The organism is Paracoccus sp. IB05 (assembly GCF_016405985.1).
Classification (GTDB): Bacteria; Pseudomonadota; Alphaproteobacteria; order Rhodobacterales; family Rhodobacteraceae; genus Pseudogemmobacter.
The window spans coordinates 1-56,810 of sequence record NZ_JAEFCF010000008.1 but is presented as its reverse complement, the minus strand read 5'-3'; the positions used below and the strand labels follow the sequence as shown (position 1 = coordinate 56,810).

Here is a 56,810-nt window from a genome sequence, read left to right as displayed (position 1 = left end):
TGCGTCCGGTTGCAGATCTCGGTCATCACCTCGTAATCAAAGCCCGAAAGCGCCCCCGCATCGTCGCGCAGGATATAGGGCGGAAACGTGTCTTCGGTGCCGATCACCAGCACCCGGTCCGCGCCGGTCGAGGCGAGCCAGATGCTGGCGGTGATGGCAGAGATGGTGGCGATGCAGGACATGGCCCGGTCAGACCATCGTGGCCGAAAGGAAGCCGCGCAGGCGTTCCGATTTTGGCTGGCCGAAAAGCTGCGACGGCGCACCTTCCTCTTCGATCCGTCCCTGGTGAAGGAAGATCACATGATCCGAGCAATCGGCGGCCAGCTTCATGTCATGGGTCACGAGGATCATGGTGCGGCCCTCATCGGCCAGCGCGCGGATCACCTTGATGACCTCCTGCTCCAGTTCGGGGTCAAGCGCCGAGGTCGGTTCATCGAACAAAAGCGCGCGCGGCTCCATGCACAGGGCGCGGGCGATGGCGGCGCGCTGCTGCTGGCCGCCCGAAAGCTGCGCCGGCCAGGCATCGGCCTTGTCGGCAATGCCCACCTTGGCGAGATATTCGCGCGCCTTCGCCTCAACCTCGGCCGGGTCGCGTTTCATCACAGTGACCGGCGCCTCCATGACGTTCTGAAGAATCGTCATATGGGCCCAGAGGTTGAACTGCTGGAAGACCATCGAAAGATTGGTGCGGATGCGGGTGACCTGGGCGCGGTCGGCCGGGTGGCGGCGCAGACCTTCGCCCTTCCAGCGCACGGCTTCGCCTTCAAATTTCACATCACCCTGCTGGCTGTCTTCCAGCAGATTGCAACAACGCAACAGCGTGGATTTCCCCGAACCCGAAGAGCCGATCAGCGAGATCACATGACCCCGCGGCGCGACAAGATCGACACCTTTAAGCACTTCGAGCGGGCCGTAGGACTTATGCAGCCCCCGGATCTCGATTACGGGCACCTCTGCCATAAACCTGATATCATCCCCTGTTGTTCTTCTTGCCCGCGCCCGTCTTTTTGTCGGGTCGCCCCGGTGACTGGTCGCAGGTATAATCCTGTCAGTAGGACGCAGATCTGCGCGGTTTGCAACGTGGTTTTGCAGCATCCTGCGCCCGCATTCCGGCAATCCGCCGTCTGATCTGCAGCAATCTGTCTGATCGGAGGATCGGATCAGGCTGCAGGGACGGGCGGGCCGGGATCGGGCACCGCGAGGTAATCCGCCTCACGGACGGCGACAAGCCCATAGAGATGCAAAACCGCACGGTCCTCTTCCGTCAGGCCCCGGATCGCGGCGTCAAGCGCCGTAAAAACCGCCTCCTGGTCAAGATCCTTCCCTGCGATGAAGGGCAAGGCGGGGGTGGCCCCGGTGCGGCCGATCTCTTTCAGCCCGGTCGCGTCGCCGCTGCCATCCTCGCACATGATCGCCCAGGTCACGGCATCAAGCGCGGCGAGATCGGCTTTTCCCGCGCGCACCCCCCGGGCCGAAGCGCGGTGGCCGCCGCTGCGCCAGGCCGGGGCAAGCCTGATGCCGGACCGGGCCGCATGATGCGCCGGCGCCGCCCAGCCTGATTGTGAGAGATCGTCATTCCAGGCAAAAGTCGCACCGTCGAAATCGGTGAAATCCGTGCGCGGATCATCGTTCCGGGCGACCAGAACCGAATGATACTGCCCGGCAGGGGTTCCGGCCAGGCGGTGATCTCCCGCCCCGATCAGCGTCACCCGGCCTGTAAGCCGCGCCCGAAACGGATAGCCGCAGCATTGCGCCAGCACGAGACCGGGGGAAAGCCAGCCCGCCATATAAGCGCCGTCCCCGCGCGTCAGGGCCTCTGGCGCGGCAATCCCCCGCGCGCGCAGCCCGTCGCGGATCCGTGCCCAGAGCCGGTCATTCGCGCCTTCGGTCCGCCCGGCATCATACATGCCAAGCGCGGCAATCACAGGCTGCGCTCCGCCCGCTGCCGTGCTTCGGCGCTTTCGACATCGGAAAGACCGAAGAGGCTCGACACCATGCGCAAGAGCCGGTCCTCATCCGGATCGCGGCTGCCATCGGCCAGGGCCACCGACCAAAGCGCCTGCATCAGCCCGCCGCGTTCTTCGGGCGAGGTGGCGGATTTGAGGGCGCGCGTAAAACGGACCGTGTCCGGCGCCTCGGCCTCCACCGCCTCGGCCTCGGTCCTCAGCGCGGCTGCGGCGAAAGCATCCAGCTCGTAGCGGGTCATCAGGATCCGGTCGATGCGCTCGACCTCTTCAATGGCATAAAGCCCGTCGGTGCGCGCCAGCCGCACCAGCAGCGCCGCCAGTGCCAGCCGCGCATCGGTATCTTTCAGGGGCTCGGGGGCGGGGGCCAGCAAAAGGCGCAAGAGGTTCTGAATCATGGCCCGAGTCTAACGCGAAGATCAGGTCCGCGCCAGCGCCGCAACTTCACAGTCCTGACAGCTGCGGGAGCCTCCGGCGGGGATATTTAAGAGACAGAAAACAGCACTGCCTCTCATTTTCTGTCCTTAAATATCCCGGGGGTGAGCGGCAAAGCCGCGAGGGGGCTGGCCCCCTCCGCGCGTTCAGCCCAGGTCGGCGAAGATGCGTTCAAGGCGCGCGGTCTCGGTCCCGATGCCGAAAGGCGGGTTCACGATAAACATGCCCGTCCCGATCATCCGATGGCCTTCGCGGGCGGGGGGAAAGCGCAGCTCGTGGCGCAGGGCCGCGGGGAACTGCGCCGCCAGCGTCCTGAGCATCGGCACATGCGGCGCGTCGCGCAAGATCGGATACCAGAGCATCAGGACCCCCACATTCCATTTCCGCGAGACTTGCGCGAAGAATTTAGGGATATGGTCGTAGTCGGATTTCACCTCATAGGGCGGATCGACCAGCATCAGCCCGCGCCGCGGCGTCGGCGGCGTCAGGGACAGCGCGAAATTAAAGCCGTCTTCCTTGCGGATATGCGCGCCCCAGGAGCCGAGCACGTCTTTCAGCGCCGCATTTTCCTGGGGATGCAACTCTGCCAGATGCAGCTTATCGGTCTCGCGCAGCCCAAGCGTCGCGATCAGCGGCGAGCCGGGATAGGCATCGGTCCCGAACATGGCACGGGTTTCCTCCAGCCGCTCGGGATAGGGATGGCCTTCAGGAAAGGCATCTGCCAGCCGCCCGATCCCCTGTGCCGCCTCGCCGGTTTTCTGCGCTTCGGGGCCGGAGAGCCGGTAGAGGCCGCGCCCGGCATGGGTCTCGATATAGGAAACCGGCTTGTCCTTTTGCACCATGTAATCCAGCACCCAGGCCAGCAGCGCGTGTTTTTGCACATCGGCCAGATTGCCGGCGTGAAAAGCGTGTTGATATGACAGCATGACAGGCCCCCTGGTTCAGCGCCCGCCTTACACCGCGCGATCGATGCGGGTCGAGAGGTGGATCAGGCTTTCCGAGCTTTTCACCCCTGTCATCGCGCCGATCTGATCCAGCACCTGATCGAGGATCTGCGTATTGGGGCAGGAGATCTGCAGCAAAAGATCGAACCGGCCCGAGGTCGTATAGACCTTCTCGACCTCATGGATCGATTTCAGCCGGGTGAGAATCGCGGCCTGACCGCGCGGCTCGATCGTCACCAGCACCGAAGCCCGAAGCCGCCCTTCGCGTGCGGCCTCGCCCAGTTTCAGCGTGTAACCCGCTATGATTCCTGTGTTTTCCAGCCGCTCAAGCCTGGCCTGGATTGTCGAACGCGCCACTTTCAGACGCCGCGCCAGTGTCGCCACCGAGATCCGCGCATCGGCGCTGAGAAGGCCGATCAGGCTTCTGTCGAGGTCATCCATGCAGTTTGTCTCCCGGTATCGTCATAATAACGATGATTTCAGTCATTTCTATAGTTTTGTTCGGTGAGATTGTCACACATATGCAGCATCCTTCTGGCAGGAAAAGGGCGGCTCATACGCACCTGGCCTGGTTTCTTTAAACCACGCAGGTGCCCGACCCGGAATGCAGGGGAAGGGCGAAGCGTCTTGTTGGCTGAAAGGGAAACGCCGATGGGACTTTCACGGACAATCTTCAACAATCCGACCGAATTCATCCGGCTGCATCAGCCTGAAAACCCGGTCCTTTTTTTCGCGCCCAGCGTGGCTCAGGCCGCGGCGCGACGCTTTCTCCAGGGCTTCCCCGGGCTGGTCACCTATGCGGTGAAATCGAACCCGGGCGAAGAGATGGTGGAAAACCTGGCGGCCGCCGGGATCCGCGGGTTTGACTGTGCCTCGCCTTTTGAAATCGACCTGATCCGCGATCTCGTGCCGGATGCGGCGATCCATTATCACAATCCGGTCCGCTCGCGCGCCGAGATCGCGCATGCGGTCGCCAAAAACGTCAAAAGCTACAGCGTCGATTCGCGCTCTGAACTGGCCAAGCTGATCGCGCTGGTGCCGGCGGATAGCTGCGAAATCTCGGTCCGGTTCAAGCTGCCGGTCGGCGGTGCCGCCTATAATTTCGGCGCGAAATTCGGCGCGACGGCCGAGCTGGCGGTGGACCTGCTGAAAACCGTGGCCGGGGCGGGTTATATCCCCTCGCTGACCTTCCACCCGGGCACCCAATGCACCGATCCGGAAGCCTGGGCGACCTATATCCGCACAGCGGCTGAAATTGCGTCCGAGGCCGGTGTGAAGATCGCGCGTCTCAATGTCGGCGGTGGTTTCCCGAATCATCGCCTTTCGGCAGTGATGCCCGACTATGACGCGATCTTCGCGGCTATCGGCCGCACCGCTGATGAGGCGTTCGGCGAGGGCCGTCCGGCGCTTGTCTGTGAGCCGGGCCGCGCGCTTTGCGGTGATGCTTTCACCCTGGTCGCCCGCATCAAGGCGATCCGTGACGATGCCCATGTCTTCCTCAATGACGGGGTCTATGGCTCGCTGAATGAAATGCCGCAGATCGGTATGATCGACCGGCTTCAGGTGATTTCGCCGGAAGGGGTGCTGCGGAAGGGCGATCCGAGCCCGCGCATCACCTTTGGCCCGACCTGCGATTCGGTCGACCGTCTGCCGGGCGAGATGGCTTTCCCGGTTGATGCCGAGGAAGGCGATTTCGTCGTGCTGCATGGCATGGGGTCCTATTCGGTGGTGACGAACAGCCGGTTCAACGGTTTTGGCGAACTGCAGATGGCGACTGTCCTGTCCCTTGCGATCTGAGCCTTCGCTGACAATCTGACGTGATTTCCGCACCTTCTGCGCGCCCCGCCGCTGGACAAAACCTGCGGCGGGGCTAGTCTTTCCCAGGACACAGGCCCGTCAGGGCCACCCGAAAGGGATTGCCCGGAAAGGACAGCATCATAGGCCTGCGTGCTTTCCTCACGCGCTTTTTCCGGCCGCGCCCGCGCGCCGAGGTGGAGCCTGCGAGCCCCGCAGCCCCAGGCTTTGCGCGGCGCCGGGTGGATCATGTGGTGATCCTTGACGGCACCATGGCCTCACTGCGCCAGGGCGAACGCACCAATGCCGGAAGGGTCTTTCTGCTCCTCTCGACCGGCAAGGCCCAGGCGGGTCGGTCGCTTTACTATGACGAGGGCATTCCCTGGCGCGGCTGGAAGCGCATCATGGATGTCATCGAGGGGCGGGGGCTCGAGGAACAGATCCTGCGCGCCTATGGCCATCTCGCCAGCCATTACCGCGAGGGCGACCGGATCTTCCTCTTCGGCTATTCGCGCGGCGCATTCGCAGTGCGCAGCCTTGCCGGGGTGATCGCGAAAGTGGGGCTTTTGCGTCATGAGGCGGCGACCGAGCGCAATCTGCACCTCGCCTGGCGCTGGTATCAGCGGCGCGGCAATGACGACGGTCTCAGGGCCTTCCGCCAGGCCTCCTGCCATGCGCGGGCGCCGATCCGGATGATTGGGGTCTGGGACACGGTCAAGGCGCTTGGCCTGCGCTTTCCGCTTTTGTGGATGCTGACCGAGGGGCGCTATGCCTTCCACGACCCGCATCCGGTGGAGGACCTGGATTTCGCGCTCCAGGCGCTGGCGCTGGACGAGACACGCGTGGTCTTTGAGCCGGTGCTCTGGCAGGGCAATCCGGGCGGCGGAACCCATGTCGAACAGGTCTGGTTTCGCGGCGCGCATGGCGATATCGGCGGCCATCTGGGGGCTTTTGCGGCAGCGCGGCCTTTGTCAAATATCCCGCTGGTCTGGATGCTGGATCGCGCGGTCCAGGCGGGGCTTGATCTGCCGCATGGCTGGCGCAAGCGGTTTCCCTGTGACCCCGCCGCGCCGATGGCCGGCACCTGGCGTGGCCTTGGCGCGGCCTTCCTCTATCGCAGGCGGCGTGTGATCGGGCGTGACCCCAGCGAGCGGCTGCATGAAAGCGTGCCGGAGACGGAACGGCTGCGCTGGCATCTGGCGCGGCAAGGGGCGGGGGATCAGCTGGCGACTGAGATCAGCCAGACCAGTGAGGCCAGCGCTCCGATCAGCAAAGGCTGATGGATCAGATAGATCGCGAGCGAATGGCGGCCAGGCCAGGCCAGACGGTTCAGCACCCGCGCGGGCGGCAGGGACAGCCGCTGCCACAGATTCAGATCCCCGAACATCCGCGCCGTGGCCATACCGGCGAGGAAGGGCGCGAACCAGGGAAACAGCGGCTCGAAATCGGCGGTGACGGGTACCTCGCCGGAAAGCCCTGTCCAGACCAGCACCCCGCCGAATGCCGGATGCGACCAATACCAGGGCAGGGCAAAGACCAGGGCCGCGATGGCAAGCAGGGCGGTCGGGAGCAGGCGCAGAAAGAGCAGTCCGAGGATTGAGGAAACCGCGATGGAATGCAGGATGCCGTAAAAGATCCAGACCTCCGGCATTGCGAAATAACTCGCGACGGAAACCAGAGCCGCCGCTGCGCCGATCTTTACAAGGCGGCGGAGAAAGGCGCGCCAGCGGATCGCCCGCGCATGCGACATGTAAAGCCCGACACCGGCAAGGAAGATGAAACTCCCGGCAGTGAGACGCGCGAAATACCAGAAAAATCCGGTAAAGGCGGTGCCGGGCGGGATCAGGCCGAACATGCCCAGATCCCAGGTGAAATGAAAAATAACCATGCACAAAAGCGCAAGGCTGCGGGCGAGATCAATCAGGATCAGTCTTTGCGGCACGTATCTGGCTTTCTTGCAGCGCCCCTCTTACCTGACGCCAAATCCCCTGACCGGCAAGGGCCTGTCCCGCCCTTGGCGGGATGCCTCCGGCGGGGATATTTAAAGACAGAAAATAAACCAGCAGAGCCGTGCATATTTTCTGTCGCTAAATATCCCGGGGGGTGAGGCTCGACAGAGCCGAGGGGGGCTGGCCCCCCTTCTGTTTCACATCGGCCAAAGAGAAAGGCGGCCCGCAGAGGAGCCGCCTTTCCGCAAAATGCTGACAGATCAGCGCGACCGCAGCTCGGTATAGTCGCGTTTCTTCGGGCCGACATAGAGCTGGCGCGGGCGGCCGATCTTGCCGGTCGGGTCAGAGATCATCTCTTTCCACTGCGAGATCCAGCCGACCGTGCGCGAAATCGCGAAGATCGGGGTGAACATCGAGGTCGGAAAGCCCATCGCTTCGAGGATGATGCCGGAATAGAAATCGACATTCGGATAGAGTTTCTTCGAGACGAAATATTCGTCTTCCAGCGCGATGCGCTCCAGCTCTTTTGCGACCTGCAGCAGCGGGTTGTTATGGACGCCCAGCAGCTCGAGCACCTCGTCCGCCGATTCCTTCATCACCTTGGCCCGCGGGTCGAAATTCTTATAGACCCGGTGGCCAAAGCCCATCAGGCGGAAGCCGGAATTCTTGTCTTTCGCCTTGGCGATGAATTCCGGGATCCTCTCGACAGTGCCGATTTCTTTCAGCATCTCGAGACAGGCCTGGTTGGCGCCGCCATGTGCCGGCCCCCAGAGGCAGGCGATGCCGGCCGCGATACAGGCAAAGGGGTTGGCGCCCGAAGAGCCGGCCAGACGCACGGTCGAGGTCGAGGCGTTCTGCTCGTGATCGGCATGGAGCATCATGATGCGGTCCATGGCCTTTTCAAGCACCGGATTGACGACATAATCCTCGGCCGGAACCGAGAAGCACATATGCAGGAAATTGCCGGCATAGCTGAGCGAATTCTTCGGATAGACGAAGGGCTGGCCGACCGAATACTTATAGGCCATCGCCGCAATGGTCGGCAGCTTTGCGATCATCCGGATCGAGGCGACCTCGCGGTGCCATTCATCGGTGATATCAAGGCTGTCATGATAGAAGGCCGACATCGCGCCAACCACACCCACCATGGTCGCCATCGGATGAGCATCGCGGCGGAAGCCACGGAAAAAGTTCATCATTTGCTCGTGAACCATCGTATGGCGGGTCACGCGGGTGTTGAAGTCGGCCAGCTGCGCCGCGGTCGGCAGCTCACCATACATCAGCAGGAAACAGGTCTCGAGATGGCTGGATTTCTCGGCCAGCTGTTCAATCGGATAGCCGCGATACAGCAGTTCGCCCAGATCGCCGTCGATATAGGTGATCGCGCTTTCGCAGGACGCGGTCGAGGTGAAGCCGGGGTCATAGGTAAAGACATCAGCCTGCCCATAGAGCTTGCGGATATCCAGCACGTCGGGGCCAAGTACCGGTTTCATAACCGGCAGGTCGAACTCCTTGCCGTCGAGCGTCAGTGTCGCTTTTCTGTCAGACATTTTCCCAGGTTCCCCGTGTGGCAAACCGCCCGCGTAAGCGCAGCGGTTTCGTGGCTTCTTCGCTGCTCCTTGCGGAGCGTAGACCTGGCCCGGGGCCCGTCGCAGATCAGGCTGCGGCGTCCGAGAGCCTGGCGATAGTTTCGTCCCGACCGATGACGAGCATCATGTCAAAGACCGAAGGCGTCGCGGCCCGCCCCGCCAGTGCAGCCCGCAGCGGTGCAGCAAGCTTGCCGAATCCGATGCCGTTTTCGGCCGCCACCGCGTTGAGCATGGTCTCAAGCGCTTCCTTCGTCCAGCTAGCATTTTGCAGCTGCGGCGTCAATGAATTCAGTATACTACGGGATACCGGGTCCAGATTTGCAGCAGCTTTCTCCTCTGGGACGATCGGGCGCGATACCATCACAAAATGCGCCTTTTCAATAAGTTCCGGGAAAGTCTTCGCGCGGTCCTTCACGCAGTACATCGCTTTGTGCAGCAGCTCAGACTGGGTCTGCGTCAATGCAGGCTTCCCCGCCGCCGCCAGATATGCCTCAATTTCATGCAGCAGTGCGGCATCCTCCTCCATCGCGATATGATGGCCGCAGGTGTTTTCCAGTTTCTTAAAATCCAGCCGCGCCGGGGCTTTTCCGATGCCTTTCAGATCGAAAACCTCCATCGCCTCCTGGCTGGTGAAAATCTCCATATCGCCATTGGCCCAGCCCAGCCGGGTCAGGTAATTGCGCATACCGGAGGCCGGGTAGCCCATGGCCTGATATTCCTCGAGCCCGGTCGCGCCATGGCGTTTCGACAGCTTTTTGCCATCCGGCCCGTGGATCAGCGGGATATGCGACCAGACCGGCACCGCCCAGCCCATCGCGTCATAGACCATCTGCTGACGTGCAGCATTGACGAGATGGTCATCCCCCCGGATCACATGGGTCACGCCCATATCATGATCATCCACAACCACCGCCAGCATATAGGTCGGCGTAGCGTCCGAGCGTAACACGATCATGTCGTCGAGCGTGTCATTTCTGATCACCACATCACCCTGGACCTGATCGCGGATCACGGTCTCGCCGTCGCGCGGCGCCTTCATGCGGATGGCATAGGGCGCATCGGGGAAACTGGCCGGATCGGCATCGCGCCAGGGCGAGACGAACACCGGATAGCTCACGCCGCGCGCCTTTTCGGCCTCTTTGAAGGCGGCGATTTCTTCGGGCGTCGAGAAGCATTTATAGGCAGTCCCGCGCGCCAGCATCTCGCGCGCGACCTCGGCATGGCGGTCTTTCTGCTCGAACTGGCTGACCACATCGCCATCCCAGTCAAGGCCGAGCCAGGTCAGCCCTTGCAGGATCGCCGCCGTCGCTTCGGGGGTCGAGCGCTCGCGGTCAGTATCCTCGATCCTGAGGAGGAACCTGCCGCGCCGCCCGCGCGCATAAAGCCAGTTGAACAGCGCCGTGCGCGCGCCGCCGATATGGAGATAGCCGGTTGGCGAAGGCGCGAAACGGGTGACGACGGGGGCGACGGAGGTAGACATGGCGGGTGTTAACCTTTCGGAAACCATAGCGGAGGATGATCGCCGCGATGGCTGGCTGTTATATGGCGGGCATTTCTGGCGGGTCGGGGAGCGGTTGACTGCTTTCCCGGAGGAAGATCGGTGACTGCGGCAAAGACAGACGCAGTTGCGCTGCATTTATGCGCGGTCGAGGGGGAAGGGCAAGGTGGCTGACAGCATTGCCGCCACAGGCGCAGGCGAGGCGGTGCCCGGCGGGGCGGATCATCCGGCTGCATTGTCACGTCAGCTCTGGCGTCACCTCGCCAGGTTCTGCCGGGGGCCGATCCGGGCGCTGATCGGGCCGCTGATCGCGCTGGAGGACGCGCGCGGGCATCTTCTGCCGCTGGCGGTGATCCTTTTTGGCAGCGGTATCGGGCTGTGGTTCGCTCTGGAAACCGAGCCGGGAGCGCTGGTCTATGGCGCGCTTGTCGCCCTGGCGGTACTGGCGGCAGTCGCGGCCCAGCTTGCGCCTTTTCCCTTTCGCAGCATCGGAGGCGCCGTGCTGGCGCTGTCTCTGGGCCTGCTGGCGGCGGGGCTGCGCGCGCATATGATCGCCGCCCCGATGCTTGATTTCGGCTATTACGGCCCGGTCGAGGGGCGGGTGGTCGAGATCGACACTTCCGCCTCGGATGCGGTCAGGATCACGCTGGACCAGGTTGTGCTGGAGCGCACCGATCCCGCGCGGGTGCCGCATCGCGTAAGGGTTGCGCTGCACGGAAACGACTATGGCCATAGCCCCGCCGCCGGCGAAACGGTGATCCTGACCGGGCATCTTTCGGCCCCTCAGGATGCGGCAGAGCCCGGCGGCTTTGACTTCCGCCGCATGGCGTTTTTTCAGGGGCTCGGCGCGGTTGGCTACAGCCAGACCCCGGTCCTGCTGCTGGAGCCGCCACGCGACGGAGAGGAATGGATCGGCCGGCTCCGCGCCTGGTTTTCCAGTGGCATCCGCGCCCATATTCCGGGCGAGGCGGGGGCCTTTGCCGCGGGCGCGATGACCGGCGACCGCTCGGGCATCAGCCAGAAGACGGTCGAGGATCTGCGCGATTCCTCACTCGCGCATATCCTTGCGATTTCGGGGATGAACCTCGTTTGCCTGACGGCCTTTGTTTTCGCGCTGTTGCGGGGGGGGATCGCCTGTTTCCCCTGGCTCGCGCTGCGGGTGAACGCGAAGAAGCTCGCGGCCCTGGTCTCGATCTTTGTCGCCTGGTTCTATCTGCAGCTCTCCGGCGCCAATGTCGCAACCGAACGTGCCTTTGTCATGACGCTGGTGATGCTGCTGGCGATTTTGATGAACCGCAGGGCCATGACGATCCGCAGTGCCGCGATTGCCGGCGCGGTACTTCTGGCGCTGAAACCCGAAAGCCTGCTCGCGCCCGGTTTCCAGATGTCGATGGCCGCGACCATCTCGCTGATTGCCGGGTTTCAGGCGATGGATCGCTGGCTGCAACGGGGCCGCCTGGCGCGCTGGCAGCTTGTGCTGATCACAGTGGTCATGAGCTCGGTGATCGGCGGTTTCGCCACCGCGCCCTATGCGGCGGCGCATTTCAACCGGTTTGCCGATTACGGGCTCATGGCCAATATCCTGACCGCGCCGGCCATGGGGATCGCCATCATGCCGATGGGGGTTCTGGCCTTCCTGCTGGCGCCGGTCGGGCTGGAGGCTCTGCCGCTCTGGGTCATGGGCAAGGCCTCTGAATGGATCCTCTGGGTTGCCGCCTGGGTTGCGGGGCTGGACGGATCAGTGACCGCGATCCCGGCGCCGCATTGGCTGGCGCTGCCGGTGATCAGCTGGGGGGGGCTCTGGCTGATCGCCTGGCCGGGAAGGGCGCGGCTTGCCGGGGTAGGGCTGATCGCTTTGGGCATCATGCTCTGGCCGCTGGCGGACCGGCCTGAGTTGTTGATCTCCGCTGACGGGCGGCTGGTGGGGGTGATGGGGCCCGAGGGCAGGGCGCTGTCAACGGCCACGGGGGGCGGCTTTTCGGCAAGCAACTGGCTGGAAAGCGATGGTGATCTCGCGTCGCAAAAAACCGCCGCACTGCGCCCGGGATTCACTGGCACCCGTGACGCGAAAACCTTTGAGTTTTCTGGGCGAAAGGGCGTCGCGATAAGCGGTAAGGCCGGGCTTTCACAGCTCGCGGCGGCCTGTGCCGGCTTTGACCTCGTGATCCTCAACGCGCGGGCGGAACACCCACCGCCCAATTGCCCGCTGATCGACCAGCATCTGCTGTCCCGGACCGGTGCGATTGCGCTGCGGAGGCAGGGCGCGCAGATCGAGGCCACATTCTCTGCCCGTGACAGGATCTGGTCCTCGGGGTCGGAGAAAACCAGTTCTCACGGCGTGGAAGCTATGGATCGGCTTGACCGCTTGTTCCGGCAAGGCGCATCGCCCTAAGGGGCGGCGCTGTCGGGATATGCCTGCGGGCGGACCGGCGCATGGGGTGCTGCAGGAAAGACAAATTTCCCCGCTTTGCCTGAGGCGCGACTGTTCCGCTCTTTCAACCATCATATTGACCTGCGCGGCACCGGCGGCTTGTGCTAAACCTAAAGCGCGCGCCTGTTTTCAGGCGCGCGCTTTGCTGAAATAGCTGAGGTCAGGCCAGTTCGGAGAGCCGTTTCAAGGCGGTCTCGACCTTGGCGCGCTCGTCCTCGCGCGCTTCCAGATTGGCGCGGGCCTCGTCCACCACCTCTTCCGGCGCCGAGGCTGCGAATTTCGGGTTGTCGAGCCGGCCCTTCAGCCCGCCGATCTCTTTCCCGAGCTTCTCCAGCGTCTTCGTCAGCCGCGCCTTTTCTTCGGCAATGTCGATCAGCCCTTCCAGCGGGATCGCGAAACCGGCGCCGCCCGCAGCCACCAGGATCGAGCCTTTCGGAGCAGATCCCTCGCTGAAGCCCTCGATCCGCGCCATGCGGCGGATCAGCGCCTCATTGCGGCTCCAGGCTTCGCGCGCAGCACCCGCGAGGTCGGTCGCGACGATGTCGATCTTCAGCCCCGCCGGCACATGGCATTGCGCGCGCGCCGAACGGATCTCGTCGATCAGCCCGGTGACAAACGACATCTCGGCATCCGCCGCCTGGTCGATCAGCGCCGGGCCATATTCCGGCCAGTCGGTATGAACGAGCAGCTTTTCGCGCGTGCCGGTGGTTGCCCAAAGCTCTTCGGTGATGAAAGGCGTGAACGGATGCAAGAGGATCATGCACTGGTCAAGCACCCAGGCCATGGTCGCGCGGGTCTCTGCGGCGGCGTCACCGTCAAACAGCGGTTTTGCGAATTCGACATACCAGTCGCAGACCTTGCCCCAGACGAATTTGTAAAGCGCGTCCGCCGCCTGATCAAAGCGGAACTCGGCCAGCGCCAGATCAACTTCGGCCAGCGCTTTCGCGGTCTCGCCGATGATCCATTTATTCGCGGTGGCGGTCGCCTCCGGCGGCTCTGCCTTCGTCGCATGCCCCTCCCAGACGCCGTTCATCTCGGCGAAACGGCAGGCATTCCAGAGCTTGGTCCCGAAATTGCGATAGCCCGCGATCCGGTCTTTCGAGAGCTTCAGGTCACGCCCCATCGCTGCCATGGCAGCCAGTGTGAACCGCACGGCATCCGCGCCGTAATCGGCGATCAGATCCAGCGGATCCAGCACATTGCCCAGAGATTTCGACATCTTCTTGCCCTTCTCATCGCGGACAAGGGCATGAACATAAACGGTTTTGAACGGCACCTGATCGACCACGGCCAGCTGCATCATCATCATCCGGGCGACCCAGAAGAAGATGATGTCAAAGCCGGTGACCAGGACGCTCGTCGGGAAATAGCGCGCGAGTTCCGGCGTCTGCTCGGGCCAGCCCAGCGTCCCGATCGGCCAGAGCCCCGAGGAGAACCAGGTGTCCAGCACATCGGCATCGCGCCAGACCGGATAGACCAGCTTTGTCGGGTCCTGGCTCAGGTTGTATTCCGCCAGCGCCGCCGACAAAGCAGCCTCGGCAGCCTCGCGGTTTTCGACCTCGATGATGCGGGCATGGTTCAAGGGCATCGGCAGCGGCGCCAGCGCGTCCTGGAACTGGCCCGTCACCTCTTCAATCGAGGGCGCGCAGAAATAGACCGGATCCTGGGCATTGAACCCGCCGTCAAAGAGGAAGCGAAACAGTTCCACCTCATCCAGCGCATTGTCGCCCTGATCGTCTCTGAACCCCGCGGGGCGCAGGTCGAGACCATACCAGACCGGGATCTGATGCCCCCACCAGAGCTGACGCGAGATGCACCAGGGTTCGATATTTTCCAGCCAGTGGAAATATACTTTCGCATCGCGCTCGGGCAGGATCGTGGTCTCGCCATTCCTGACAGCATCCAGCGCCGGGCCGACGATTTTCGAGGTCTCGACGAACCACTGATCTGTCAGCATCGGCTCGATCACCACTTTCGAGCGGTCGCCGAAGGGCTGCATGATCTTTTTATTCTCGACCACCGGCACCCGTTCCAGATGTTCGGCATTGGTCTCTTTGTCGATCGACTTCACCAGCTTTGTGACGGCGAGGCCTTCGTCATTGATCTCGGCCACCACCAGCCTGCGCGCCTCATAGCGGTCGAGCCCGCGCAGATGGTCGGGCACCAGGTTGATGCGGTCGACATCGGCCTCGGTATAGCTCGCGCCATCGAGGATCGCTTTGGCATTCGCGCAGCTTTCGGCGTAAGGCAACCCGTCCTCGCGCATCCGCGCGCGGGTATCCATCAGCCGGTAAAGCGGGATGCCGTTGCGCTGCGCGACGCCGTAATCGTTGAAATCATGCGCGCCGGTGATTTTCACCGCGCCCGAGCCAAATGTGGGATCCGGGTACATATCGGTGATGATCGGCACCAGGCGGCGCTGCGCGCGCGGACCGACCGGGATCTCGCACAGCTTGCCGACGATGGGGGCATAGCGGCTGTCCGAGGGATGTACCGCCACCGCGCCATCGCCGAGCATGGTCTCGGGCCGGGTGGTCGCAATCGAGATATAGTCGCGGGTTTCCGAGAAGGTGACGTTCCCGTCTTCGTCCTTCTCCTCGTAAAGATAGGTCTCGCCGCCGGCGAGCGGATATTTGAAATGCCACATATGGCCGTCGACTTCGGTCTGCTCGACTTCGAGATCAGAGATCGCGGTTTCGAAATGGGGATCCCAGTTCACCAGCCGCTTGCCGCGATAGATCAGGCCCTTGTTGTAAAGATCGACAAAGACCTTGATCACGGCATCATGAAAATTGCCCTCCTCGCCCTCGGGCGCCCCGGGCGCGCCGGACATGGTAAAGGCCTCGCGGTCCCAGTCGCAGGTGGCACCAAGGCGCATCAGCTGGCCAATGATATTGCCGCGCGACTTCTTCTTCTGCTCCCAGACCAGACCCAGAAACTCCGGGCGCGAAAAATCCGAGCGCCGGCGGTTGGTCCTGGCCAGTTCCCGCTCCACCACCATCTGGGTTGCGATGCCGGCATGGTCGGTGCCGGGCTGCCAGAGCGTGTCAAAGCCGCGCATCCGGTGCCAGCGCACGAGCACGTCCTGCAAGGTATTGTTGAAGGCATGACCCATATGCAGGCTGCCGGTGACATTTGGCGGCGGGATGACGACGGAAAAGGCGGGCTTTCCGGGTTTGGCATTGGCTCCGGCGCGGCCGACCTTCTGGTCGATCCACAGATCCATGATCCGGGCCTCGGCTTCCTGAGCGTTGAAGGTCTTTTCCATTGCCATCGCGCGTCCCCTTTTGCTGCAAGGGGATTTAGCCAATGCAAAGCGCAAGGGAAAGGGGCAGGGCACCGCTTAACACCTGATCGGGCCATCTCTGGCTGACTGCGGCAGCCTCCGGCGGGAGTATTTAGGTCAAGAGGAAATACCGCATTCCTCTTGATACAAATACTCCGGGGGAGTCCCGGTACGGGACGGGGGCAGCGCCCCCTTGCGCGGTGAGCCCGGGGATCTGCCTCTCAGATATGCAAAACCCCGCCAAAGCGGGGCTTTTACATATCAGGACGTCGATCACCGGTTATCTCGGCCCGATCATCATCACCATCTGGCGGCCTTCAAGCTTTGGCATGCTCTCGACTTTGCCGGCATCGCCGACATCCGCTGAGACGCGGTTCAGAAGCTCCAGCCCAAGCTGCTGATGCGCCATTTCGCGGCCCCGGAAGCGCAGGGTGACCTTTACCTTGTCGCCTTCTTCAAGGAATTTCAGCACCGAGCGCATCTTGACCTGGTAATCATGCTCATCCGTACCAGGACGGAACTTGATTTCCTTGATCTCGATGATCTTCTGTTTCTTGCGGGCTTCGGCTTCGCGCTTTTGCGTCTCGTATTTGAACTTGCCGAAATCCATGATCTTACAGACCGGCGGCACGGCATTCGGCGAGATCTCGACCAGGTCGAGCCCGGCCTCTTCCGCCAGCGCCATGGCGCGCGCCGGAGTGACAACACCGACATTTTCGCCATCTGCGCCGATCAGACGGATTTCGGGCGCGCGGATACGATCGTTTACGCGCGGGCCGGTCTCACGTTGCGGCGGGGCGTTATGGGGTCTGCGTCCTATGGTAGTATTTCCTTCTGAGGTGAAAACCGGTCGCGAACTTACTCCCGAAGGCGTTGGCTTTCAAGCGCCCGGGAGCAGGGAATTCAGGGGCGGCGGGCTGTCCTGAGAAAGAACTGCCACGATTGCGGCTTTGTGGGCTCCGAGACGCTGCGGGAGTCCGGAGCGGTGGTGGTGATCGGGCGGTTGGGCGCAAATTCGCTGATCGCAGGGCTGAGCGGGATTCTTCCCTTTTTGACTGGCGTTCGGGGCTGAGACTTTTCAATTCGGGCAGATCCTGCCATATCCGGGCAATCCGGGCTGTTTTCCGGCAATGGGAGATTCATCATGAACAGAAGCGTAATCATCGGCGCCATCGTCGTCCTGCTGGCGGCGGGTGGCTACTACCAGTTCAGCTATAAGCCGGCCCAGGAACAAGCCGCAGCGGCAGAGAAGGTGAAAGCCGATGCTGCGGCCAAGGCCGCAGAAGATGCAAAGCTCGCTGAGGAAGCTGCGAAGAAAGCAGAAGAAGAGGCGGCTGCTGCCGCGGCTGCCACTGCTGCTGCAACCGAAGAAGCGGCGACCGATCTCGGCAATGCGGCAACCGAAGCGGCAGGCGAAGCCGGTGCGGCTGTCGCCGGCGCGGCGGAATCGGCCGCAACTGCTGCGGGCGAGGCCGTTGATGGTGCCGCCACCGCGGTTGGCAATGCCGCAGAGGCCGCTGGCAATGCTGCCACCTCGGCCGGTGAAGCTGTTTCGGAAGCGGTCGAATCCGCCACCACCACAACCGAAACCGCCGTCGAAGGCGCCGCCGCACCCGAAGGCACCGCCGCGCCGGCATCGGATGCGAATGCCGCACTCGATCCGGCCAATTTCGATGCGGATAAGGTCAATGCACTGATCGACGCGTCCTCGCTGGACGCGGCGAGCAAGGGCATTCTGAAAACCGCAGTCGAAAGCGCGAAAGCGAACCCGGCTCTGGTGGCAAGCGTGCTGGCTCAGGTGCGGACCGCACTCGGCCTGTGATCGCAGCGCCCTTCCGGTTCAGGCCGGAGGCGTGAGACAAGAAAACGGCTGCGGGGAGGATCCTGCAGCCGTTTTTTTAATTGGCCGGCCTGTGCTCAGAGCGGCGACAGAGACCAGATGCAGAAGGCCGCAGGGGGGCACCCCTGCGGCCTTTGCGTCTTCGCTTGTCAGAGGTGTCAGATGCCGTCGCCCACAAAAGCCTTCTCGACCACGAATTGCTTCGGGTCGGAATTGGCGCCTTCCTCAAGTCCGAAGCTTTCCAGTGTCGCCTTCACATCGACGTTGAACGCGAGCGAGCCACAGACCATGGCGCGGTCTTCTTCCGGGTTGATCTTCGGCAGGCCGAGATCCTCAAAGACCTTGCCCGAGGCGAGGTTATCGGTGATCCGGCCCATATTTTGCGACTCTTCGCGGGTGGTGGTCGGATAATAAAGGAGCTTGTCGCCGATCAGCTCGCCGATCAGCGGGTCTTCCTTCAGCCCTTCGATCAGCGCGCGGCCATACTCCAGCTCGGCCTTCTCGCGGCAGGTATGCATCATGATGACCTGGTCATATTTCTCCCAGGTCTCCGGCTCGCGCAGCAGCGAGGCAAAAGGCGCGAAACCGGTGCCGGTGGCAAGAAACCAGAGACGCTTGCCCGGCAGCAGCGCGTCATGGACCAGGGTGCCAACGGGTTTCGGGCGAAGGATGATCTGATCGCCCGGCTTCACATGCTGCAGTTTCGAGGTCAGCGGGCCATCGGGCACTTTGATCGAATAGAATTCCAGCTCCTCATCCCAGGCGGGCGAGGCGATGGAATAGGCGCGCAAAAGCGGTTTGCCATTTTCGCCCATCAGCCCGATCATCACAAACTCGCCCGAACGGAAGCGCAGCGATTGCGGCCGCGCGACGCGGAAGGAAAACAGCCGGTCGGTCCAGTGTCTGACCGAGGTGACGGTCTGAGCATCGGGCAGATGCGGTTTTGCCGGGCGCTCAGTGGTTGCGGCGGTCTCGGTCATCTCGGGCTCCGTCTCGGGCGCCATCCGGGCGCGGTCTCATTTAAGGCACGGGCGGGGCCGGGGGAACCGGGCCTCGCTGCGGCATATTTTCGCGCAGCCAATGGATCAGGCGCGCAGGCGGCCCTGGTAATCATGCGCCATCCAGTTGGCGCGGAATTTCCATTGCTCTTCCGGCTGACGTTGAGCGAGCTCGTCCGGGATCTCGACCCCGTCAAAGCCGACCCGGCGGCACATGGCATATTGATCGGAGATAACGGGCCCGAGTGCAAGCAGCTGCCCTTTGTAGCCGAGCATCCGGAGCCTGCGCGCGATGGTAAAGGCGCGGCCATCCGAAAAGGCCGGGAAGGCGACCCGGATCAGGGTGAGCCGGTCAAGATGCGGGATCAGTGCCTCGGGACTGTCGGTATTCGACAGATCGACGGCGATGTCGGTCGCGGTCAGCTCGGCCAAAGCCGGGATCTCGCGGGCGGGGGCCGGGGTGAAACCGGCATCGGTGACAATAATGCTCATGTCTCAGTCCTCTTTTTGCTGTCGGTCGGGCGGGGAGCCCGGTTCCTGTACAGGAACCGGACCGATTTCTGTGCAGAAATCGGCGCCGCTCATGCGGCGCTCTCGCTGGTATTGCGCACGGGCTTGCCGCCCGCGAAATGGATGCCGCATTCGGTTTTCTGCTGGCCCCGCCAGCGCCCGGCGCGCGGGTCTTCGCCGGGCTTCACCGGGCTGGTGCAGGGCGCGCAACCGATCGACGGATAGCCTTTCGCGACCAGCGGATGGCGCGGCAGGTTGTTATTGGTGATATAGTCTTCCAGATCCTCGCGCCCCCAATGCGCCAGCGGATTGACCTTGATGCGGAAATCGCCCTCATTCTCAAAGAAATCCAGCGTGCCGCGATCCGAGTTCTGAAAGCGTTTCCGCCCGGTGATCCAGCCCTCAAACGGTTTCAGCGCGCGTTCCAGCGGCTCGACCTTGCGCACATTGCAGCAGGCATCCGTGCTGTAGAGATGCAATGTATTATCCGGGTCTTCAAAGTGAAGCCGGCGCGGATTGGCGCGGATGGTGCGGATGTCACAAAGATCGAGACGCTCGGCCAGCTCGCGCTGATAGTCCAGCGTTTCCTTGAAGAGCATCCGCGTATCGACGAACAGCACCGGGGTTTCCGGCGCCAGCAGCGACACCAGATGCAAAAGCACCACCGATTCCGCCCCGAAAGACGAGACCAGGGCCACCCGGCCCAGGTCATCATCCTGCAAAGCATGTTCCAGCACATCATGGGCCGAATGGTGTTTGTAGCGCGCGTTCAGCGCGGCCACCCGGTCGGCAACCGGATAGGCGCACAGATCACGCGGCATCCTTCGCGTCTCCGCTCTCATAAAGGGCGGCCTTGAAGGGCTCCATCCCGAGGCGACGGAAGGCGTCGAGGAAGCTTTCCTGCGGCCCTTCACGCTCGCTCAGATAGGCGCGCACGATCCGCTCCACCGCCGGCACCACCTGGTCATAGGCAAAGCCCGGGCCGGTCTTGTCGCCGATCGCAGCATCTTCGGCGCCAGACCCACCGAGGGTGATCTGGTAATTCTCGACCCCCGCCCGGTCGAGGCCGAGAATGCCGATATGACCGACATGGTGGTGACCGCAGGCATTGATGCAGCCCGAGATCTTGATCTTCAGCGGCCCGATCTCATGTTCGAGGTCGAGCTCTTTGAACCGCATGGCAATTTCCTGCGCCACCGGGATCGAGCGCGCGGTCGCCAGCGCGCAGTAATCCATGCCGGGGCAGGCGATGATATCCGAGATCAGCCCGACATTGGCAGTGGCAATGCCGCCCTGGACCAGGGCTGCATGAAGCGCCGGCAGGTCGCCCTTATGGACATGCGGCAGGATCACATTCTGCTCATGGCTGATGCGGATATCGTCATGGCCGAATGTCTCGGCCAGATCCGCGATCAGCTCCATCTGGTCCGAGGTCTGGTCGCCCGGCGTCTTGCCCTGTTCCTTTACCGAGATCGTCACGATCGCATATTGATCGTTCTTATGGGCGGCGAGGTTGGTATCGGCCCAGGCCCGGAACACCGGATCGGATTTGTAGAAATCCTCATAGGCGGTGACCGGAGCATCGCGGAAGGAAGGGGGCGCAAAGGCGGCCTGAATATCTTCCAGCAGCGCCTGATCAGCGCCGCCAAAGAGCGGGCGCAGCTCTTCAAACCGTTCTTCCACCAGCCGGGTGATCTCTTCCTTGCCGGTCTCATGCAGCGTGATCTTGATACGCGCCTTGTATTTATTGTCGCGCCGGCCCAGCACGTTATAGACGCTGAGGACCGCTTCGACATAAGGCAGCAGATCGGCCTCGGGCAGGAATTCCCGCACCACCATACCGATCAGCGGCGTGCGGCCAAGCCCGCCGCCCACAAGCACACGGAAACCGATCTCGCCCTGATCGTTCTTCACCAGTTGCAGACCAATGTCATGCGCGCGGATCACCGCGCGGTCATGCGTTGCGCCGGTGATGGCGATCTTGAACTTCCGGGGCAGGAACTGGAATTCCGGGTGATCGGTCGACCACTGGCGCAACAGTTCGGCATAGGCGCGGGGATCGGCGATCTCGTCAGCCGCCGCACCCGCGAAATGGTCGGCGGTCACGTTGCGGACAGTATTTCCGCTCGTCTGGATCGCATGCATGCCGACATCGGCCAGCGCGGTCAGGATCGCAGGAATATCCGGCAGTTTCGGCCAGTTGAACTGGATATTCTGCCGCGTGGTCCAGTGGCCGTACCCCTTGTCCCAGGTCGCACCGATCTTCGCCAGCTGGCGCATCTTACGCGCATTCAGCGTGCCATAGGGAATGGCGACCCGCAGCATATAGGCATGGAGTTGCAGATAAAGCCCGTTCATCAGCCGCAAGGGCCGGAACTCTTCCTCGGTCAGGCTGCCATCGAGACGGCGTTCGACCTGCTGCGAAAACTGCGCCACGCGCTCGCGGACGAAACGCTCATCGAAGTCGGTGTAATCATACATGATCGAGGTCTGCCTGTTTCCCGTGGTGATAGTTCGAGGGGCCGCGGGTGCGGAAGGCCTCACGGAAATGGGTGGGTTCGGGGCCGTTCGGGCCCGGTTTCGCATCTGCCAGATAGGCGCCGACGATCAGCCGCCCCTGCGCATTGGCATGGAGAAGCCGCAGCTGGGCATGGGCCTCGTCTTCGATCAGCTCGGCCTCGGCATGGACCAGCGTCCAGCGGTCATCGGCAGTGAGATAGACGACATCCCCTTCGCGCAGGCGATTGGCGGTGACGACTTTCGGGGTAAAGCGGCGGCTCATGCGCGGGCCTCCTCGTGACTGGTCATGGCGGGAATGGCCGCGCGGGGCGCGAGGCCGAAAAGGATGATGGCGGGGCCGGTGCAACAAAGCGCCAGCGCGGGCAGCGAGGAAAGCGTCCCGGCATGGACCCGCTGATCTGCGCGCGAGGCGTTCTCGACCAGGGTGACCGGCGTTTCCGGCCCTGCGCCATGCATCAGCAGCCGGCCCTGGATGAAACGGGCCGATTTCTTGCCCATATAGATCGCCGCAACCTCAGTGGCACGGGCGAGACCGCGCCAGTCCAGTTCGGCAAAACCCTCCATGTCATGGCCGGTCAGAATGCGCAGGCTGGCATTGCGGCCCCGCTTTGTCAGCGCCTGGCCAATGGCCGCCGCCGCAACCGGCGCGGTCGAGAGGCCGGGCAGGATGCGAAAGCTGAGGCCAGCTGCCTCCAGCGCCTCGATCTCTTCGTCGAGACGGGCGAAAATTCCCGGATCGCCGCCTTTGAGACGGACGATGCGCGCGCCGGTCTGAGCGGTTTCAACCAGAACCCGGTTGATCGTCGATTGCGCGACCGAAGGGCCAAAGCCCTCTTTGCCAACGTCAATGCGGCGCACATGGGCCGGGATCAGCGCCATTACCTCTTCGCCGACGAGACGGTCATGGATCACCACCTCGGCCGCCTCAAGCGCGCGCAGCACGCCGAGCGTCAGGTGATCGGCCGCGCCCGGGCCAGCCCCCGCGAAGATCACGGGCGGCAGATCCTTGAGGGGGGCGCTGGCTGTCAACATGGCTTCGATCCTGGCTTTCGGGCAGGTATGGCGGCGGGGCCGGTTTGCACTGGCAGCAATATAGGACTTTTTCCTCTGAATCGGCCAGATCCCCTTGCAGATAAGGAAGAATGTTCCGATACTCTGGCCTCTGGGAACGCAGTTCTGCGTCAGAGGGGAAATCAGGAATGGCAGCCGCGCTGGACGATCTGGACCGGAAAATCCTGTCCGAACTGCAACAGGATGCAGAGCAGTCGCTGGATGAGATCGCCCGCAAGGTGGGCTCGTCGAAAACCCCGGTCTGGAACCGGATCCGGCGCATGAAAGAACAGGGCGTGATCTCGCGCCAGACGGTGATCCTCGATGCCGAGGCCCTGGGGCTAGAGGCCTGTTTCTTCGTGCTGATCCGCACCTCGGAACATGAGGCGGATTGGCAGCGCAAATTCCTCCACGCGCTGCGCGAACGCCCCGAAGTGCTTGAGGCGCATCGGCTGGCGGGGGATATCGATTACATCCTCAAGGTCCGTGTGAAAAACGCCCGTGCCTATGATGAATTCTATCAGGCGCTGATTTCCGAGGTGAAGATTTACAATGTCACCGCGCTTCTGAGCATGGAAGAAATCAAGTCGACGACGGTGCTTCCGGTTTAACGGAAGCGCGGCAGGGGGATGACGCCCTGCGCCACCAGCACCCCAAGCGCGACAAGCCCCGCCGCCCCGGCCTGGAGCCAGTTCCAGGGCGCGGAAAGCCAGAGGAACATGATCAGCATGACGTAAAACGGCGAGGCATTGGTGTGCAGCGATGACATGCCGATGCCGATCCTGTTGATCGAGATGATCCATAAAAGCTGACACAGGGCGAGCCCGCCTATGGCGAAAAGACCGAGCGAGATCACCTCGCGCACCCCCCAGAGGCCAGGATCGGCCAGCGGCGCGCCCATGGCGAGATTGGCCCCGGCGATGATCAGCATGGAAATCGCTGCCCCCGCCATGGTCAGCGCGGTGCGCCCGATCAGGGAAAGGGTTGGAAAGCTGGTCACCGTCAGCCGTGAGCCAAGCGTGTAGAGCAGCACCGAGCCGCAGCAAAACAGCGCACCAAGCGCCACATTGCTGCCGCCGGCGCCGAAATCGAGGGCAAGCAGGCCGCCGGCCATGGAAAGCGTAATTCCGGCAATGAGTTGCAGGCTCAGCCGGCGCCCGTCGAACAGCACTTCAAGCGCAATGGCCACCACCGGCATCGCAGCGGTAATCACCGCCGCCGTCACCGGCCCGCCCGCCGCCTGGCCCATGATCAGACACCAGGCCGCGATCCCGATCAGCGCCCCGACCGTGATCCCGCGCAGCCAGTCCGCCCGCAAAATCGCGCGCGGCCCATCTGCCAGCAGCCAGACCGGCAACAGGACCAGCGCCGCGAGGCCGATCCGTACCGCGCCCAGCTGGTCCGAGGGCATGATCGGAATCAAAAACTCTGCCGCCGGCAGCCCGGCCGCCCAGACCACCATAGAGATCATGCAGATCAGATGCCCGGACAGAAGCCGGTTCCCCGGCAAATGCTGACCGGGGATCGGATCGGAAGGCGGGGCAGGGCGCGCGAAACCTGTCATAGAATGAAATCTGTCACGCCGCAGCTCTGGCCACTGTTCTCCGGGCGACCAGTCCTGGCGCGTTCCGGCCAGCCGGGCTGAAGATGAGTATTTAAGTCAAGAGGAAGAGGCTTTGATTTCCTCTTGACTTAAATACTCCCGCCGGAGGCATCCGCCGGCGGTCAAAGGCGCTAAGCTCAGGCAGCCGAAAGCGCGGCAACGATCGTGCCAAAATCTGACGCTTTCAAGCTCGCGCCACCCACCAGGGCACCATGGACATGCGGCACCTCAAAGATTTCGGCGGCGTTCGAGGGTTTGACCGATCCACCATAGAGAAGCCGGATCGCGCCCGCCGCAGTACCAAAACGCGCATTCAGGGATCTCGAGATGAAATCATGCACTTCCGCGATCTGATCAAGCGTAGGCACGCGGCCGGTGCCGATGGCCCAGACCGGCTCATAGGCGATGACCGTATTGGCGCCGGATGCGCCATCCGGCACCGAACCCGCCAGCTGCGCGCCGATCACATCGAGGGTCCGCCCGGCATCGCGCTCGCCTTCTGTCTCGCCAAGGCAGATCACCGCAACCAGGCCTGCCTCGCGCGCCGCAAGTGCTTTTTGCGCCACCAGCTGATCGGTTTCCCCATGATCCGCCCGGCGTTCGGAATGGCCGAGAATCACAGAGCCGGCGCCGGCATCTTTCAGCATCGCGGCCGAGATATCGCCGGTATGCGCGCCCGAGGCGTTCTGGTGGCAATCCTGGCCGCCGACCGAAAGCGCTGTACCCGCTGCCAGCACCGCCAGGGGGGCGAGCAGGGTTGCAGGCGGGCAGATCAGCATCTCGCAGGCCGGATCGGAATGGAGTGCAAGCAAGGCCCGGATCTCGTCAAGCGAGGCCGAAACGCCGTTCATCTTCCAGTTGCCCGCCGCCAGTCTGCGCATCCGCTCTCTCCCTGTTACCGCTCCCATCTGGTCGCAAATTCGGGCGCGTCATGCAATGGGGGCGTTAGGTGATCAGGTTCCAGGCCCCGGCATCAGGGGCGTGGCGCTGCAAGTGGGCAATCCCGCGCCGGTCAGGTCAGATCCGGGACGCTTCCGTGGCCGGTTCGTTAAAGCGGATCGATTCGCCGCAGCCGCAGGCCTCGGACACGTTCGGATTGCGGAACACGAATTTTGATTCCAGCAGGCTGGTCTCGTAATCGATGATCGTGCCGATCAGGAACATCTGCGCCATGGGCGCGATCAGCACCCGCGCGCCGTCCTGTTCGACGATTTCGTCCAGCGGATTCACCTCTGCGACGTAATCCATCGTATATTCCATACCGGCACAGCCGCCCTTTTTCACGCCGATCCGCAGGCCCTGGCTGCCATCGCGCGCCATCAGGCGGGCGATCTGTTTCGCAGCGGGCGGGGTAATGGAAACGGCGGCTTTGCCGGGGATGCCGAACATGATGGAAATCCTTTGTCTGGGGTAAAGGTAATCCCGCAGGCGCTCTGCTTCAAGAGGGCTGCGCTGTCCTTGCTTTATGGGAGGCCCCTGTGATGCGCCCCGGTCCTGCTTTCGGCTGGTCGCATCGCGATCCGCGCGGGTGCAGCGCCCGGTGCCGCGCGCGCAGCCGGGATTGCGATCCGGTCGGCGGTGAGAGGCCGCGCGGTCTGCGCGGCGGATGCGTTTCAGGGGACAGGCGTCAGGGTGGTGGCCGCTTACATGAAGCCCAGCTCAAGGCGCGCCTCATCCGACATCATTTCCATGCCCCAGGGCGGATCAAAGGTCATCTCGACCTGGACCTCGCGCACGCCGGGCGTGGCCTCAACGGCCTCCTGCACCCAGCCGGGCATCTCGCCCGCGACGGGGCAGCCCGGCGCCGTCAGTGTCATCACGATCCGCACCGCATTCTCGTCATCAATGGCGATGGTATAGACGAGGCCAAGATCGAAAATATTCACCGGGATCTCGGGGTCGAAGACCGTCCGGCAGGCATCGGCGACAGCATCATAGAGCGGGTGATCGACAGAAGAGGGCGCAATCAGCGGCGCGCCTTCGGCGGCGGTCTGATCGGCGGTCGAGGTGGTCATGTCCATCTGCGTGGTCCCGGTCCGGAAAACTTCTGCCATCAATATAGGGATTGCGTGCCCAAGGTCCAGATCCGGTGGGCCGTTTCCTCTCCGGGTGGCGGCGCGGCGGCGCGCGCGCCCCGTCGTGCGCAATGCGGTGCCCGTCTCAAAGACATACCGCGCGCCGTGCGGTCAGGCCTCGCGCCATTGCGGGCCGTGTTAAAAACAGCGGCCGCCTCCGAAAGGAAGCAGCCGCTGCTTTCAACACCTGTTCAGGGCGGGGGAACTGAGGGGGGCGCTCCGGCGCCGGGAAAGAGCTATGTGGCTCCGGAGTTCCGTTTGCCCGGTTCCGCGTCTTTGCGTCGTCGCCGCGCGGGTCAGAACGGGATTTCGTCATCCATGTCGGAATTGCCACCCGAAGGGCCGCCATAGCCGCCCCGGCCACCGCCGGAACTGCCGCCCTGGCTGCCACCGCCCTGGCCACCGCCGCCCTGGGCGCCACCGCCATAGCCACCGCCACCGCCGCCATAGCCGCCGCCCTGGCCGCCGTAGTCATCGCCATAGCCGCCCTGCGCGCCGCCGCCGCCGCTCGCGCCGCCGCCCTGGCTGTCACCGCGACCGCCCAGCAGCGTCAGATTGCCCGAGAAGGGCCGCAGCACAACCTCGGTCGAATAGCGGTCCTGGCCGGACTGGTCCTGCCATTTGCGGGTCTCCAGTGCCCCCTCGATATAGACGGTCGAGCCCTTGCGCAGATATTGTTCGGCGATCTTTGCAAGCGGTTCCGAGAAGATAGCGACCGAATGCCATTCGGTGCGTTCCTTGCGCTCGCCCGTGTTGCGGTCGCGCCAGGTCTCGGAAGTTGCGATCCGCAGGTTGCAGACCTTGCCGCCATTGGGGAAGCTGCGCACCTCGGGGTCGCGGCCGAGATTGCCGATGATGATGACCTTGTTGACCGATCCGGCCATATGCGCCTCCGCTTTGCTGGCTGAGTGACCCCTGAACCTGATGCGGGATCAGGGTTACTATTGTGTTGACGCCCGTATCTAAAGACAGCCGCGCGGCCTCGCAACCGCGCATTGGCGCCGCTGCCTCCGGAAGCGGGGCCAGGCGGCGGTTGCCGCAGCAGGGCTTTTGGCCCTGTTCCTGATTTTTGGCCTGGATCCCGGGCGAATCGCAGCCGTTCTGCCCCGGATCGGCGGGGATTTGCCGGTTTGGCCGCCGGGGGCGGGGATTCCCCGCTGGCCGGAACGACCCGTCGCGGCTATAGTTGCGCCGGATTTGGTGACTGTGGACGGCTTTCAGATGACCCTTCGGTTGACTTTCCGGTTCCGGGCAGCGCTGGTGCTGAGTGTTTCTTTTGTGACCGCAACGGGTGGGTTTACCGGCTCTGTCGCCGCCGAGCCGCTGAAACTCCATGGCTCCAGCAAGTCGCGCAATGCGGTGTTCGAATCGCAGACTGCGCTGCTCGACGGCAAGCTGTCCAGGCAATATTCCGGATCGGTCAAGCTCAAGCCGAACTATAAGGCGGGTAAGGATGGCGAGGTCGCCTCGGCCGAGGCCGTGCCGCGCTATAGTGGCCGCTACAAGGGCGAGCATCTCGAACATGCGAAGACCGTGGCCCGCAAGCATGGCGTGCCGGAGGATCTGTTCCTGCGGCTCGTGCAGCAGGAAAGCGGATGGAATGCCCGCGCGGTCAGCCATAAGGGCGCCACCGGCCTTGCGCAGCTGATGCCGGGAACAGCAAAGCTGCTTGGTGTCGATATTGACGACCCGAAGCAAAATCTCGAAGGCGGCGCGCGCTATCTCAAGATGATGCATGCGAAATTCGGCTCATGGAAGCTGGCGCTTGCGGCCTATAATGCCGGCCCGGCGGCGGTTGAAAAGCATGGCGGTGTGCCGCCTTTTGCCGAAACCAAAGCCTATGTGAAGGCGATTCTCGGCTGATCCCGGCAATGCTCAGGACGCAGGCGCGATCGTCACAGCGCGCAGGCGGATGCCCCGGCACAGGGACCGCCATTGTCTCCTCCTTGTCACGACGGAGAATTTCGCCTGCGGCGTTTACGCAACAGGCTTTTAAACACTGGCAAATTTGCGCTTTCCAGGGCAAAAGACTGCAGAGCCGGCGTTGCTTTCGGGTGGCGTTGCAGGCATTCAGATACAGAACTAAACCGCAGGGTTCAGAATGAGCGACTTCGCATCCCTCCGCATGACGATGGTGGACACCCAGATCCGGCCTTCCGACGTCACCAGGTTCCCCATTATTGATGCGATGCTGCATGTTCCGCGTGAGAATTATGTGCCGCCGTCGAAACGGGATGCCGCCTATATCGGCGCCAATCTCGACCTCGGCAGCGGTCGCGCTTTGCTGGATCCGCGCACCTTCGCCAAAATGATCGAGACGCTGGATATCCTGCCCTCGGATCTCGTGCTCGATATCGGGGCGGGATTTGGCTATTCGACGGCGCTGCTGGCACGGCTGGCGCAGACGGTGGTGGCGCTGGAGGAAGACGAGGCCATGGCCGAGGAGGCCGGGCGCATCCTGGCCGCAGATGGCGTCGATAATGCGGTTGTGGTCAAGGGCGGGCTGACCGCGGGCGCGGCGAAATACGCGCCCTATGATGCGATCGTGGTCGGGGGCGGCATTGAAGAGCTGCCCGAGGCGATTGCCTCTCAGCTGAAAGAAGGCGGCCGGATCGTTGCCGTGGTGATGACCGGCGCGCTTGGAACCGTGAAATACGGGCTCAAGACCGATGGCCGCATCGACTGGCGCTATGCCTTCAACGCCTCTGCACCGGTCCTGCCGGGATTTGCCAAAGAAAAGACTTTCACGCTTTGACGGGCCGCCACCGACAGACGGGCGCCCTCTGACAGGTTGAACGGAATAGTGCCCTGGGCGCAGGCCCGGGACTTGCGAGCAGACAGGACAGAACAAGATGCGCAACTGGCTCAAGGTGATGACGATCAGCATGGCGGCAGCAGTGGTTGCGCTGCCGGCAAGGGCCGAGACCCTGGCCGATGCGCTGATCGCGGCCTATCGCAATTCGAACCTTATGCAGCAAAACCAGGCGGTGCTGCGCGCCGCCGATGAGGATGCCGCGATTGCCATGTCGGCGCTGCGTCCGGTTGTGGCCTATGCGGTGCGCGCCGGGTCAAGCTATTCCCATACGGATGGCTTTGGCGCCAGCGGCTTTCTGGGCACTGGACCGGTTGTTCCCACGTCAAGCTGGTCGAAGAATTTCAGCGCAACCTTTGAACTCAGCGTCTCGCTGACGCTGATGGATTTCGGCCGCCGCGCTATCGCGCTGGAAATCGCGCGTGAAAACGTGATGGCGACGCGCCAGGCGCTGGTTTCCGTTGAACAGGATGTGCTGCTGGCGGCGGTGCGGGCCTATGTGCAGGTGCGCCTCCAGCTGGAAATCGTGGCGCTGCGTCAGTCGAATGTGCGGCTGATCACCCAGGAACTCCGCGCGGCCCAGGACCGGTTCGAAGTGGGCGAGATCACCCGCACCGATGTCTCGATTGCCGAAGCCGCGCTGGCGGCCTCGCGCGCCAATCTGGCGGCAGCCGAGGGCGATCTGAAAGTCGCCCGCGAGACCTATAAGGCCGCGACCGGCGCCTATCCGGGCAAGCTTGCGCCGCTGCCGAAAAGCCCCGCGATCGGCAAGTCGATGGAGGAAGCGCGCCGCGTCGCCGTCAGCACCCATCCGACGATCCGCCAGTCGCAGCACACGGTCAAGGCGTCGGATCTGAACGTCTCTCTGGCAGAAGCCGCGATGAAACCGGTGCTTGGCCTTTCGGCCGGGATAACCGGCAGCCGCGCCGAATCCGATGGGCTCCTGCGCGATTCCGATACTCTCGGCGGCAGCGTTGGCCTCAATCTGAGCCAGACGATCTATGCCGGCGGCGAGTATTCAGCGCGCTATCGCAAGGCGGTCGCCCAGAAGGAAGGCGCGCGCGCCGGCCTGCATCAGACGGTGGTGATCATCGAGCAGAATGTCGGCACGCTCTGGGCGATGCTTGAGGTCTATAATGCCTCGATCGAAGCCTCGCGCCAGCAGATCGTGGCGGCGCAGGCAGCGTTTGACGGGGTGCGCGAAGAGGCGGCTCTGGGCGCGCGGACCACGCTTGATGTGCTGGATGCCGAGCAGGATCTGCTGAACGCCCGCGCCTCGCGGCTTGAATCAGAGGCGAACCGGTATTACTCGGTCTATCAGATTCTCGCCGGCATGGGGCTTTTGACGGTCGAACATCTCAATCTCGGGATCCCGACCTATGACCCGGCGGCCTATTACAACGCGGTCAGATCGGCGCCGACCACCTCGGTTCAGGGCAAGAAGCTCGACCGGATCCTGAAGCGCGGCAATAACTGAGCCTCCGCAACGGAGCCACCGCAATTGAGCCATGGCGCCCTAAAGGTCTGCCGGGACTAGTCCGGGGAAGTTCAGGGTAAATTATGCGGGCCGGAATGCGCAAGGCGTTCCGGCCTTTTGCTTATCCGCCGCCCAGTTTGTGCGCCCTGTGCATCGTACATTACCTTCCCTGTGGCGCGGGATCACGGACCCCGCCGCTCCGGGTTGCGATATCGCGGCCTTCCTTGTCTGCGGGCCAAACTGGCGGTAGACTGATCGCCAAGAAAAGTCAGTGACGGGCAGGGCAACATGTCGGAACCACTCACATCGCATGAGATCGAGGATGTTCTGTCCTCGATTCGTCGTCTGGTATCCGCAGATCTGAGACCGACACTGAAGCCGCCGGCAAATGCCGGCCCGGTTGAAAAGCTCTTGCTGACCCCCTCGCTGCGTATCGTCGAGGCCCAGCCGGCACCGGTTGTTGCGAAAGCCGCCGCAGCCGCGCCGGTCACAGCCTCGGTGCCGGTGACAGCCAGCCAGGAGGTCACAGCAACTCCCGACGCTGACGCCGATGACAGCGGGGCGCCGATGGCGGTGGTCGGCGATGACGAGATCCTCGTCTTCTTTGGCGAGGCGGCGCCGCTCGGGCGATCCTATGGCGGCGAGATCTATGATGATGCCGGCCTCTCCGAAGGGGGCACGGGTTTGCGGGTGGTGCTCGACAGCCGTCCGGCGCTGACGGATGACCCCGAACCGACCGCAGCAGACGATGTGCTGAGGCTTGAGCAGCCGATCCCGGCCAGGGCCGCCATTCCCGAAGTGGATTGGGGCCAGGGCAGCGAGTCCTGGGATGGGTCCTTGGCGCCGGAGGCCCGGTCGCCCGCGCCAGAGCCGCGCCGTGAAACCTCGGACGATCCGCTGGCCAGGGCCTGGGCAGACCGCGCCGAGGCCCGGATCAGAGAAGAGCTTACGCAGCCCGAAGCAGCCCCGCGATTTGCGGCTGCGGCAGAGGCCCGGCCCCCTGTCGTTGCGGTCTCGTCAGATGACCTGACGCAGGATGACGACAATGACGCAGATGACGCCTGGATTGACGAAGAAACGCTGCGCGACCTCGTCACGGACATCATCCGCAAGGAACTCGCCGGCACGCTTGGAGAGCGGATCACCCGCAATGTGCGCAAACTGGTGCGGCTGGAAGTCAACCGCGCGCTGTCGACCCGGGATTTTGAATAACACCCTCTGAACCCACTGAGGGGCGCGGACGGATCCGCCGCAGCGACCTGAGCCCGTTCAAAACAAAAAGCGCCCCGCAAGGGCGCTTTTTGTTTCAGGTCCGTCTTTACCGGATTGTTCCGGGGCAGAGACGCCTTTGGTCAGGCGGCTTCGGCCTGATCAGCTTCGAGGGCCGCACGACGTTCGGATTCTTCGCGGCTGAGCGCCACCGAGGTGCGGATCCCTTTGGCGACGAATTCCATCAGCCCTTTGACGACGCGTTCATTCGGGTCGATGCCCGCACAGGACAGCACTTCACGTCCGTCACGCGAGCGCGCCCAGCGGGCGATCTGTTCCGGGCCATTGCCATATTTCTTATCATCGGCAATGGCATCATCCAGAGCCGCAAGAACAACAGCCGCAAAAAGCTTACGAGCGCGCTGACCCTGCTCGAAATTGAAAGCCGTACTATCGATTGAATCGAGCATCACGCACATCCTTGGTCGTTTTTTGATCTTGCCTGGCCGCCTGCCGCTTGTAACGCCTTGATTACGATTCGGGCAGCCCTGTTTGGAATGCCTGTCATGCGAAATACGCATAGCTAAGAACAAGGGCCACATAATCTGGGTGCCAGGCAGGGGGGGCACCGCCGAAATATGGGCTTTGGGAGAAATTTTTCAAGCGGCTGCCGCGCCTGCCCCCAGGGGGTCGGCGGAATACCGGCTTGCCGTTGACGGAAAAAGATGTCTCCGCCCGATTTCCGGGCAGAGGTCTGCGCGAAAATCGGGCGAATCTGTAATCGCAGCCCGAAACCGACGACGGGGCTTTCTGACCATCCGCGCGCAGAGCCATCTGAAACGCCTGTCTTCAGCCTTCCGCCTTGCGGCTCAGCTTTCAGCGCGCAGCTTTGCAGACCCTGCGCTCAGCTCGCCTTCCATCCGGTCGAACCGCATATAGGCCAGGGCCTTGCCTGCTGCCGAGGTGCCGATCTGCCCGGCCTCGCGCCCGTCAGGAAGCGTGATCGGTGTGCCAGGGGCGGCCTCGCCCTCGAGTTGCAGCCGCACGAGGCCCTTGCGCAGCTCGGCCTTGTGTTTCATCCGCGCGGTGACCTCCTGGCCAACATAGCAGCCCTTGCGGAAATCGACGCCATGCAGCCGCTCAAAGGCCTGTTCCAGAATGAAGGTCTCATTCGGGCGCAGCTCATTGGGATATTCCGGAATAAGATGCGCGATGCGGATCGCGTTCCAGTCTGTCAGGTCCGGGGTCGCAGGGGCCGGGGCCTCCGCTTCCGGCGCGGTCGGCGCCTGTGACAGGGCGGCGTCGCTGTATAGCCGCCAGCCAAGCGCCGCGTGGCGCGGATCTGCCAGCGCGGCTTCCGGCGCGGTGCCGGTTCCCCGCGACAGGGCCAGATCGCTTTCGCCGATCGTCACCACCGCACGCAGTTTGTAAAGCGTCAGCAGCCGCTGCACCTGTGGCGCCAGCTCTGCGTCGATATCGAGGAAGATCAGCCCTTCGGGGTCTTCTTTGCGGCGTACCAGAAAGAAATCGGCGATATATTTTCCCTGCGGCGTCAGCAGCGCGGCCCAGACGAGGCCCGGCGCTTTTTGCAGCGGCAGGACATCATTGGTCACCAGGCCCTGGAGGAAGGGAACCGCGTCCTTACCCTCGATCCGCAGGATTTTGCGGGGGCGCTGTGCAAGGGCGGTCTCGGTCATGATCTGTTCCGGTTTCTCTGGTCGGTCTGCGGTCAATATGGGGCCTGCGGGCGGGCGCGGAAAGGGCGCGGGCGCCGGTCAGTCGCGAAATTGCAGCGCATAGAGCCGCGCATATTGGCCGCCGGCGGCGATCAGCGCGTCATGGGTGCCTTCCTCAATCACGCGGCCCTGGTCGAGCACCACGATATGATCGGCCTCACGCACCGTGGCGAGGCGATGCGCGATCACCAGCGTCGTGCGTCCGGCCTGGGCGCGCGCCAGCGCCCCGGTCACCGCGCGCTCGGATGCGGTGTCCAGCGCCGAGGTCGCCTCATCCAGGAGGAGGATCGGTGCATCCGCGAGCAGCGCGCGCGCGATGGCGACCCGCTGGCGCTGCCCGCCCGAGAGCGCCGAGCCGCGCGGGCCGGCGAGACTGTCGAGCCCATCGGGCAGCCGGGCGAGGAATTCGCTTACCCTCGCGTCATCAAGCACATGGTCAAGCCGGGTCTCGGTGATGCCGTTGCGGCCAAGGATCAGGTTCTCGCGCAGCGTCTCGTCAAAGAGCGCCGCCTCCTGGCTGACGGCGGCAATGAGCCTGCGCTGATCGGTGAGGCTCATGCCGCTGGCATCGGCGCCGCCGATCAGGATGCGGCCCTGTTGCGGGTCGGCCAGTGCGGTCAGAAGGTGGAAGATGGTGGACTTTCCCGCCCCCGACGCGCCGACCAGCGCCGTGACGCGGCCGGCTTTGGCGGTAAAGCTCAGCCCGTTCAGGACCGGCGTTTCCTCATAGCCGAAGCTGACATTTTCCAGCCGGATCTCGGGCGGCAGGGCCTCGGGCAGGGCGCGGCTGACCGCGGGGCGGCTGGTATTCGGCTCGGTGTCGAAAAGCCCGTAGATCCGTTCCAGCGAGGCCAGTGCGATCTGGCGCTGGCCCGCGATTTCTGAGAGTTTGCGGATCGGCTGGAAGGTCAGGGCCATCGCGGTGAAAAAGGCCATGAATTCGCCGGTGGTGCGGGTGCCCTCGACCACCTGCGTCCCGCCAAAGATCAGCACTGCGAAAAAGCCGATCCCGGTGACGATATCGACCAGCGCCGGCATGGTGGACCGCCCCAGCGTCGATTTGATCTCGGCACGGCGGATGCGGTTGACGATGCCCGAGAAGCGGCTGGTCTGATAGTCCTCCATCCGGTTCAGCTTGACCTGCTGGATGCCGTGGAAGATTTCGTCGAGCCGGGTGGCGCGCAAACCCGATTCCACCCGCATCTGCCGTGTCTTGCGCCGCACATAGCGTTGCAGCGCCATGGCGGGCAGCAGCAAAAGCGGCGTGCCGATCAGCGCGACCAGCGTCCATTGCACGTCGATCATCAGCGCCACAACAAAAAGCCCGATCAGCGAGACAAGGTCGCGCCCGAGTCCGGCGATCACCAGCTGCGTCGTGGTCTGGGCCACGATTGTGTCGCCCTGAACCCGCTCGATCAGCGAGCCGGGCGGGTTTTTCTGGTAGAAATTGCCATCCAGCGTCAGCAAATGCCGCACCAGCGCGACCTGCATCTCGGTCGCATTGGTGAAATTCACCAGAGCCAGCAGCCAGCGCCCGAGGATCGAGGTCAGCGCCCGGAAGAGGAAAAGCGCAAGGATGCCCAGCCCGACCCAGATCAGCGCCGTTTCGGAACGCGAGGCAAAGACATCGTCAAACAGGGGTTCGAGCGTCGCCGACAGCAGGCCGAGCGTCGAGCCTTCCAGCGCCGAGACCAGCAGTGCCAGCAGCATCAGCCCGGAACGGCGTTTCAGGAAATCGCGCCAGAAGCGGCGAAAGAGCTGGTCGCGCTGTTCCGGTGGCACCACCGCCGGCATCGGAACGTCAATGCCATGGGCCGGGGCGGGGACGACCTGCCCGGGGGCGATCTGCTCTGGAACGGGGGTCATGGGGCGGTGCCTCTCAATTGCCGTTTGCGGCATCTGGCAGCACGCATCCGTCCTGGCGGTTTAGCCCAGAGGGCGGGGCCGCTCAAGCCTCGCCGGTCCAGCGGGCGTGGTCAGAAGGCATTGTCGAGCACAAAGATCAGCGAGCGCAGCAGCGCATAGCCAAGCCCCGCGACCCAGGCCAGCGCGCCAGCCGCTCCGACCAGGCCTATCCCGATCCAGAGCCCGTCACGCTGCAAAATGCCAAGGCCGATGACCGAAATGGCAGCGGCGGGCGCCAGGTTGGCAAAGGGAACCGGCAGTGCCAGTGCGATGGCAAGGATCAGGCAGATCAGACCAAGCACCCGCTGTGCGCGCGCGCCGGCCAGGGGCTCAAGCCGGGGATGCATGAGGGATTCGGCGCGTCTGATCCAGGGCAGGATCTTCGCCACCATCGCGGCAAAGACCTCGCGCGACATCGAGCGCTTTGCGATGAATTGCGGCAGCCAGGGCGCCTGGCCCAGCATCATCTGCGCCGCCAGAAAGATCAGCGGCAATCCCAGCACGCCGGCCAGGCCAGGCGGGGATGGCAGGATATTGGGAAAGGCAAAGATCAGCAGCAGCGCGCCGAAGGCCCGGGCGCGCATCAGATCGAGCATGTCACCAATCGCCACCCGCTCGCGGCTGTGGTCATCGGCGAGCGCGGTGAGCATGGCGCTCAGCCCGGCCGGCCTTGCGCTTTGGGATACCGTATCCGGCGGGGAAATTACCGCGGGTCGTGCAGGGCTACATTCGTCTTCCACGCCGGCGGCACTCTCGGGCTGGGGCGCTGTGGCAGGAGGATGCGCCTGGGATTGGGTCAGTCCCGGATCTTGTCCTTGCCGGGCTGCGCCGCAAGGGGGAAGACGGCAGGAACGTGCCGGATCGGCATATCCCCGCGTGGCGGGAACGCGGACAGGTCCCGATCCGCGACCGGATCGGGGCGGCAGGATGGCAGTGGCGCGCGGACAAGCCCGCCAGGCGCGCGGCTATTTCACCGCCAGCGTTTCACGGCAAGAGGGGGGGCGGCTCAGGCCCGCCACGCCCTGGCGGGGGGCAGGGCTGCAGCCTCATTCGGCGGGCGCGTTCTTTTCCAGCCAGGCCTGCATCCAGGCGATCTCGCTTTCCTGGGCCGCGATGATGCCTTCGGCCAGTTCGCGCAGCTCGGGGTCGGAGCCATATTCCAGCACCACCCGCGCCATCTCTACCGCGCCTTTGTGATGGGGGATCATGCCGCGCACGAAATCCACATCCGCATTGCCGCTATAGTCGATGGTCATATCGCCATGCATTTTAATTGCCGCCGCCTCATAGGCTACGGTGGAGGCGGGAACTTCCGATGCGGCGGGCGCGGCACCATGGGCGGAATGGTCCATCGCCGGCATCTCTTCGGCCCCGGCAGGGGCTGCAAGCGGGCCCGCAAGCGCCAGCGACAGTGCGGCAAGGGCGGGAAGTTTGAACATCTGGCTTTCTCCTGTGGACAAAATTGCGGTGTGACAGGGCGGTCATACGGCCTTCCAGCAGGGGGAAGGCAAGTCACGCTCGGGTGAGCGGCGGGAGACCTGACGCCGGCTTTGGCCCCGCTGCCGGATTTCCGGGCATGGGTCCGGAATTCCGGCACTGTGCAGGGCAGGACGGTTCATTGTGCGGCTGAGAGAGGTTCAATCCGCCGCGCCGGGCCGCTATCTTGCCCCCATAGCGTTGTATTGGATCGAGTCATGTCCCGCCCGCAGCCCGTTCCCGACCCCGGTTCCCGCGCCACAGGCCGTCGCCCCCTGATCGGCGTGATCGCCAATTCGCATCACATCGACGGGCGCTATGAGGTCCATGGCAGCGGCGTGATCAATACCGAGGCGCTGGCGCAGGTGTCAGGCGTGCTGCCGCTGATCGTGCCGACCGATCCGCGTCTTGCGCGGGTCGAGGATCTGCTGGAACAATGCGATGGCTTTTTGCTGACCGGCGGTCGCCCGAATGTGCACCCGTCCGAATATGGCGAGGACGAGACCCCGGCGCATGGTGATTTCGACCGCGCGCGCGATGCGATCACCCTGCCGCTGATCCGGGCCTGCGTTGAACGTGGCCAGCCGGTCTTCGGCATCTGCCGTGGTTTCCAGGAGGTCAATGTCGCGATGGGCGGAAGCCTTTTCCCCGAGATCCGCGACCTGCCGGGGCGGATGAACCACCGTATGCCGCCCGAAGGCACGCTGGAGGAGAAATTCGCCCTGCGTCACCCGGTGCGCTTTACCGAAGGCGGCGTGTTCCATCGCTTGCTCGGGGCGTCAGAGGTGATGACCAATTCGCTGCATGGCCAGGGCATCAACCGCGCCGGCAAGCGCATCGTGATCGACGGCCATGCGCCGGATGGCACGCCCGAAGCAATCTATGTCGAGGGCGCGCCGGGCTTCACGCTCTCGGTGCAATGGCATCCCGAATGGCAGGCCGGCGAAGACCCGGTATCGCGGCCCCTGTTCGAGGCATTTGGCCTGGCCGCGCGCGCCTGGGCTGCGGAGCGGCGCCCAGTGGCGGCCGGGGCCGCCTGAGCCGGTTGCCCGATCCGATCCTGGTGACGGGTCTGACGGTTTGGGTCGCGGCCTGCACAATGCCGCTTTTCCGCCAGGTCTTCCGCCGTTAGGTTAGCGCAAACGGGGGGCCGGCGCCGGATTTGCGCCGACCGCCCGCATCAGGGCGAGAGCGGAGGGAAGATGAAGCGTTCGCGTATCAATGAGATCATGGCGGCAGCGGATGAGATGATCCGCCATTACGGCTTTGTCCTGCCGCCCTTCGCCCGCTGGAGCCCGGACGAGTTCCGCGCCCGCAAGGACAATGCCTCGCGGCTCATTGCCGGGCGCTGCGGCTGGGATATCACCGATTACGGCGAGGGTCGGTTTGACGAGCTCGGGCTTTTCCTCTTCACGCTGCGGAATGGCGAGCTTGCGGATCTGCAGCGCGGCGGCGGCATGTGCTATGCGGAAAAGCTGCTGATCTCGCGTCAGGATCAGATCTCGCCGATGCATACCCATGTCATCAAGGCCGAAGATATCATCAACCGGGGCGGTGCGACGCTGGTGGTCGAGCTGTTTGGCAGCGATGACACCGGCGCCTATGCTGCGGATCGCGGCGGGATTGTGCTCTGTGACGGGGTGGAACGGCCCTATAGTCCCGGTGATAAACTGCGGCTTGCGCCAGGGGAATCGGTCACGCTGATGCCGGGCGACTGGCATTCGTTCTGGGGCGAGGGCGGCGATGTGCTGATCGGCGAGGTCTCGACCGTGAATGACGATCTCACCGACAATATCTTCCGTGAGCCGATTGGCCGTTTTGCCGAGATCGAGGAAGATGTCGCGCCGACGCATCTGCTGGTCAGCGATTACGAGACCTGGCTCAGGTAAAACCGGGTCCGGCTGAACCTGGCGCCCTCCGGATATGAAAAAGGCCGCCCCGAAAGGCGGCCTTTTTCGTTTGACGCGATCCGGCGTGTGGCCGGACCGCGTGAGAGGGCCTCAGTTTGCCGGGCAGTCGGTGCCGGTGCAGGCCGGAGCCGCGGGGGCAGGCGTCACAACCGCCGGAGCCGAAGCGGCCGGCGCAGCCGGGGCCTCACTGGCAGCCGGTTGCGGCGCTGCCGGAGCGGCAGGTGCCGCGGGTTCGGTCACGGTGAAGGTATCCGCGGGCACCACCGGAGCGGGCACCACCGGAGCGGGCACCACCGGAGCGGGCGCGGCTGCCGGCGTTGCGGCACCAGGCGTCGCCGGGGCAGGTGCGCCGGGCAAAGCCGGGCCGATCATCGGCAGCACGGCAGGCGTTGCCGCCGCTTTCTTCGGCGCAGCCGCTTTTTTCGGGGCCACCGGTTTGGGGATGTTGAGACCGGTCGGCATCGCGCCGGTCGAGGTCAGGGTGATCACCCGCTCGCCGCCTTTGATGCGCTCATAAAGGTCCATCACATCCTGGTTGATCATCCGGAAACAACCCGAAGAGGCATTACGGCCGATCGACTTCCATTCCGGGGTGCCGTGGATGCGGTAGCCATAATCGCGGCCGCCCGAGGTCAGATAGATCGCGCGCGAGCCCAGCGGGTTGCTCGGGCCGCCCGGCTGACCGCTCCGCCATTTCTCAAGCGAGGGCTTGCGGGCAATCATCTCGGCCGGAGGCGTCCAGGTCGGCCATTGCCGCTTGTTTGCGACGATGGATTCGCCCGACCAGCCAAAGCCCTCGGCGCCCACAGCGATGCCATAGCGCAGCGCCTTGTTCTTGCCGAGCACATAGTAAAGGAAGCGCGGTGTCGGGTCGATCACGATGGTGCCCGGCGCGAGATCGGTCGGGTAATCGACGACCTGGCGGCGATAGGCCTCGGGGATCTGTTCGACCGGCAGGCCGGGAACGGTGAAGGTCCCGTCAGAGCGCGCGGCATAGATCGTCGGATCCGTGCTGATCGCGGGCTGTTCAATAAGCTGGGCTGCGGGCTGGTCTTTGGCGTCGGTGCTGGTCATCGTATCGACACAGGCCGAAAGCAGCATTGCCGCAAGCAGCACGGCTTTGGCGGGGCTGGTCGCGATACCGCGCAGCGGGGCGACGAAACCGGTCATTCGCATCTGGATCTCGCAATAAATTTTCACACGGATATTTCATCCGGACCCGATTAAGGGGCCGACTGATTTCCTTCGCTTTTCAGTGGGGGAGCAAGGCCCGCAGGTCAAGTCCCGTGATGGGCGAGACACTCTGATGTGAACACAGAAACGTGAGAAAAAGCCGGCTTCCCGGCCAAATTTCCCGCATCTGGTATTCATTTACGCCCGGCAGCGCCGGATCCGGGCGCAGTTGACCTCAGGTCACCTTGCCGCGAATCCGGAATTCCGGACGGTCCCAGCGGCGCTCTGCCATGATGCGGGCAAGGATTTCAACGGCCCGCGCCACGTCATCCTGGGCGATATACAGCGGTGTGAAGCCGAATCGCAGGATATCCGGGGCACGAAAATCGCCGATCACCCCTTCGGCGATCAGCGCCTGCATGATCGCATAGCCCTCGGGATGGCGGAAACTGACCTGGCTGCTGCGCATCGCGTGATCGCGGGGCGTGGCGAGGCTCAGCTCGGGGCAGGCGGCCTCGACACCCGCAATGAACTGGTCCTGCAACTCAAGCGAGACCCGGCGCAGGTCCTCAGGATCGACCCCCTCCCAGACGTCCAGCGCGGCATCCAGCGCGGCAAGCTGGAGGATCGGCGGCGTGCCGACGCGCATCCGCTCGATCCCCTGGCCGGGGCGGTAGTCGAGGTCAAAGGCGAAAGGCGATTCGTGACCCATCCAGCCCGAAAGCCCCGGGCGCGCCCGCGCCTGATGGCGGGGGGCAACATAGATGAAGGCCGGGCCGCCGGGGCCGGAATTGAGGTATTTATAGGTGCAGCCGACCGCGAAATCGGCACCATCCCGGGCGAGTTCCACCGGGAAAGCGCCGGCGGAATGCGCCAGATCCCAGACCAGCAGCGCGCCGTTTGCATGGGCGATCCGCGCAAGTTCCGCCATGTTATGGCGCCGCCCGGTGCGGTAATCGGTCTCGGTGATCATCACGACCGCAATGGTCCCGTCGATGGCGCCTGCCACCTCTTCGGGCGCGACGGTCTTCAGGCTGTAATCCGGCCCGAGCATCCCGGTCAGCCCCTGGGCAATATAGAGATCAGAGGGGAAATTGCCGGTATCCGACAGGATCACCCGCCGGTCAGGCACCATATCCAGGCCTGCGGCCAGCGCCTGCCAGACCTTGATCGAAAGCGTATCGCCCATCACAACCGAGCCTGGCTCGGCGCCAATCAGGCGCCCGACGCGGTCGCCAACGCGCGAGGGCATCTCCATCCATTTCGCCTCATTCCAGGCGCGGATCAGCATCTGGCCCCATTCGGCAGTTACCGTTTCAGCCACCCGCGCCGCGACCGCTTTCGGCAGCGGCCCGAGCGAATTGCCATCCAGATAGACCACCCCCTCGGGAAGGTCGAACATGGCCCTGGTTGCTTTGAAATCAGTGCGCAACGGCGTTTCTCCCATCTGCCTGTTCCGGTCTCGCATGTCGGGGGCAAATATGCCAGTGACCCAGGGAAGACAGGCTCCGAAATCCGGGATCAGGGTGCGGGTGGCAGGCCCGGACGGGGCCATTCGGCATCTGTTAGCGCTAGCGGCGAAACCTGCCCGAACGGATGGGGCGTTTTTCCCTCCCAAAGCGTCGTAAAGCGCTTGCACTTTCCGCCGGGTAAGGGAAAAGTCCGCCGCAGATTACGCTTTCGTGATCCTGCGTCACAATGCCGCGCAATAAAATTGCAAGCCAAAAGTATGGATTGTAATTTTATTGCCGGATGCTATTGGGACTGCGCCTGCTCAGAAGAAGGGGGAGAACGCACTTTGAAAATTGGTGCCTTGAAAGAGATTTTCGCGGGAGAGAACCGGGTTGCGATGACTCCGGATTCCGCGTTGCAGCTGCAGAAGCTGGGTCACGACTGTCTGATCGAGACTGGCGCCGGGACCAATGCGGGGTTCACCGATGAGGCCTATAAGGCTGCCGGTGTCGCCGTGCTGCCTTCGGCGCAAGCGGTGGCGGATGCGTCGGATGTGGTCGTGAAAGTGCGCGGGCCGGAACCGGCCGAACTTGACCTGCTGCATGAGGGCGAGACGGTGATCTCGTTCTTCTGGCCGGCACAGAACCCCGAGCTGCTGGAGCAGGCCAAAGCGAAGGGCGTCACTGCCGTCGCGATGGATATGGTCCCCCGGATCAGCCGCGCTCAGAAGATGGATGCGCTGTCGTCGATGGCCAATATCGCCGGCTACCGTGCGGTGATCGAGGCCGCGAACAACTTCCCGCGCTTCTTCACCGGCCAGGTGACGGCGGCGGGCAAGGTGCCGCCGGCGAAAGTGCTGGTGGTGGGGGCGGGCGTCGCGGGTCTTGCGGCGATTGGCGCCTCTGTCTCGCTGGGCGCGATCACCTATGCCTTCGACGTGCGGCCCGAAGTGGCCGAGCAGATCAATTCGATGGGCGCCGAATTCGTCTATCTCGAGTTCACCGAAGCGCAGACCGATGGGGCTGCGACCGGCGGCTATGCGGCCCCGTCTTCGCCGGAATTCCGCGACGCGCAGCTGAAGAAATTCCGCGAACTCGCGCCGGAAATCGACATCGTGATCACCACCGCGCTGATCCCGGGCCGGCCGGCGCCGAAGCTCTGGACCGAGGATATGGTCGGGCTGATGAAGCGCGGCTCGGTCATCATCGATCTTGCGGCGGAACGTGGCGGCAATTGCGATCTGACGGTTCCCGACCAGAAGATCGTCACCGCCAATGGCGTGACGATTGTGGGCTATACCGACTTCCCCTCGCGGATGGCGACCCAGGCGTCGAACCTTTATTCCAACAACATCCGTCACATGCTGGCCGATCTTACGCCGGGTAAGGATGGGGTCATCAACCATAATATGGAAGATGACGTGATCCGTGGCGCGACCGTCGCAAAGGCAGGCGAGATCACTTTCCCGCCGCCGCCGCCAAAGATCGCGGCCATCGCGGTTCAAAAGCCGAAAGAGGCCGCGAAAGAGCTCACAGCGGAAGAGAAGCGCGCCGCAGAAGTGGCTGCGTTCAAAGCACAAACCCGCAACCAGTTCACGCTGCTGGCGGTGGGTGGCGGGCTTCTGCTGCTCGCAGGGCTTTATGCGCCCGCAAGCTTCATGTCGCATTTTATCGTCTTTGTGCTTTCCTGCTTCATCGGGTTCCAGGTGATCTGGAATGTGGCGCATTCGCTGCACACGCCCCTGATGGCGATCACCAATGCGATCTCGTCGATCATCATCCTTGGCGCTTTGTTGCAGATCGGCTCGGGCAACTGGCTGGTGATCGTCCTGGGGGCTCTCTCAGTCCTGATGGCCGGGGTGAATATCTTCGGCGGTTTCCTCGTCACACGGCGCATGCTCGCCATGTTCCAGAAGTCGTAAGGGAGGGGGAAACAGATGCATCTTGGTTTCACCACCGCCGCCTATGTTGTCGCGGCTGTTCTTTTCATCCTCTCGCTTGGCGGGCTCTCCAACCAGGAAAGCGCGAAACGCGCGGTCTGGTATGGGATCACCGGCATGGCGCTGGCGGTTGTCGCCACGCTGGTCGGCCCGGGCGCTGGCCTGTGGTGGCTTTCGGCGCTGCTGATCGCCGCTGGCGGTGCGGCGGGCTATGTGGTCGCACAGCGCGTCCAGATGACCGAAATGCCGCAGCTCGTGGCGGCGATGCACTCGCTGGTGGGGCTGGCGGCCGTATTCATCGGCTACAACACCCATATTGAATTGGCTAAAATCGTTCCGCTGATCAGCGATTTGCTGGACCAGACAATCAGCCACGCAGCCGGCGGCGACGTTGATCTGGCTGCGCTGGCCGCGATGGAGGATTTGGTCACCAATCCACCTTCGGGTTTTGTCGCGACCCTGATTGGTAAATCCGCCGCCGAAATCTCGATCCTGCGGGTCGAGACCTTCCTTGGCGTCTTCATCGGCGCGGTGACCTTCACCGGCTCGGTCATTGCGTTCGGCAAGCTTGCGGGCCGCGTCGATGGCAAGGCGAAGAAACTTCCGGGCGGCCATGTGCTGAACGCATCTGCCGCGCTGATCTCGCTGGTGATGCTGGTGGTCTATCTGCAAACGGGCTCGTTCTGGGCGCTTGCTGTGATGACGCTGGCGGCTTTGTTCATCGGGTACCACCTGATCATGGGGATCGGCGGCGCGGATATGCCGGTCGTTGTGTCGATGCTGAACAGCTATTCCGGCTGGGCGGCGGCAGCGATTGGCTTCTCGCTGTCGAATGATCTGCTGATCGTGGTCGGCGCGCTGGTCGGCTCTTCGGGGGCGATCCTGAGCTATATCATGTGTAAGGCGATGAACCGGTCCTTCGTCTCGGTGATCCTTGGCGGTTTCGGTGGCACCACCGGCCCGGCGATGGAGATCTCGGGCGAGCAGGTGGCGATTGATGCCGATGGTGTGGCTTCGGCGCTGAATGACGCGGATTCGGTGATCATCGTGCCGGGTTACGGCATGGCGGTGGCTCAGGCGCAGCAATCGGTGTCGGAACTGACCCGCAAACTGCGCGCCCGTGGCAAGAATGTGCGTTTCGCCATTCACCCGGTCGCGGGCCGTCTGCCGGGCCATATGAACGTGCTGCTGGCCGAGGCGAAGGTGCCTTATGACATCGTTCTGGAAATGGACGAGATCAATGAGGACTTCCCCGAGACCGATGTGGTGATCGTGATTGGCTCGAATGACATCGTGAACCCGGCGGCGCAGGAAGATCCGAACTCGCCCATCGCCGGCATGCCGGTGCTGGAGGTCTGGAAGGCGCGGCAGGTGTTTGTGTCGAAACGCGGCCAGGGCACCGGCTATTCCGGCATCGAGAACCCGCTCTTCTACAAAGAGAATACGCGAATGTTCTATGGCGATGCGAAAAAGTCGATCGACCAGCTGCTGCCGATGCTCGACTGAGCGGGCAGGCTGCGTGGTTTGAATTGAAAGGGCCGCCCTTCGGGGCGGCCCTTTTGGTATTTGCTCAGGCCGCAGGCGCTGCCGCCGCACCCGCGGGATATATATGGACAGGTGAATTCAAAATCACGCTGCCCGACGAAGGATGTGTTTCGGCAGGGCGCCGGTGAGAGCAGCCGGATTGCCCTTCATGGGGAGGGAGGCGACTGAAGCTGCGGCGAGATCGGGAATATCGGCTTCGGTCTGGCCACAGAGGCGGGTGGGGGGAGGCACGCACTTTCATCCGGGGCGCTTTGCGCGCCGCGCGAGCTGTCCGGAGTGCGGCCAGGTGTCGGGGCGATGGCGGTGACACCTCGCTGATGCGGGGCGCGAACCCGGTGCCGGCGCAGGCCGTGATAGTGGCGCGAAAGACCTGCCCGGGCGGTGTGCGATCCGTGTGGGTCACGCCGTCGGATGCGCCTTTGGCGAGCGGGAGGTTTCCGGTCTGGCGGACATGTTCCAGCCAGGCGCGCATCGGACGCCCTTCCAGAGCGGCAGCCTGACACAGGCGCCGATCAGGCGGTGGCACAGGCAAAAGTGAAAGCGGGTTCAAAATGGCGCATCAGCGCCGCGTCGAGATCGTGCAGGCTGACCGGCAGGCCGAGATCGACAAGGCTTGTCACCCCGTGGTCCTGGATGCCGCAGGGCACGATGCCGGTGAAATGCGACAGATCCGGCTCGACATTGATCGAGATGCCGTGAAAGCTGACACCTCTGCGGATCTTGATGCCGATGGCCGCGATTTTATCCTCGGCCGGGCTGCCATCGGGGCCAGGCGGGCGGTCGGGGCGCGTGACCCAGACGCCGACGCGGCCGGGGCGGATCTCGCCCTTCACGCCAAATTCGGCAAGCGTATCGATCACCCAACGCTCCAGTGCGCGCACGAAACAGCGCACATCGCCGCCATTCGGGCCGCCGCGTTTCTTCAGATCCAGCATGGTATAGATCACCCGCTGGCCGGGCCCGTGATAGGTATATTGCCCGCCACGCCCGGCGGCAAAGACCGGGAAACGGTCGGGTTGCACCAGATCCGCCGGACGCGCCGAAGTGCCGGCCGTATAGAGCGGCGGATGTTCCAGCAGCCAGACCGCCTCATCCGCTGCGCCGGCGGCGATGGCGCCGGCCCGCGCCTCCATCCGCTCAAGCGTCTCGGTATAGGGCGCAAGGCCGGGAATATGGGTCCATTCGGTCACGACAGGGGCCTTCCGGCGGTTGAGAGACGGGACAGGTGGTGCGCATCGGGCGGGCATCAGGCGGGCAGGGCGCAGGCCAGAGGTCAGCCTGCCCTGGCACCTCTCTTTTGCCATGAACCAGGTGGCGCAGGCAACAAGCGGGTGGCAGCGCAGACCGCAGTTCCGGCAAAGACCGAAGCAAGGCGTCAGGCAGGGGCATGATCCTGAGATAACCCTTCGGAAAGGCTGAAAAACTAGCGGCGCGAAGAAAGTTCATCTCAGGCCTGAGAAAGTTGAAATTACCTCTTTCCTTCGCCCGAGAGTAAAGCTAAATACCCGCCAGCTGATCTGAAAATGCGGATGTGGCGGAATTGGTAGACGCGCAGCGTTGAGGTCGCTGTTCCTTAACCGGAGTGAAAGTTCGAGTCTTTTCATCCGCACCAGATCAGTTTGAAGAACCCCCGGTTTCCCGCCAGATATGGGAAATCCGGGGGTTTTTTCGTTTCAGCGTTTCGCGATTTGTGTCATTTTCCTAGTCTTTCCGATGCTCTTACGCATGGAAACCGCATATGCGCAAATGGCCAGATTCGGAAAACTCCCATGAGGTAGCTGCCGTGCCGAAGCCGCCCGCCAGAGACGCCGTCTGTCCAGGGTCTTCCCAGCAAAGACCGCCGCCAAAGAATGGGCCGCGCGTGAAGAGTAGCTGATTCCCGAAGAGGCGCCCTGAGCTGCTGCCGGTTTCGTGGACGGCGGGTTAAGCTGGCAAAGCACGGGCTTCGAACTCCATAGGGCTGATGTAGCCCGGTTTCGAATGCCACCTGCGCGGGTTGAGGAAGCGCGCGATGCAATCGAAGACGTCGGCACGCGCTTCTTTGCGGGTCGGGAAGTCAATCAGGCAGTTCAACAGACAGGTCACGGGACGTTGTGACGGCCTGACAATACAACGCCCAAGGGTTTTCTGGTTCCGACTTCATCCTGTTGTGATCAGGAGGGGGCTCAGTGAACCGGTCCTATTCCGCATGGGATGGCTTTTTTTGCCGCGCTCCGCGACGCGGCGGGCAGCAGCTGCCGCGATGCTGAAACAGATACGTGGCAGAATGAGGACTCAAAATCTCAACGCAGGCAGCGGCTTGAGCGCGTTGGCGATTTGCCGGGCGTGCTGATCGAGGGCCTGTGTGCAGACGTGACGGAAGGGGGGGTGAGCCAGACTGTCAGGTCGATCGAGACGGGCGAAGGGCTGGACCAATATCCAATCAGTCGGGATGAAAGCCTCGATAACAATAGCTTTGTCAAATGGAAGCATCTGCGCTGGATGTCGTCGCGGACCATTCAAAATGGCTGGATGGGAAGCGCAGGGGATGATCCGCGCCCTGTTCGATATGGCTCAGACCGGGAAACCGGTCGTCCCCCTTTCCGGAGGATGATGCGGAGCCAGCGGCAATGCTTCGCATGACGCCAAAGCGGATCGCGGAGTTGCGGCGGCAGGAATTCGGGCCGTTGCGGGGATGGACGCGGTGCCTGTGCGGCGACGAGGTCCGGCTGATGCAAAAGGTGGTGCTGGAGCAGGTGCAGGACGCACCGGAGCGCCGAGACACGCGGGCGCTCGCTGTCGGGGATAAGACTGAAAATGCGCGGGTCAAACGTTTGTGCGCGGTGCTCAAAAGTCTGGGCGTCGATAACACTGTGCTGGCCGATGATGTCCTGATCGGCCGCATGAATGAATGGCTGAAAGAGAATTGCAAACTGTCTGTCGCGAAGACGGCGAGGAATAAAGAAGACTGTTTTGCCTGCAGCACCAACTATCTCGTCGATCTGGAGCATGCGAGCATCGTGGACGTCGAGGCGACCGCACCGGTGCGTCAGGCCGAGGTCGGCTCCGTGCGCAATATGCTCATGCGCACCGAGGACACATTCGGCCTGCATCCCGAAACGCTGGTCGCCGATACGGCCTATGGAGCGGGCGAGATGTTGGGATGGCTGGTTGATGAACAGGGCATCGATCCGCACATCCCGGTCTTCGACAAGACCGAGCGCAGCGACGGCGCCTTTCCGGCCACGGCCTTCTCCTTTGATCCAGAAGCCAACGAATACACCTGCCCGGGTGGAAAGAAGCTGAAGAAATACTGGCGGGAGATGCGTCAGCCGCGAACCGGGGTCTGCAAGGACGGTGCGACCAGATACTATGCCAGCAATCATGATTGCGCGGCCTGCGCCCTGAAACCGAAATGCACACCGAATGTCGAGGCCCGCAGGATCGCCCGGCACAAACATGAGGATTCCCGGGATTATGCCCGGGGATTGGCGAAGACGGATGCTTACTTAGCTTCAGGCTATGCCAGGAAGAAAGTCGAAATGCTCTTCGCCCATCTCAAGCGCATCATGCGGCTCGACCGCCTGCGCCTGCGGGGGGCGAACGGCGCGAAGGACGAATTCCTCCTGGCTACCACCGTTCAGAACCTGCGGAAGCTGGCGAAACTGGTGCCAATGATGCCAAAGGCCGCCTGAAACCACGATGGCGGAGGGGCATCGCGCTGAGAGCGCCGAGAAGAACAACGACTTCTTCAACAGAATCTCCGCGTAGCTGACGCTCGCCACAGCTGAAACTCGACCGGTTTCCACGACGCCCGGCCGCCGGACCGGGCCTTTTCACATCCATCATGGAGAATGACATGACCAGAATTGCTCTGGTGATCGGACATCACGCCCGGTCGCAGGCGGCTGTCCGAATAACATGACACTGTCAAAATGTCAGACCACGGTCTGGTCAGCTCACTATGACAGATAAACGACTGGCCTCATGTATTTTGAACCATCCCATCGCACTTTCATCCCTGCGAGCTGAAACTGGTTTACGACAATCTTGCTCGCAACGACGATCCCGTTTGACTGAAAGGAAGGGGGGGCCCACAGTCCCAGCCGGAGCTCGCCCGTGCTGAGAGCCCGGTCGACATCGGAGCGGCAGTAAAAGCAAGCTGCAAACTTCGGTGCTGAGGCGTCAGAGCCTGATAACCTGACCTGGTTGAAGTGGTACGTAACGCGGCTGATGCCTTCGTCCTGCTCGGCGCCCGCATCCTGCAGCGTCAGCACGCCAAGACCTTCGATCCCGTCAAATACGCGCCCGACCGTATGATGGATCTCAAGCCGCTTTTCGGCTTCTGTACCTGAATCTCTGGATTCACCTGGATAAGCGCACAGTCTGACTTCGTCTCTTTTCACCAACAACGGTTGCGACACTCTACGATACACCTTCTGTTGACACCTGCTTAACACTCACAGCACAACAACTAAACGAACGGTCAGCATGTTCGGTTTCCTGCCGCCGCAAAAAAAGTTCTCAGGCAGGCTCCGGCCGGGCTCGCTCTGAACGGACGCCGGATAATTAACTCAGTCGATCTCAATCTGTGATGGCGCTTTCTTGAGCAAATTCGCTCAGAAGATGAGCGTATCTGCACAGAATAAGCAGCGTCTTTTGGTGCTTCAGAGCACCAGCCAGCCCCGATTCAACGGGCCTTCTCACAAGAACAGACCCATCGGATCGGCTCGCTCTGGCATTTTTTCTACGGAAAGACAGCATGATGAACCGCATCACCGGCCACCATACCGGTGGCGCCTAAGTCCCGAACGCGACTGACCGCGCGGCCTGTCATCGGCTGATCGACGGCGACGGGCAGCCGCAGGATGGCAGGCAGCCGCTTTCGGCGAATGCCCCGGGCCACGCGCTGACCGCTGGCCGCTGGCAGCTACGCCGCCCATTGCCTCGGCCTCAACTCTGGAAGCATCGGCGTCTCGGTCTGCGCCATGGCAAACACCGCATGGCGCCCGCTTGCTGGACCCATCCCTTCCCGGCGCGACCGCTGATTGCGTGTTCGGATCAATAACCCGCGCCGCCCTGATCGCCTTCCAATGCCGTTGGCAGCCTCTGGGTGCCGGATGCGCTCCGGGTGCCTGGGCCAGTGGCTGAGGTGCTGATCGGGCTGGCCGGGCGAAACCTGCGGGTGGCGGCACGGTGATTATGGAGCGCCTCGGCTTTGGTCGGGGCGCATGAAAAGGCCCCCATAAAGGCCCCCATATGGGGTCATTTGATTCTTGCACTGACATTTTCAACCAGAACCACACCGCCACCAAAATGGCGGCAACCATATACAGATCCTTCACCCACGCCCTGGCCGCCTGGTGGGCTTATGCGTCTTCGTGATAAGTTGAGGCGATGCGCGTGATTTCACAGGTGGGGCACATGACGCAACCCTCCTGACCAGGCATCATATCTTTCTCCTTTGGGTTGTGGTATGGTGGCGGTGTCTGCAGGTATTCCCTGTGGCGTCATGGAGGCACCAACATGGGGCCCGATAAAGCTACAGTCACTTCCCCCAGATCCATTTTTGACGAGCCCTATGACCCGCCAGGCTGGGGGGCGGAAAAGCGATATGGCAAGCGCTCAGAGGCTCCACCGAAGGAGAGCGAGATGGAGCAGATCCTCAATGACTACTCGAAGCGCTTTGCGCGGCTAATGCCAGCACGTTCAAAGATGTGAGATCCGGATGGCCGGTCATGGCAGTGGCGCATGGATAAGCCCGCCGGTCAGGGCGGGCTTATCCGTCAGCGTTTTTTCAGGGTCAGTTTCCTGTCCGCGATGACCGCGTCATCGTCGGAGAGGCGCGCGTTGGCCTGGTGTTGGCTCTTAACCAGTCTTATATGTTGCCGTGTTTCCTGAGATGCCGGCACTTTCAGAAATGCGGAAAGGTCGAAAGGGGTCTTCTGCGAGAACATGGTCATCTCAGACCTCTGAAACAGGCTTGTGTCCTGTCTCCTGCCTGGATGGGGTTACGACCTTAACCATTTCCATGGCGGCGCGCTCCGCCTCATCAGAGGCGTCCTGAGCTTTTTCCGCCTGATACCTGCGACGGAGCTTGTCATCCTCATCTCGCGCAAGATTGATGCTTGGCCTGGAGTTGTCGGTACCCATTCTCGGGCCCTCCATGAAGTCGCTCGGGATGTTCCCGCGACTGTGAGATATATGGGGGGTGGCGCCGGTCAATACGAGTGCCAGGGTGAACCGTCGCCGTAAGCGCGCCGGGGATCAGGATATATTTCTCTTCGTGCTCTGACATGGCTGAAGGTATCAGCCGGGGATGATTGCCGCGCAGAGGTGAAATCCGTCAGCCTGACGAATTTGAGAGCCGCCCCGGAATGCCGTGGGCGGAGGCCAGAGGTCAGAGGTCAGCGGTCAGAGGTCCATGGAGAGCCCAGCGGGCCTCTTGCGCGCGGCAGCGCAGGCTTGACAGCTGGCGGGCGAAGGCGCAGCCTTTTGGCATTGACCGAAAGGCATGATCCATGCCGGTGGAGCGGCTCTCCGGCCGGATTTGAATTCAGATTGAACGCCTTGCCGGGGCAAAGGGAGTGTTGGACATGACTTTGCTCGTGGGAGTGACCAGCACGGGCGCTGGAATACGCTATGACCTCACGACTCTGGATGACATCGTCCTTGGCCCCGGCAGTCTTGTCGTCTCAACGGATTCCACCGCGATCAGTGGCATCGGCAGCAATCATGACGTCAGAGTGGCAGGCATGGTGCATTCCGGGGGGGCATATGGGGTCTACCTCGGCGATCAGAGGGACACGGACCAAAGTCAGACTGTCATCATCCTGCCGGGCGGATCAGTCAGTGCCGTGACCGACTTCGGCTCTGTCGGGGTCTGGATCATGGGAGTCGGCAGCACCCTGCTGAACGAAGGGTCCATTTCGGCCTTCAACGGCGTCGCCATCGGGGGCATTGTCAGCGGTGTGACCGGTCCATCGACGATAACCAACCGAGGGACGATTTATGGCAAGGATGATGGTATCACGCGCTTTGCGAGCGACACCGAAACGCTGATCATTCACAACACCGGCCTGATCTCGGGCGAGGTCCGGGCGTTCAACCACAATGCGTCCAATGCCGTCGAGATCATCAGGAACCGGGGCGAGATTGTGGGCGAAATCGCCATGGGCAGCATGGACGATATCGTGGATAATCGCGGCGGGTCGATTGATGGCAATGTCGATCTGGGCGCGGGGAATGACACATTCGACAATCGCGGCGGCACGCTGAACGGCGTGGCTTATGGTGGCGACGGCAATGACATTGTCATCGGGAACAACGCCCAGGCCGAGATCTTCGACGGCGCCGCCGGTCTCCAGGATGCGCTGGATTTCCGGCTCGGGGCAGGGGCGCATGTCGCGCTGGATGGCAGCTATGGCAATGACGGCGCAGCGCTTGGCGATACCTATACCGGATTCGAGGTCATTTATGGTTCGAATGTGGGGAATGACCGGCTGCGGGGCGGGGCGGAGGTGAATTCCTTCCTCGGCAATGGTGGCAATGATTTTCTTGATGGCGGCGCCGGCAATGATGCGCTTCGCGGTGGCACCGGCACCGATACGCTGATGGGGGGAGCCGGCAATGACCTCTTCCGCTTCTTCTTCCTGAACGAATGCGGCGATCTGATTGTGGATTTCTCGTCCAATACGCCGGGCAACAACGATTCTATCCAGGTCTCGGCGGCGGGCTTTGGTGGCGGGTTGGCGGCGGGGGTGCTGGCGGCGGACCAGTTCCAGAGCCGGGCCGACAATCTGGCGCAGGATTCCAATGACCGCTTCATTTTTCGCACCACTGACACCACGCTGTGGTTCGATGCCGATGGCAATGGCGGGGGGGCGGGCATTCTGGTGGCTGATATGCAGGCCTGGGCCACGATGACGGCGGCAGATATCCTGATCCTGTAGGGTCCACTTTTGGATCGGGCGGGGGGGCGATACCCCATGGTCATGCCGTAGGCGAATGCTATGTCCCGTCAGATCTGAATTTCTGTCTGTCGAGTGTTCATCCCGCTTTTCTTGTCAGCAGGCTGGCGAAGCTGAGCGCGGCCTGTCAACGCCTGGTCTGGTTCCGGGTTTGCTCCCGAGAATGGGGGAGCAATCGCTGTCCACTATGGACGGGGAGGTGGCCTCAGACGTGAATGCGTGATTGCGCGCTCTCGGGGCCTCTGGAATCGCGAAGTGTTCTGCATATGACCTTAGGATGAAGCGGATCTTTCACCTCAAATGTTCCTGCGACCGTGAGCGCCAACCTGCGCCTGAAGACATGCCGCCGCAGTGGCTGTCATGAAATGCCTCCACTGCGGCTATCGCGGCCCACCGGCACACGACGGGCTGGCCGATACCCAGGTTGTACCGGCGAAGCCGGTCCTGACGCCGGCGGGTTATTCCGACCTCTGACCTGACAATCAGGAGGTCTCCATGATCATCATCTACACCTCGTCGGGCTTGTGGCCCGTGCGTTGCGACGAAGCGCGCGCTGGACCGGGCAGGGCTGGTCTGTGAGGGGCGGGCAGGGGCAGACTGGCCGGATAAGGTCGAGCGATTCCGTGCAGAAGGGCAGGCTCAGGCCCGGGTGGTGGTGTTTGGTGGCTATATCCGGAGCGGCTTTCAGCCGGGCTTGCCGGGGTCAATTCTGGCGATGAATTCCGCATAAATTACGTACGTTCGAAAAATATCACAATAAATCAATCTGCTTCGCTTCCTTTCATCGGCACCAGATCAGTTAGAAAAGCCCCGGGTTTCCCGCCAAATATGGGGAATCCGGGAGGTTTTTCGTTTCTCTGTCTCTTGGACCTGTGCCATTTCGCCGGTTTCTTTTTCGGATGCGCCTGCGCATGGAAACGGCATAGGTGTAAATGGCCTGTCTCAGAAAATGACAGTCAGAAAACGAGAGGGCCGAAGTTCTCCCCGAGGCGCGCCTGTCCGCGGTCTTTTCGGCCAGGATCTGCTGCGAAGGTGCGGATGGCGCGAGATGAATTGTTGGGTCTCCAGGTGGCCCGGGCCAAAACCCTCGCCATGGGGGCGGGCGGCTATCTCCGCGACAGCACCCCGGATAAGGGCCTCGACGGCATCACGGCCCGGCGCAACCGGGCCATCCGGCAGCGCCTTGCACTCTGAGGGGCGACCATGAAACGCATCATAGAACCGGCCGGCCAGAGCCTGGGCAATGCCACCGCCCTGCCGCCACCGCCCTGCCGCCGGTGCCGCGCAGGCCGAGGGCCGCGCCATGGGGGCGTGCCGGGCCGGAAGACGCTGAGCGACCCCGCCTTTCCGACCGGCGGCGGCGCGCGCAACCGGGACTTGCCCGAAAATATCATGGTGCCGCCCACGGTCCGGACCGCTGAGCGCTTCAGAACCGCGTCCTCAGATAGTCGCCTGAGCGCTGCGAACCCTGTGGTCAGCGGCGCAACCGTCTTGCTCATGGCGGCCGAGCCGGTGCGCGACGGGCTGCGGATCTTCAGAATGGGCGCGCTGATCGCGCAGGATGCAGCGGCGATCCAGCCGCTCAATGCTCACGGGCATGAGCAGCATGCCCGATGTGGATCTGGGTCAGGTCGAAAACGCGGACCACAGGCGCGCCATCGAGACCTTCGTCAAAGGCAAATACGCGATCCCGGGCAGAGCTCCGGAACAGCAGCCGGCCAGGACTGGTCACCGCAAATCTCTGACGTGCAGGCGGCGCCGCCGCTCAGGCACAGAAAAATTGCCCATAAATTGCCTTAAAATGCATGATAGATGGGCGCAGGCCGGACTTCGTCCGGCAGATAAAGTCAGTCGGAGAAGCCCATGCCGCCTACCATTATCAGCACCGATTATACCGGAGTTGGTCCCGTCCACACATTCGCCGGCTCTGACGGAGCGCTTGAGATCGCGGTCGGAACCACCATTGTGACAACAGATCCGGTGTTCCGCTGGGACGGGGGGGCCAACAATATCGCGACCATCTATGGTTCGGTGACTTCGGGAGGCCAGGTAACCGTAGTTGGAGCAGGATCCAGTCTGAATATCGGTGCCGGCGCAGAGTTTATACTGACTTATTTCGCAGTTGGTGTGTCTGGGATCCAGGTACATACCGGGGCGTCGATCTTCAATCATGGTACGATATCTGCAGTCAATACTGGTGGTATTTCTCTCTACCAGAGCGCGAGCGCGCAGAACTCAGGCAGCTTGTCCGGGATGTGGGGTCTGATATTTGTGTATGATTCATCAGGGGCGGCAGCTTCAAACTCCGGTACGATCACGGCAACCGGTGCTGCGCGCGGTAAAGATCCTGTCTACAGCGCCGGTGTTGTGCTCGCGGGAAAGGATGGCATTTTCTACAACTTGGCAGGCGGGGTGGTGCGGGCGCAGAATGACTTCGGCGCCGGAGTTAACGTCTTCAATTCCGGTGGCAATCTCGTTCAGAATCACGGATCCATCATCTCGGACAACTTCTATGGCGTCGATCTGGGTTCTGTCGCGTTGGGGGAAACCGGCAACCGCCTTGTGAACCGTGGCGAGATCACCGGTGGGAATGGCACCTCCTACAATGGGAGCCAGAACGCCGATCACATCCTGAACCGGGGCGATCTGAACGGCGATGTGGTGATGGGGAATGGCGATGACACGATCGACAACCGCGCCGGCACTATCACCGGCGACTGGTATGGAGGGGAGGGCGATGATTACTTCCTCGGCCATCTCGGCGCGACAGTGACGGGAACCATTTACGGTGGCGGCGGCAGCGACACGCTGCTCGGCGGGGACAATGCCGACCTGATAAGCGGAGATGAGGGGCGCGACCTCATTCAGGGCGGGGGCGGTGATGACCTGATTTACGGTGGCGCGGGGGGGGATACGCTCGCAGGTCAGGATGGCAGGGATTATGTCAGTGGTGGCGAGGGCGCCGATTTGATGTCGGGCGGGGCCGGCAATGACGCTCTGAGCGGCGGCGAGGGGCGCGACACAATCTACGGCGGTGATGGTGATGATGTGATCCAGGGCGGCACCGGCGGGGATCTGCTCTACGGCGGTGCCGGAGCGGACACGTTCTATTTCTCGGATGCGTCCGAGAGCCCGGTCGATGTCGCAGGCCGCGCCTGGATCATGGATTTCAAAGCAGGCGAGGATTTCATCAACCTGTCCGCAATTGACGCGGATACATTGACTGACGGCCGCCAGGTCTTCACCTTCATTGGCAATACCGCCTTTTCGGGCACCGCCGGAGAACTGCGCTATGACCGCGCGACCTGGCTTGTGACCGGCGATACTGATGGCGACGGCCTGGCCGATTTCTCCATCGTGCTTGCCCATGGTCCAACCGGTATCACCGCGACCGACTTCATCCTCGGCTGACGCCGGACACTCCGGTCAGATCAAATCGCCCGGGCATCACGCCCGGGCTTTTCATGCGCGGGAGGCGCCTTTGACCGACATTCCCCTGCCCGATCCCGGCCAGATAGTCACCATCAACCAATTCATTGGCAGGACCGCTGACGTTGCCCCCGGCTTTTATCCAGCGAGAGCGGGACTCCGGGTTTGAGTTTTGCCTTTTTGGGCGGGTTGGGCAACGGGGTCTGGCGCGGAGCTTTGCGTGTTGCGCAGCGTCATCCCCCGTTGCGGTGTGAAGGTCCGGGCGAATTCGGAAGGCGTTTGCCAGCCAGGGCGGGAGTGCGGGCGTTCCCT

At 63.0% G+C, this 56,810-nt stretch carries 53 protein-coding genes and 1 tRNA gene (1 of these 54 running past the window's edge); 20 read left to right on the top strand and 34 right to left on the bottom strand.

The genetic code is table 11. The features are described from left to right. From JC607_RS07620 to JC607_RS07595, 6 genes are all read right to left on the bottom strand, one after another. Window positions 1-182: the beginning of an ABC transporter substrate-binding protein gene (locus JC607_RS07620; RefSeq protein WP_198836344.1), read on the bottom strand. The gene continues 529 nt to the left of window position 1, outside the view; the window shows 182 of its 711 coding nt (coding positions 1-182); it begins with the start codon at window positions 180-182; its stop codon lies beyond the left edge, outside the window. A gap of 7 nt (window positions 183-189) precedes the next feature. Then, window positions 190-960 carry an ABC transporter ATP-binding protein gene (locus JC607_RS07615; RefSeq protein WP_198836343.1) on the bottom strand — a complete coding sequence of 257 codons (771 nt, stop codon included), beginning with the start codon at window positions 958-960 and terminating at the stop codon, window positions 190-192. Window positions 961-1,160: 200 nt separating this feature from the next. Beyond that, window positions 1,161-1,925: a PhnD/SsuA/transferrin family substrate-binding protein gene (locus tag JC607_RS07610; RefSeq protein WP_198836342.1), complete on the bottom strand. Its 765-nt coding sequence runs from the start codon at window positions 1,923-1,925 to the stop codon at window positions 1,161-1,163. Then, window positions 1,922-2,362, bottom strand: coding sequence for a TerB family tellurite resistance protein (locus tag JC607_RS07605; protein ID WP_198836341.1), 441 nt, complete (start codon window positions 2,360-2,362; stop codon window positions 1,922-1,924). Before JC607_RS07605 ends, JC607_RS07610 begins: the two co-directional genes overlap by 4 nt. A 183-nt stretch (window positions 2,363-2,545) precedes the next feature. Continuing rightward, complete coding sequence (locus tag JC607_RS07600) at window positions 2,546-3,325, bottom strand: 23S rRNA (adenine(2030)-N(6))-methyltransferase RlmJ (protein ID WP_198836340.1); 780 nt, start codon at window positions 3,323-3,325, stop codon at window positions 2,546-2,548. 27 nt (window positions 3,326-3,352) lie between these two features. After that, complete coding sequence (locus JC607_RS07595; RefSeq protein ID WP_092897328.1) at window positions 3,353-3,784, bottom strand: Lrp/AsnC family transcriptional regulator; 432 nt, start codon at window positions 3,782-3,784, stop codon at window positions 3,353-3,355. 210 nt (window positions 3,785-3,994) lie between these two features. On the opposite strand from JC607_RS07595, the gene JC607_RS07590 reads away from it, so the two are divergent. Then, complete coding sequence (locus tag JC607_RS07590; protein ID WP_198836339.1) at window positions 3,995-5,140, top strand: type III PLP-dependent enzyme; 1,146 nt, start codon at window positions 3,995-3,997, stop codon at window positions 5,138-5,140. A gap of 119 nt (window positions 5,141-5,259) precedes the next feature. After that, window positions 5,260-6,417, top strand: a complete 1,158-nt coding sequence (locus JC607_RS07585; RefSeq protein WP_233092746.1) for a DUF2235 domain-containing protein — start codon at window positions 5,260-5,262, stop codon at window positions 6,415-6,417. Here the strand turns inward: JC607_RS07585 and JC607_RS07580 are convergent. The 3 genes from JC607_RS07580 to gltX all read right to left on the bottom strand — a co-directional run bounded on the left by JC607_RS07580 (window position 6,357) and on the right by gltX (window position 10,155). Continuing rightward, window positions 6,357-7,079, bottom strand: a complete 723-nt coding sequence (locus JC607_RS07580) for a heparan-alpha-glucosaminide N-acetyltransferase (protein WP_198836338.1) — start codon at window positions 7,077-7,079, stop codon at window positions 6,357-6,359. The two genes, JC607_RS07585 and JC607_RS07580, sit on opposite strands and share 61 nt — an antisense overlap. 267 nt (window positions 7,080-7,346) lie before the next feature. Continuing rightward, entirely contained in the window at window positions 7,347-8,636 is a 1,290-nt protein-coding gene (locus JC607_RS07575; protein WP_198836337.1) for a citrate synthase, read from the bottom strand. Between the two features lie 106 nt (window positions 8,637-8,742). Further along, complete coding sequence (gene gltX / locus JC607_RS07570; protein ID WP_198836336.1) at window positions 8,743-10,155, bottom strand: glutamate--tRNA ligase; 1,413 nt, start codon at window positions 10,153-10,155, stop codon at window positions 8,743-8,745. Between gltX and JC607_RS25770 the strand changes: the two genes are divergently transcribed. Together JC607_RS25770 and JC607_RS07565 are read left to right on the top strand one after the other, a co-directional pair. Beyond that, the gene (locus JC607_RS25770) at window positions 10,154-10,279 is read left to right on the top strand and encodes a hypothetical protein (RefSeq protein WP_255532390.1); all 126 of its coding nucleotides are present in this window, start codon (window positions 10,154-10,156) and stop codon (window positions 10,277-10,279) included. The two genes, gltX and JC607_RS25770, sit on opposite strands and share 2 nt — an antisense overlap. A gap of 60 nt (window positions 10,280-10,339) precedes the next feature. After that, window positions 10,340-12,565 (top strand): ComEC/Rec2 family competence protein, encoded by a 2,226-nt coding sequence (locus JC607_RS07565; RefSeq protein ID WP_198836335.1) that lies wholly within the window; start codon window positions 10,340-10,342, stop codon window positions 12,563-12,565. Between the two features lie 199 nt (window positions 12,566-12,764). On the opposite strand, the gene JC607_RS07560 is transcribed toward JC607_RS07565, so the two are convergent. Both JC607_RS07560 and infC read right to left on the bottom strand, forming a co-directional pair. Further along, the gene (locus JC607_RS07560; RefSeq protein WP_198836334.1) at window positions 12,765-15,878 is read right to left on the bottom strand and encodes a valine--tRNA ligase; all 3,114 of its coding nucleotides are present in this window, start codon (window positions 15,876-15,878) and stop codon (window positions 12,765-12,767) included. Window positions 15,879-16,170: 292 nt separating this feature from the next. After that, window positions 16,171-16,710, bottom strand: coding sequence for a translation initiation factor IF-3 (gene infC, locus JC607_RS07555; protein WP_198836417.1), 540 nt, complete (start codon window positions 16,708-16,710; stop codon window positions 16,171-16,173). A gap of 324 nt (window positions 16,711-17,034) precedes the next feature. On the opposite strand from infC, the gene JC607_RS07550 reads away from it, so the two are divergent. Then, window positions 17,035-17,712, top strand: a complete 678-nt coding sequence (locus tag JC607_RS07550) for a hypothetical protein (protein ID WP_198836333.1) — start codon at window positions 17,035-17,037, stop codon at window positions 17,710-17,712. Window positions 17,713-17,888: 176 nt separating this feature from the next. Here JC607_RS07550 and JC607_RS07545 read toward each other — a convergent pair whose 3' ends face one another. The 6 genes from JC607_RS07545 to cobA all read right to left on the bottom strand — a co-directional run bounded on the left by JC607_RS07545 (window position 17,889) and on the right by cobA (window position 22,790). Further along, a complete protein-coding gene (locus JC607_RS07545; protein WP_198836332.1) occupies window positions 17,889-18,710 on the bottom strand; it encodes a ferredoxin--NADP reductase in 822 nt (273 codons plus the stop codon). Between the two features lie 105 nt (window positions 18,711-18,815). Beyond that, window positions 18,816-19,220 (bottom strand): DUF934 domain-containing protein, encoded by a 405-nt coding sequence (locus JC607_RS07540; RefSeq protein WP_198836331.1) that lies wholly within the window; start codon window positions 19,218-19,220, stop codon window positions 18,816-18,818. An 89-nt stretch (window positions 19,221-19,309) separates the two neighbouring features. Beyond that, window positions 19,310-20,059, bottom strand: a complete 750-nt coding sequence (locus JC607_RS07535) for a phosphoadenylyl-sulfate reductase (protein WP_198836330.1) — start codon at window positions 20,057-20,059, stop codon at window positions 19,310-19,312. Continuing rightward, entirely contained in the window at window positions 20,049-21,719 is a 1,671-nt protein-coding gene (locus tag JC607_RS07530; protein ID WP_198836329.1) for a nitrite/sulfite reductase, read from the bottom strand. The genes JC607_RS07535 and JC607_RS07530 overlap by 11 nt, the downstream gene beginning before the upstream one ends. Then, window positions 21,712-22,020: a DUF2849 domain-containing protein gene (locus JC607_RS07525; protein WP_198836328.1), complete on the bottom strand. Its 309-nt coding sequence runs from the start codon at window positions 22,018-22,020 to the stop codon at window positions 21,712-21,714. Before JC607_RS07525 ends, JC607_RS07530 begins: the two co-directional genes overlap by 8 nt. Then, window positions 22,017-22,790, bottom strand: coding sequence for a uroporphyrinogen-III C-methyltransferase (cobA, locus tag JC607_RS07520; RefSeq protein ID WP_198836327.1), 774 nt, complete (start codon window positions 22,788-22,790; stop codon window positions 22,017-22,019). The genes JC607_RS07525 and cobA overlap by 4 nt, the downstream gene beginning before the upstream one ends. A gap of 167 nt (window positions 22,791-22,957) precedes the next feature. On the opposite strand from cobA, the gene JC607_RS07515 reads away from it, so the two are divergent. After that, a complete protein-coding gene (locus JC607_RS07515) occupies window positions 22,958-23,419 on the top strand; it encodes an Lrp/AsnC family transcriptional regulator (protein WP_092897358.1) in 462 nt (153 codons plus the stop codon). On the opposite strand, the gene JC607_RS07510 is transcribed toward JC607_RS07515, so the two are convergent. The 5 genes from JC607_RS07510 to ssb all read right to left on the bottom strand — a co-directional run bounded on the left by JC607_RS07510 (window position 23,416) and on the right by ssb (window position 27,370). Continuing rightward, on the bottom strand, window positions 23,416-24,372 hold the full coding sequence (locus JC607_RS07510; protein WP_198836326.1) for a DMT family transporter: 957 nt from the start codon (window positions 24,370-24,372) through the stop codon (window positions 23,416-23,418). The genes JC607_RS07515 and JC607_RS07510 overlap by 4 nt on opposite strands. A gap of 176 nt (window positions 24,373-24,548) precedes the next feature. Beyond that, window positions 24,549-25,292: a triose-phosphate isomerase gene (gene tpiA / locus JC607_RS07505; RefSeq protein ID WP_198836325.1), complete on the bottom strand. Its 744-nt coding sequence runs from the start codon at window positions 25,290-25,292 to the stop codon at window positions 24,549-24,551. A 136-nt stretch (window positions 25,293-25,428) separates the two neighbouring features. After that, on the bottom strand, window positions 25,429-25,800 hold the full coding sequence (locus tag JC607_RS07500; RefSeq protein ID WP_198836324.1) for an iron-sulfur cluster assembly accessory protein: 372 nt from the start codon (window positions 25,798-25,800) through the stop codon (window positions 25,429-25,431). Between the two features lie 254 nt (window positions 25,801-26,054). Then, the gene (locus JC607_RS07495) at window positions 26,055-26,432 is read right to left on the bottom strand and encodes an SUF system Fe-S cluster assembly protein (protein ID WP_233092745.1); all 378 of its coding nucleotides are present in this window, start codon (window positions 26,430-26,432) and stop codon (window positions 26,055-26,057) included. Window positions 26,433-26,782: 350 nt separating this feature from the next. Beyond that, window positions 26,783-27,370, bottom strand: a complete 588-nt coding sequence (gene ssb, locus JC607_RS07490) for a single-stranded DNA-binding protein (protein ID WP_198836323.1) — start codon at window positions 27,368-27,370, stop codon at window positions 26,783-26,785. Window positions 27,371-27,707: 337 nt separating this feature from the next. Here ssb and JC607_RS07485 point away from each other — a divergent pair, with 337 nt between their 5' ends. The 4 genes from JC607_RS07485 (at window position 27,708) to JC607_RS07470 (ending at window position 31,987) form a co-directional block, all read left to right on the top strand. Further along, the gene (locus tag JC607_RS07485) at window positions 27,708-28,349 is read left to right on the top strand and encodes a lytic transglycosylase domain-containing protein (protein WP_198836322.1); all 642 of its coding nucleotides are present in this window, start codon (window positions 27,708-27,710) and stop codon (window positions 28,347-28,349) included. Between the two features lie 238 nt (window positions 28,350-28,587). Continuing rightward, window positions 28,588-29,241: a protein-L-isoaspartate O-methyltransferase gene (locus JC607_RS07480; RefSeq protein WP_198836321.1), complete on the top strand. Its 654-nt coding sequence runs from the start codon at window positions 28,588-28,590 to the stop codon at window positions 29,239-29,241. 97 nt (window positions 29,242-29,338) lie between these two features. Beyond that, complete coding sequence (locus JC607_RS07475) at window positions 29,339-30,775, top strand: TolC family outer membrane protein (RefSeq protein ID WP_233092743.1); 1,437 nt, start codon at window positions 29,339-29,341, stop codon at window positions 30,773-30,775. A 288-nt stretch (window positions 30,776-31,063) separates the two neighbouring features. Further along, window positions 31,064-31,987, top strand: a complete 924-nt coding sequence (locus JC607_RS07470; RefSeq protein WP_198836320.1) for a hypothetical protein — start codon at window positions 31,064-31,066, stop codon at window positions 31,985-31,987. 140 nt (window positions 31,988-32,127) lie between these two features. On the opposite strand, the gene JC607_RS07465 is transcribed toward JC607_RS07470, so the two are convergent. From JC607_RS07465 to JC607_RS07445, 5 genes are all read right to left on the bottom strand, one after another. Next, window positions 32,128-32,454 (bottom strand): DUF6280 family protein, encoded by a 327-nt coding sequence (locus JC607_RS07465; protein WP_112310018.1) that lies wholly within the window; start codon window positions 32,452-32,454, stop codon window positions 32,128-32,130. A 399-nt stretch (window positions 32,455-32,853) separates the two neighbouring features. Further along, window positions 32,854-33,681: a folate-binding protein YgfZ gene (locus JC607_RS07460; RefSeq protein WP_198836319.1), complete on the bottom strand. Its 828-nt coding sequence runs from the start codon at window positions 33,679-33,681 to the stop codon at window positions 32,854-32,856. Between the two features lie 78 nt (window positions 33,682-33,759). Beyond that, window positions 33,760-35,514: an ABC transporter ATP-binding protein gene (locus JC607_RS07455; RefSeq protein ID WP_198836414.1), complete on the bottom strand. Its 1,755-nt coding sequence runs from the start codon at window positions 35,512-35,514 to the stop codon at window positions 33,760-33,762. Between the two features lie 182 nt (window positions 35,515-35,696). Then, entirely contained in the window at window positions 35,697-36,275 is a 579-nt protein-coding gene (locus JC607_RS07450) for an exopolysaccharide biosynthesis protein (protein ID WP_198836318.1), read from the bottom strand. A 396-nt stretch (window positions 36,276-36,671) separates the two neighbouring features. Then, window positions 36,672-37,064 carry a DUF305 domain-containing protein gene (locus tag JC607_RS07445; protein ID WP_198836317.1) on the bottom strand — a complete coding sequence of 131 codons (393 nt, stop codon included), beginning with the start codon at window positions 37,062-37,064 and terminating at the stop codon, window positions 36,672-36,674. Between the two features lie 255 nt (window positions 37,065-37,319). Here JC607_RS07445 and JC607_RS07440 point away from each other — a divergent pair, with 255 nt between their 5' ends. Further along, window positions 37,320-38,141, top strand: coding sequence for a gamma-glutamyl-gamma-aminobutyrate hydrolase family protein (locus tag JC607_RS07440; protein WP_198836316.1), 822 nt, complete (start codon window positions 37,320-37,322; stop codon window positions 38,139-38,141). A gap of 162 nt (window positions 38,142-38,303) precedes the next feature. Next, window positions 38,304-38,990, top strand: a complete 687-nt coding sequence (locus tag JC607_RS07435; RefSeq protein ID WP_198836315.1) for a D-lyxose/D-mannose family sugar isomerase — start codon at window positions 38,304-38,306, stop codon at window positions 38,988-38,990. Between the two features lie 111 nt (window positions 38,991-39,101). Here JC607_RS07435 and JC607_RS07430 read toward each other — a convergent pair whose 3' ends face one another. Then, complete coding sequence (locus JC607_RS07430) at window positions 39,102-40,187, bottom strand: L,D-transpeptidase (protein WP_233092742.1); 1,086 nt, start codon at window positions 40,185-40,187, stop codon at window positions 39,102-39,104. 232 nt (window positions 40,188-40,419) lie between these two features. Beyond that, window positions 40,420-41,631, bottom strand: coding sequence for a kynureninase (gene kynU / locus JC607_RS07425; protein WP_198836314.1), 1,212 nt, complete (start codon window positions 41,629-41,631; stop codon window positions 40,420-40,422). Window positions 41,632-41,982: 351 nt separating this feature from the next. Here kynU and JC607_RS07420 point away from each other — a divergent pair, with 351 nt between their 5' ends. Together JC607_RS07420 and JC607_RS07415 are read left to right on the top strand one after the other, a co-directional pair. After that, window positions 41,983-43,557, top strand: a complete 1,575-nt coding sequence (locus JC607_RS07420; RefSeq protein WP_198836313.1) for a Re/Si-specific NAD(P)(+) transhydrogenase subunit alpha — start codon at window positions 41,983-41,985, stop codon at window positions 43,555-43,557. A gap of 15 nt (window positions 43,558-43,572) precedes the next feature. After that, a complete protein-coding gene (locus tag JC607_RS07415) occupies window positions 43,573-45,081 on the top strand; it encodes an NAD(P)(+) transhydrogenase (Re/Si-specific) subunit beta (protein ID WP_198836312.1) in 1,509 nt (502 codons plus the stop codon). A 551-nt stretch (window positions 45,082-45,632) separates the two neighbouring features. Here JC607_RS07415 and lipB read toward each other — a convergent pair. Then, window positions 45,633-46,310 (bottom strand): lipoyl(octanoyl) transferase LipB, encoded by a 678-nt coding sequence (gene lipB / locus JC607_RS07410; RefSeq protein WP_198836311.1) that lies wholly within the window; start codon window positions 46,308-46,310, stop codon window positions 45,633-45,635. A gap of 335 nt (window positions 46,311-46,645) precedes the next feature. On the opposite strand from lipB, the gene JC607_RS07405 reads away from it, so the two are divergent. After that, window positions 46,646-46,732, top strand: a tRNA-Leu gene (locus JC607_RS07405). A 311-nt stretch (window positions 46,733-47,043) separates the two neighbouring features. On the opposite strand, the gene JC607_RS25345 is transcribed toward JC607_RS07405, so the two are convergent. Next, window positions 47,044-47,205, bottom strand: coding sequence for an IS3 family transposase (locus JC607_RS25345; protein WP_370584769.1), 162 nt, complete (start codon window positions 47,203-47,205; stop codon window positions 47,044-47,046). A gap of 524 nt (window positions 47,206-47,729) precedes the next feature. On the opposite strand from JC607_RS25345, the gene JC607_RS07400 reads away from it, so the two are divergent. Beyond that, window positions 47,730-48,794 (top strand): transposase, encoded by a 1,065-nt coding sequence (locus JC607_RS07400; RefSeq protein ID WP_198836310.1) that lies wholly within the window; start codon window positions 47,730-47,732, stop codon window positions 48,792-48,794. 519 nt (window positions 48,795-49,313) lie between these two features. Then, window positions 49,314-49,454, top strand: a complete 141-nt coding sequence (locus tag JC607_RS07395; RefSeq protein ID WP_198836309.1) for a hypothetical protein — start codon at window positions 49,314-49,316, stop codon at window positions 49,452-49,454. A 1,431-nt stretch (window positions 49,455-50,885) separates the two neighbouring features. On the opposite strand, the gene JC607_RS07390 is transcribed toward JC607_RS07395, so the two are convergent. Beyond that, window positions 50,886-51,062 (bottom strand): hypothetical protein, encoded by a 177-nt coding sequence (locus JC607_RS07390; RefSeq protein ID WP_198836308.1) that lies wholly within the window; start codon window positions 51,060-51,062, stop codon window positions 50,886-50,888. Between the two features lies 1 nt (window position 51,063). Beyond that, on the bottom strand, window positions 51,064-51,252 hold the full coding sequence (locus JC607_RS07385; protein WP_198836307.1) for a hypothetical protein: 189 nt from the start codon (window positions 51,250-51,252) through the stop codon (window positions 51,064-51,066). A 443-nt stretch (window positions 51,253-51,695) separates the two neighbouring features. Here JC607_RS07385 and JC607_RS07380 point away from each other — a divergent pair, with 443 nt between their 5' ends. Then, window positions 51,696-53,051, top strand: coding sequence for a calcium-binding protein (locus tag JC607_RS07380; RefSeq protein WP_198836306.1), 1,356 nt, complete (start codon window positions 51,696-51,698; stop codon window positions 53,049-53,051). A gap of 1,056 nt (window positions 53,052-54,107) precedes the next feature. Next, window positions 54,108-54,263 (top strand): hypothetical protein, encoded by a 156-nt coding sequence (locus JC607_RS07375; RefSeq protein WP_198836305.1) that lies wholly within the window; start codon window positions 54,108-54,110, stop codon window positions 54,261-54,263. Between the two features lie 388 nt (window positions 54,264-54,651). Here the strand turns inward: JC607_RS07375 and JC607_RS07370 are convergent, their stop codons facing one another. Then, on the bottom strand, window positions 54,652-54,801 hold the full coding sequence (locus JC607_RS07370) for a hypothetical protein (RefSeq protein ID WP_198836304.1): 150 nt from the start codon (window positions 54,799-54,801) through the stop codon (window positions 54,652-54,654). A 539-nt stretch (window positions 54,802-55,340) separates the two neighbouring features. Here JC607_RS07370 and JC607_RS07365 point away from each other — a divergent pair. Continuing rightward, entirely contained in the window at window positions 55,341-56,480 is a 1,140-nt protein-coding gene (locus tag JC607_RS07365; RefSeq protein WP_198836303.1) for a calcium-binding protein, read from the top strand. Window positions 56,481-56,810: the final 330 nt, after the last annotated feature.

Excerpts from the sequence above, each read along its gene's own strand:
- JC607_RS07495 (WP_233092745.1), bottom strand. The coding sequence starts at position 26,432 with ATGGACATGACCACCTCGACCGCCGATCAGACCGCCGCCGAAGGCGCG.
- JC607_RS07400 (WP_198836310.1), top strand. The coding sequence starts at position 47,730 with ATGCTTCGCATGACGCCAAAGCGGATCGCGGAGTTGCGGCGGCAGGAA.
- JC607_RS07515 (WP_092897358.1), top strand. The coding sequence starts at position 22,958 with ATGGCAGCCGCGCTGGACGATCTGGACCGGAAAATCCTGTCCGAACTG.
- JC607_RS07385 (WP_198836307.1), bottom strand. The coding sequence starts at position 51,252 with ATGGGTACCGACAACTCCAGGCCAAGCATCAATCTTGCGCGAGATGAG.
- JC607_RS07510 (WP_198836326.1), bottom strand. The coding sequence starts at position 24,372 with ATGACAGGTTTCGCGCGCCCTGCCCCGCCTTCCGATCCGATCCCCGGT.
- JC607_RS25770 (WP_255532390.1), top strand. The coding sequence starts at position 10,154 with ATGGCGGGTGTTAACCTTTCGGAAACCATAGCGGAGGATGATCGCCGC.
- JC607_RS07575 (WP_198836337.1), bottom strand. The coding sequence starts at position 8,636 with ATGTCTGACAGAAAAGCGACACTGACGCTCGACGGCAAGGAGTTCGAC.
- JC607_RS07415 (WP_198836312.1), top strand. The coding sequence starts at position 43,573 with ATGCATCTTGGTTTCACCACCGCCGCCTATGTTGTCGCGGCTGTTCTT.
- JC607_RS07545 (WP_198836332.1), bottom strand. The coding sequence starts at position 18,710 with ATGACCGAGACCGCCGCAACCACTGAGCGCCCGGCAAAACCGCATCTG.
- JC607_RS07475 (WP_233092743.1), top strand. The coding sequence starts at position 29,339 with ATGCGCAACTGGCTCAAGGTGATGACGATCAGCATGGCGGCAGCAGTG.
- JC607_RS07550 (WP_198836333.1), top strand. The coding sequence starts at position 17,035 with ATGAACAGAAGCGTAATCATCGGCGCCATCGTCGTCCTGCTGGCGGCG.
- JC607_RS07590 (WP_198836339.1), top strand. The coding sequence starts at position 3,995 with ATGGGACTTTCACGGACAATCTTCAACAATCCGACCGAATTCATCCGG.
- ssb (WP_198836323.1), bottom strand. The coding sequence starts at position 27,370 with ATGGCCGGATCGGTCAACAAGGTCATCATCATCGGCAATCTCGGCCGC.
- JC607_RS07380 (WP_198836306.1), top strand. The coding sequence starts at position 51,696 with ATGACTTTGCTCGTGGGAGTGACCAGCACGGGCGCTGGAATACGCTAT.
- JC607_RS07455 (WP_198836414.1), bottom strand. The coding sequence starts at position 35,514 with ATGCCGGCGGTGGTGCCACCGGAACAGCGCGACCAGCTCTTTCGCCGC.
- kynU (WP_198836314.1), bottom strand. The coding sequence starts at position 41,631 with ATGGGAGAAACGCCGTTGCGCACTGATTTCAAAGCAACCAGGGCCATG.
- JC607_RS07615 (WP_198836343.1), bottom strand. The coding sequence starts at position 960 with ATGGCAGAGGTGCCCGTAATCGAGATCCGGGGGCTGCATAAGTCCTAC.
- JC607_RS07435 (WP_198836315.1), top strand. The coding sequence starts at position 38,304 with ATGAAGCGTTCGCGTATCAATGAGATCATGGCGGCAGCGGATGAGATG.
- JC607_RS07605 (WP_198836341.1), bottom strand. The coding sequence starts at position 2,362 with ATGATTCAGAACCTCTTGCGCCTTTTGCTGGCCCCCGCCCCCGAGCCC.
- JC607_RS07460 (WP_198836319.1), bottom strand. The coding sequence starts at position 33,681 with ATGACCGAGACCGCCCTTGCACAGCGCCCCCGCAAAATCCTGCGGATC.
- JC607_RS07600 (WP_198836340.1), bottom strand. The coding sequence starts at position 3,325 with ATGCTGTCATATCAACACGCTTTTCACGCCGGCAATCTGGCCGATGTG.
- JC607_RS07390 (WP_198836308.1), bottom strand. The coding sequence starts at position 51,062 with ATGACCATGTTCTCGCAGAAGACCCCTTTCGACCTTTCCGCATTTCTG.
- JC607_RS07375 (WP_198836305.1), top strand. The coding sequence starts at position 54,108 with ATGGCGCGAGATGAATTGTTGGGTCTCCAGGTGGCCCGGGCCAAAACC.
- tpiA (WP_198836325.1), bottom strand. The coding sequence starts at position 25,292 with ATGCGCAGACTGGCGGCGGGCAACTGGAAGATGAACGGCGTTTCGGCC.
- JC607_RS07595 (WP_092897328.1), bottom strand. The coding sequence starts at position 3,784 with ATGGATGACCTCGACAGAAGCCTGATCGGCCTTCTCAGCGCCGATGCG.
- JC607_RS07535 (WP_198836330.1), bottom strand. The coding sequence starts at position 20,059 with ATGCCGCGTGATCTGTGCGCCTATCCGGTTGCCGACCGGGTGGCCGCG.
- JC607_RS07450 (WP_198836318.1), bottom strand. The coding sequence starts at position 36,275 with ATGCTCACCGCGCTCGCCGATGACCACAGCCGCGAGCGGGTGGCGATT.
- JC607_RS07525 (WP_198836328.1), bottom strand. The coding sequence starts at position 22,020 with ATGAGCCGCCGCTTTACCCCGAAAGTCGTCACCGCCAATCGCCTGCGC.
- gltX (WP_198836336.1), bottom strand. The coding sequence starts at position 10,155 with ATGTCTACCTCCGTCGCCCCCGTCGTCACCCGTTTCGCGCCTTCGCCA.
- JC607_RS07540 (WP_198836331.1), bottom strand. The coding sequence starts at position 19,220 with ATGAGCATTATTGTCACCGATGCCGGTTTCACCCCGGCCCCCGCCCGC.
- JC607_RS07500 (WP_198836324.1), bottom strand. The coding sequence starts at position 25,800 with ATGTTCGGCATCCCCGGCAAAGCCGCCGTTTCCATTACCCCGCCCGCT.
- JC607_RS07470 (WP_198836320.1), top strand. The coding sequence starts at position 31,064 with ATGTCGGAACCACTCACATCGCATGAGATCGAGGATGTTCTGTCCTCG.
- JC607_RS07465 (WP_112310018.1), bottom strand. The coding sequence starts at position 32,454 with ATGCTCGATTCAATCGATAGTACGGCTTTCAATTTCGAGCAGGGTCAG.
- JC607_RS07480 (WP_198836321.1), top strand. The coding sequence starts at position 28,588 with ATGAGCGACTTCGCATCCCTCCGCATGACGATGGTGGACACCCAGATC.
- JC607_RS07485 (WP_198836322.1), top strand. The coding sequence starts at position 27,708 with ATGACCCTTCGGTTGACTTTCCGGTTCCGGGCAGCGCTGGTGCTGAGT.
- JC607_RS07530 (WP_198836329.1), bottom strand. The coding sequence starts at position 21,719 with ATGTATGATTACACCGACTTCGATGAGCGTTTCGTCCGCGAGCGCGTG.
- cobA (WP_198836327.1), bottom strand. The coding sequence starts at position 22,790 with ATGTTGACAGCCAGCGCCCCCCTCAAGGATCTGCCGCCCGTGATCTTC.
- JC607_RS07440 (WP_198836316.1), top strand. The coding sequence starts at position 37,320 with ATGTCCCGCCCGCAGCCCGTTCCCGACCCCGGTTCCCGCGCCACAGGC.
- JC607_RS07560 (WP_198836334.1), bottom strand. The coding sequence starts at position 15,878 with ATGGCAATGGAAAAGACCTTCAACGCTCAGGAAGCCGAGGCCCGGATC.
- JC607_RS07445 (WP_198836317.1), bottom strand. The coding sequence starts at position 37,064 with ATGTTCAAACTTCCCGCCCTTGCCGCACTGTCGCTGGCGCTTGCGGGC.
- JC607_RS07430 (WP_233092742.1), bottom strand. The coding sequence starts at position 40,187 with ATGCGAATGACCGGTTTCGTCGCCCCGCTGCGCGGTATCGCGACCAGC.